Below are 57,509 nucleotides of genomic sequence, written 5' to 3' on the forward strand. Positions count from 1 at the left end.
CGAACGGCTCGCGCAACCGGCCATGCACCCACCGGGACCGAGAGGTCACAACCCTACCGAAGAGGGCTGCAGAAGGGATGGTCCTCTAATGAGCGAGTGGAGCGAGCTCATCATCGAGAGGTGCGCGTTGCGCGAAGCGCTCGCCGAGCGTAGCGAGGTGGGCGCATGAGCGGTATCGCCGGGCTGGTGTCGCGCACCGGGGATGTGCGCGAACAGGCCGAGCTCGTACTGGAGTTCACCGACACCCTGACCCACCGCGGCCCGCGCCGCGGCGGCACCTGGCTGGCCCGGCACGCCGGTCTCGGCCACCGGCAGTTCCACACCGGGCCCCGCAACGACGTGCCGCAGCCCTGGTTCCCGCCCGAACTGGACCCGGCGCCGGCCGTCGTCGCCTTCTCCGGCGAACTGCTCAATCCCGGCCCGCTGCACACCGCACTGACCGCCCGCGGCCAGCGCATCCGCAACGGTTCGGACGCCGAACTCGTCCTGCGCGCCTACCTGGAATGGGGCACCGACGCCGCCGAGCGGCTGGTCGGCGGCTACGCGGCGGCGATCTGGGACACCCGCACCGAGGAGCTGGTGCTGATCCGCGACCGGCTCGGCGTCGAGCCGCTCTACTGGGCCGAACTCCCGGACGGATCCCTCGCGTTCGGCTCCGAACCGAAGGCCCTGCTGGCCGCCGGACTGCCCGCCGAGGTGGACGCGAACGGCCTGGTGGACGTCCTCACCGTCGCGCTCAAGCGCCCCGGCGACGCCGTCTACCGTGGCCTGCACGAGGTCCGCCCCGGCTGGCTGCTGGTGGCCGGCCCGAACGGCGTGCGCCACCGGCGCTACTGGGCGCCGGTGGCCGCCGAGCACACCGACGACGAGCGGACCACCGTCCAGCGGGTGCGCGCCCTGCTCGCCGACACCGTGCGCCGGCAGTCCGCCGACACCGGCGTCAAGCCCGGCGCCCTGCTCTCCGGCGGACTGGACTCCAGCGCCATCGTCGGTCTGGCCGCGGCCGGCGGCGACAAGGTCTCCACCTACTCGGTCGACTTCGCCGGCAGCGAGACCGACTTCAAGGCCGACGCCCTGCACGTCAGCCGGGACGCCCCGTACGTGCGGGCGGTGATCGACCACGTGGGCACCCGGCACACCGAGATCCTGTTGGACGCCCCCTCGCTGCTCGACCACCTGGGCGCCACCCTGCGCGCCCGCGATCTGCCCGGCGTCGGCGACCTCGACGTCTCGCTGCACCTGCTCTTCCGCGAGGTGCGCGCCCACGCCGAGGTGGTGCTCTCCGGCGAGGGCGCGGACGACGTCTTCGGCGGCTTCCCCTGGTTCGCCGCCGAGGCCGAGCGCCCGACCGCCAGCTTCCCGTGGTCGGCCGGGATCACCGACCGCAGCGGGATGCTCTCCGCCGAGCTGCGCCGCCACCTGGACGTGGACGCCGAGGTGGCCGCCCGCTACGGCGAGGCGCTCGCCGAGGTCCCACGGCCGGCGGGCGAGTCGGGCGCGGACCGCCGGCTGCGCGAGGCCTTCCACCTCCAGCTCACCCGCTTCCTGCCGTTCCTGCTGGACCGCAAGGACCGGATGAGCTTCGCGGCCGGCCTGCTGGTCCGGCTGCCGTTCACCGACCACCGGCTGGTCGAGTACGTGTGGAACGCCCCGTGGGCGCTCAAGCGGGTCGGCGGCCGGGAGAAGGGCCTGCTGCGCGAGGCGGTCGCCGACCTGCTGCCCACCGAGGTGGTGCGGCGGCAGAAGAGCGGCTTCCCGTTCGGGCAGAGCCCGGAGTACCTGGAGGCGGTCCGCGAGGCCGTCCGCGCCCTGCTCGCCGATCGGGACTCGCCCGCCCTGCCGCTGCTGAACGCCGAGGCGCTGCGCGCCCAGGTGGACGGCGGCGACTGGCACACCGGCACCTTCACCCCGCCGCCCTGGCTGCCGCGCGCCCTGCTGCTGGACGCCTGGCTGCGGACGTACGGCGTCCGCGTGGTGCTCTGACCCTCCGACCGCACCGCACGACGCCGCCCGTACCCCTGCTCCACCGGGGTACGGGCGGCACGGCGTCTCCCGCCGGACGGCGCCCGGCTCTCCCCGGGGAACGCCCGGGGAGAACGCCGGCGGGCCGGCCGCCCCCGCAGGGGTGACCGGCCCGCCGGCGGCCGCGGTGCGTCAGGCCCGCTTCCCCCAGGCGGTGAAGACCGCGAGGGAGAGGTCGCGGAACTCCGGGTCGGCGAGCTCCCGGTAGGCGGCCTCGAAGTCCTCGTCGGTGGCGAGCCCGGCGGCCACCACGGCCGGCCGGGTCTGCTCCAGGGTGAGCCGCCACCACTCGGCCTCGTCGTCCCCGCCCGCGATCAGCTGGAAGCGCGCGTCGTGGCCGAGGCCGCTGAGCCCCTTGCCCTCCAGCGGCACCGGCAGGCTGCGCGCCCACTCGGTGTCGGTGCCCACCGCGGTCTCCAGGTGGCGGCGGAAGGCCCGCAGCGCGGTCCGGTAGCCGGGGTGCGGCGAATCCTTGATCGGGAAGAAGGCCGGCTCCTCCAGCACCAGCGTCCCGCCCGGGGCCAGCCACCGGACCAGCCGCTCCACCGCCTTCTCCGGGTCGGACAGGTGGATCACCACGTACCGGGCGTGGATGAAGTCGAAGGAGGCGGGCGGGAAGTCGTCGGTGTAGACGTCGTGGCGCAGCACGCGCACGCCGTCGGCGGCGAGTTCGTCCAGGAAGGTGGTGTCGAGGTCGGTCACGGTGACCTCGGCGCCCTGTCCGGCCAGCCAGCGGGCGACCGAGCCGCCGCCCCCGCCGACCTCCAGGACCCGGTGACCGGCCCGCAGGCCGAGCGCCCGGAAGCGGTTGCGGGTGTGCTCGTCCAGGACGGACTCCAGCAGCCGCAGCCGGTGCAGTTCGGTGCCCACGGCGTGGCTGAACACCCCGTCGCGGTAGCGCTCCTCCTTCCATTCCCAGCGTTCGCCGGTGGCTCCGGCGAAGACGGACTCCGAGCCGGTCTGTACGGTCATGGGCTTCTCCTGTGCTCGCGGTTCGGGCGTACGGACGGGACGTGCGGACCCGGCGTCCGACAGGGGCGCCAGGCTGGGACTGCGGGCGGGGGCTGCGGGCGGTCCGGGACGGTCAGACGAAGGCGAGGACGCGGACCGGGCCGCCGGTCCCGCCGCGGTGCTTGGGCGCGCCGACCACGGCGACGGCACCGAGGTCGGGCACGGTGTCGAGCCCGGCGAGGCACTCGATGGCGTACTTGCCGGCCGGCAGCAGCACCCGGTGGGTGTCCGGGTCGGCCGGGCGGGTGCCGGGGTCGAGGCTGATCGAGTCGGTGCCGACGCCGACCACCGAGCGCTCGGCGACCAGGAAGTGCGCGGCCTCCACGGAGATCCCGGGGAAGCGGTAGAGCCCTTCCGCGGGGTCGAGGTTGAGGAAGGCGCCGGGGGTGTCGATCCGGTGCGCCCAGTCGTTGTCGACGGCGAGCAGCGCGCCGTCGGGGATGCGGCCGTGCCGGCTCTCCCACGCCAGCAGGTCGTCGACGGTCAGTTCGGTGACGTGGTCGCGGGCGGCGCGCTCGCCGATCCGGACCACGGCCAGCGGCGCGACCAGGGTGTCGGCCGGGATCTGGTGGGTGGCCAGGCCGTCGTCGTCGAAGTGCGAGGGCGCGTCGAGGTGGGTGCCGATGTGCTCGTTGTAGGTGAGCTCGAAGGCGTTGTACTCGTGCTCGGCGAGGTTGGCGAGCCGCTTGATCTCCATCGGCTTGACGTACAGCTCGAACACCGGCCAGTCCGGGCCGACCACGTGGGTGAGGTCCCGGACGGCCCCGCGCGGCAGGCTGATCGGGGCCCTGTCCCGCAGCGGCGCCGGCACTTCGGCGGGACCGCCGGCGACGGGACCGGTGGCGGTGTGGCCGGTGGCGGTGTGGCCGGTGGCACCGGCCACCGTCTCCGGTGAGCACATGGGATTCCCCCTCCTGGAGAACATCTATGGAAAAACAATCTCCTGAACGCGTTATGCTGGTGACCCCGCCCGCAGAAGGAGTTCCGATGGCCACCGCCCCGCGGCCGCCCCGCCTCGCCTCGCCCAGCCGGACGGACGACGGGGGCGAGCGCCGGCAGTACTTCGCGACGCTCACCCGGGAGCGCCCCGACATCGCGCTCTGCCGGGCCACCACGGTGGTCGCCCGGGCGATCGACGAGGAGCTGACCGGCGCCCGGCTGACGGTGGCCCAGCACCTGGTGCTGAAGATGCTGGACGCGGTCGGGGCCTGCTCCCAGCAGGAGTTGAGCGAGCAGCTGCGGATCGACCGCAGCGTCATGGTCGGCTGCATCGACGCCCTGGAGAGCTCCGGGCTGGTGGTCCGCGAACGCCACCCGCGCGACCGCCGCGCCTACGCCGTCACCATGACCGAGGCCGGTTCGCAGGCCCTGGCCGACGCGGAGGCGGACATCGCCCCGATGATGGACCGGGTGTTCGCCGCACTCACCGCGGAGGAGCGGGACACGCTGATCCGGCTGACCCGCAAGCTCCTCGCCGTTCAGCCGGGCGGGTGAAGCCGTGGGCGTGTCCTGCGGTTCCCTGCCGGGTCCGCCGGGGCCCGCGGGACACGCCTCAGTCGGCCAGCGCCTGGTTGACCAGCTGCCGCAGACGTCCGTGCAGCTGGTGCGCACCGGAGGGCATCAGCTGGGTCAGGAACAGCACCGTCAGCCGCTCCGCCGGGTCCACCCAGAAGATGGTGGACGCGGCGCTGTGCCAGCCGTACTCCCCCGCGCTGGCCGGCACCCCGGCGGCCGCCGGGTCCTGCACCACCGCGAAACCGAGCCCGAAGCCGACCCCGGCGGTGGGCATCTCGGAGAACACCGGCCGTCCGACGCTCTTCAGGTCCCCGCCGCCGGGCAGGTGGTTGCGCAGCGCGTGCCGCAGCGTGTGGCGGCCGAGCACCCGCACGCCCTGGTACTCGCCCTCGCCGAGCAGCATCTGGCTGAACCGGTGGTAGTCGGCGAGCGTGGTGACCAGTCCGGAGCTGCCGGAGAGGCAGTCCGGCTCGCGCAGCACGTCACCGCCGAAGGCGTCGTTGCGAACGGCCTTCCCGTCGGCCGGGTTGACGACGTAGAAGGCGGCCAGCCGGTCGGCCTTGTCGGCCGGGACGTGGAAGCCGGTGTCCGCCATGCCGAGCGGCCCGAGCACCCGCCCGGCCAGGAACTCGTCCAGCCGCTTGCCCGACGCGACCTCGATCACCCGCCCGAGCACGTCGCTGGAGGCGCCGTAGTTCCAGGCGGTGCCGGGCTCGAAGAGCAGCGGGAAGGAGGCCCACTTCGCCACGCACCCGGCGAGGTCGAGGCCGGGCGCGGTGGTCCACTCGAAGCCGTTGGCGGTGTAGATCTCGTCCACCGGGTGCGCCCGGTGGAAGCCGTAGGTCAGGCCGGAGGTGTGGGTGAGCAGGTGCACGATCCGGATCGGCTCGGCGGCGGGGACGGTGACCGGCCGGGAGGCCGGACCGCGCTGGTAGACCCGGACGTCGGCGAACTCCGGCAGGTAGCGGGAGACCGGGTCCTGGAGGCCGATCGCGCCCTCCTCCAGGAGCACCAGCGCGGCCACCGAGGTGACCGGCTTGGTCATCGACCAGGACCGGTAGATGGTGTCCGGGGTCTGCGGCAGGCCGTTCTCGACGTCGCGGTGCCCGTACCCGGCGAGGTGGGCGACCTTCCCGCCGCGGGTGACGGCGAGCTGCCAGCCGGGCAGCCGACCGTCGTCCACGTAGGCCCGGAGGTACTCGTCGATCCGGCGCAGCCGCTCGGGATCCAGCCCCACCTCGGCGGGTTCGACTTCGACTTTGATCTGCGACATGGCGTCCTCTCGCGGTCGAGCACTCTCGTCATGTTTCGAATGTTCGAAGATAGTGGAAGCATAGGAAGAATCAACTCCGCACACAAGAGCGGAACTTGATGGCATGCCAGTAGTTCCACCTACTGGACTTCGAATGTTGCGCAAGTTTCGAACCATTAATAGGATCCGGAAGGATTCGCACCCCCCTTCCGACCCGACCGGAGCTGGAGCCTGCCCATGCCGCCCCTCGCGCTCTCCATCGACGAACTCCTCACCACCACCCGGGCGGTGCGCAAGCGACTGGACCTCACCCGCCCGGTGGAGCGCGAGCTGATCGAGGAGTGCCTCTCCCTGGCCACCCAGGCCCCCACCGGACGCAACCGCCAGCGCTGGGACTTCATGATCGTCACCGACCCGGCCAAGCGCTCCGCCATCGCCGACCTCTACCGCCTCGGCCTGGTCCGCCCCCGCCAGCAGGTGGTCGGCACCGGCGTCGACCGCACCGTCGGCGACCAGCTGCGCCGGCTCCGCCTGGCCGAGAGCGCCCAGCACCTCTTCGACCACCTGCACGAGGTCCCGGTCCTGGTGATCCCCTGCGTCCGGATCGAGGGCCGGCACGAGGTCGACTCCTTCGTCGGCCAGGCCAACACCTGGGGTTCGATCATCCCGGCCACCTGGCAGTTCATGCTCGCCGCCCGTTCCCGCGGCCTCGGCACCGCCTGGACCACCCCGCACCTGCACTACGAGCGCGAGGCCGCCCAGATCCTCGGCATCCCGTACGAGACCGTCCTCCAGGCCGCGCTGATCCCGCTGGCACACACCATCGGCACCGACTTCCGCCCCGGCCCCCGGGTCGGCACCGAGCAGATCGCCCACTGGGACGCCTGGTAGCCCCCGGCCGGGACGCCGGCCCCACCGGGGAGTTCTTGACCGTCGATCAGGCCGATCTTTAGGATGACTGCCATGTTCCGGGAATGTCGAGTCAACGGCCTTACTGCCGAGGCGACTTCCGACTGCGCGACGCACCGCTGCCGCTGTCGCCCCTGAACCCTCCTCCCGCGTCCGCGCGCTGAACCGCGCACCGACCCGACGCCGGAAGAAGATCTCCTCTCATCATCACGATTCCGCCCCGCGGTGGTGCCCCCACGCACCCCGCCGATTCCGGCTGCCCGGAGTTCCGGAATCTCGACGGCAAGGAGAACGAACATGAGCCTGTCCCTCTACCGCTCCGCCGATCCGTCCGATCCCGCCGGCCCCACCGTCCGGGTGCTCATCTGCGCCGCCTCACCACTGCTGCGCACCGGGCTGCGCACCATCCTGCAACGCTCACCCGGACTGCAACCCCTGACCGAACTCTCCACCACCGCCAGAATCGCCCAGGCCTGCGCCGCCAAACGCCCGGACGTGGTGGTCATCGACGCCGACATGCCCGGGATGGAGGCCTGCGAGGTCAAGAAGCTCACCACCGCCCAGGACGCTGGGCAGCCCGGCGTCATCCTGCTGGTCCGCCCCGGCGACCCGGACCGGATGCTCGACTACCTCAGAGCGGGCGCCCGCGGCCTGGTCCTGCGCGACGGACCGGAGTCCGACATGGTGCACGCGGTCCGGGCGGTCGCCGCCGGGAACGCGCTGATCTCCCCGCCGATCACCGCCGAGGTGGTCACCGAGATGGCCCGCCGGCTGCCCGGACCACCGCTGCACACCCCACCGCTGCTCCATCTGCTCACCCCCCGCGAGCAGGAGGTGCTCACACTGATCGCGGGCGGGCTGTCCAACGCCGAGATGGCCGCCGAGCTCCACCTCAGCGAGAAGACCGTCAAGTTCCACGTCTCCAACGTGCTCGGCAAGCTGCGCGTGCGCAGCCGGGCCCAGGCGATGGTCTACGCCCGGTCGGGACACCGGGCGGCCGGCTGAGCCACCGGCCGCCCGGCGCGGCGTCACGTCTGCGGGGCCAGGGCCCGCAGCGTGTCGCGCATCCCCTCCGGTCCGGCGCCGAACTCCGGTACCGGCAGCACTGCCAGCAGCGGCGTGTCCACCCCCGCCGCCACGAACTCCGCCACCCGCTCCCGGCACTCCCCCGGGGACCCGTGGATCAGCAGTGCGTCGACCAGGTGCTCGGGCACCGCCGCGCACGCGCCGTGGAAGTCGCCCGCCGCCCACGCGGCGTGCGAGGCGGCCAGCTCCTCGCCGCGCCCCAGCCAGTCGTGGAAGCCGCCGTACGTCCGGGCGTTGAGGATCGGCCCGAGCAACTGCCGTCCCTGCCACCGGGCGTGGTCGCGGTCCTTGGTCGGGCAGACGAACAACCGGGCCACCACCTCCTTGGTGCGGCCCGCTTCCCCCATCGCGGCCCGTACCCGCGGCACGTCCGCGGCCGCCAGGAAGTTGGTCACCAGCCCGTCCGCCTCCCGTCCGGCCAGCCGCAGCATCTGCGGGCCGAGGGCGCCCATCATCACCGGCGGCACCGGGTCGGGCCGCAGCACCGGGGTGTACCGCTCGATGGTGAAGGAGTCGAACGCGCCCTGCACCGTCCGTCCGGCCAGCGCCTGCTTCAGGAACCGCACGGTGTCGCGGACCTGACGGTACGGGCGCTCGAACGGGATGCCGTTGATCCGGGTGACGAACGGCGGGCCGGAGGAGCCGACGCCCACCACCACCCGGCCCGGCGCGGCCTCGGCCAGCGAGGCGACCGTCATGGCGAGCAGCGCCGGCCCGCGGGTCTGCACCGGCACCACGCCGGTGCCCAGCCGCAGTGCCGGCGCCCAGGCCGCCGCGAGCGCCAGCGGGGTGAAACCGTCGTAGCCCGCCGCCTCGCCGGTCCACACGTCGGTGTAGCCCAGGTCGGGCAGTTCCTCGACCAGTGCGCGGTGCCGGTGCAGCGGGACGCCGCGCAGCGGGAGCGTCAGACCGTAGCGGCCCACGGGCACCTCCGGGCGGTTCGCTCGCGGCGCTCACTCATCGGGTGTCCTTCCGCGGGAACGGCGGTGCGGGCCGGCCCCATTGCCTAAGATTGGATAGTACGCCAAAGTTCGAACAATCCATCACGCGACCAGGACGACCAAGGAGCCGCCATGCGGACCCCGAGCCACCCGGCCACCGACTCCATCGAGCTCGCCGGCATCTTCCACGCCCTCAGCGACCCGGCCCGCCTCTCCATCGTGACCGGCCTGGCCCAGGTCGACGAGCAGTGTTGCAGCGATCTGGACGTCCCCCTGTCCAAGTCGACCCTCTCGCACCACCTCAAGGTGCTGCGCGAGGCCGGCGTCACCACCACCCGGGTCGAGGGCACCCGCCGGCTGATGTCGCTGCGCCGGGACGACCTCGACCTGCGCTTCCCCGGCCTGCTGGACGCCGTGCTGAACGCCGCGACCCGTGAGCCCGCCGACGCCCACTGATTCTCCCCGACACTCCCGGGGCCGCTCTTCGGCCGTACGACCGGTCTGCGCCCCGGCCTTTGGACCTGAATCGGCCCCGCCCGGCCCCACCGGGCGCGCCGATGGCCCAGGCTGGCCGCGTTCCCCCCGTCCGCAGCCCGCACTGGAGTCCGCCGTGCCCGTCGACACCCTCACCCACGAGACCGCCGCCCGCGCCGCCCTCGACGCCTTCCTCGACGCCCTCAACAGCCGCGACCTGGCGGCCTGGGCGGAGACCCTGCACTACCCGCACGTCCGGGTGCACGAGGGCGAGGTGACGGTCTGGGAGGACCGGACCGGCTACGTCGAGCGCTCCGCCCCCGAGCTGGCCCGGCTGGTCGGCTCCGGCTGGGCCCGCAGCGGCTGGGAGAGCGTCGAGCTGAGCCAGTCCTCCCCCGACCAGGTGCACGCCCTGGTCCGCTTCGCCCGCTACGACGCGGCCGGGGAGCGCACCGGCGCCTTCGACTCGGTCTACGTGCTCACCCGGCGCTCCGACCGCTGGGGCGTGCTCGCCCGGATCGGCTTCCAGACCGTCTGACCCGCCGCCCCGGCCCGGGAGCGCCCCGGACACGACGGCGGGGCCGGCCGGGAAGTCCCGGACCGGCCCCGCCGCGGAGCGCTCAGGCCCCTATCGGCCGCTGGCTCCGCACCGCCTGGAGCAGCCCGACGGCCATCCAGTTCGCGAACATCGACGAGCCGCCGTACGAGACGAACGGCAGCGGGATGCCCGCGACCGGCATGATGCCCAGGCACATCCCGATGTTCTCGAAGGCCTGGAAGGACAGCCAGGCGATGATCCCGGCCGCCACGATCGTCCCGTACAGGTCGGTCGCCTGCCGGGCGATCCGGCAGGCGCGCCAGAGGATCACGCCGACCAGCGCGATGATCGCCAGCGCCCCGACGAAGCCGAGCTCCTCGCCGGCCACGGTGAACACGAAGTCGGTCTGCTGCTCCGGCACGAACTGCCCGACCGTCTGGGTGCCGTGGAACAGCCCCTTGCCGGTCAGTCCGCCCGAGCCGATCGCGATCCGGGCCTGCGCGGTGTTGTAGCCGACGCCGTTCGGGTCCAGCTGTGGGTTGGCGAAGGCGGCGAAGCGGTCGATCTGGTACTGGCTCAGCAACCCGAACTTCCAGATCGCCACGCACCCGGCGGTGCCCGCGACCAGCAGGCCGAGCACCCAGCGGTTCGCCGCCCCGGAGCCGAGCAGGATGCCCAGCACGATCGCGGCCATCACCATCACCGAGCCGGCGTCCGGCATCAGCAGCACGATGCACATCGGCAGCCCGGCCCAGAGCAGCCCCCGGAACACCGCCTGGTGCGAGGGGAACTCCCGCTCCCCGGCGTCCACCTGGTCCGACAGCACGACCGCCATCGCCAGCACGATCGCGAGTTTCGCGAACTCGGCCGGCTGGACCGAGAAGCCGCCGCCAAGCTGGATCCACGAGTGCGCGCCGTTGATGGTCGAGCCCAGCGGGCTGAGCGTCGCCAGCAGCAGCACGATCACGCCGACGTACAGGAACGGCACGATCGTGCGGAAGCGCCGGCTCCCTATCGCTATCACCACGGCGCACAGCACCAGCCCGACCACGAAGTTGGTCAGGTGCCGGTACAGGAAGTACTGCGGGTCCCCGTGGGTCAGCGAGTCGCGCCCGCGGGTGGCCGACCAGACCAGCAGCGAGCTGCCGCCCGAGAGGGCCAGCGCGGCGAGCAGCAGTATCCAGTCGAGCCGCCAGAGCGGGGAGTCCTTGGCCAGGGCCTTGGAGACCCCGCTGCGCTGCGGGGCCAGCCGCAGCTGCCGGTACGAGCCGTAGGAGGTCATGCCCGTCCCCTTCCCGGTCCGCGCGAGGGTTCGAGCGCGGCGTCGGCCGCCGTGTACGACGCCGGACGGTCGGCCGGCGGCGCCTGGTCGAGGAAGGCCGGCGCGGGGGCCGCCTGCGCCGCGGCCGCGTCGAGCAGGGCCGGAGCCGGCGCGACGGCCGGGGCCTGGGCTCCCGGCGCCGGGTCGACACCGTACGAGGCCTGCTTGATGATCGCGGTGCCGTCCGGGTTGAACTTCGGCAGCTCGGTCTGCGGCGCGGGCAGCAGCGCCTTGGTGTTGTCGATGGCGCCCTTGTCGTCCACGCCGTACAGCGCCTGGTAGACCCGGCGGATGGCGTCACCGGAACCGCCGGAGCCGGTGCCGCCCTGGCTGATCGTCATGACGACGGCGTAGTCCTTGCTGTACGTGGTCAGCCAGGAGGTGGTCTGCTTGCCCTCGACCTCGGCGGTGCCGGTCTTGGCGTGCAGCGCGATCTTGTCCTGCGGCCAGCCGTTGAACTTCCAGGCCGCGGTACCGGACTTGATGACGCCCTCGGTGGCCTGGTCGATGTAGCTGAGCAGCTTCTGGTCGCCGGGGAACTTGGCGTCCTCGTGCGGGGCGATCTCGCGGACGAGGTCCCCGCTCGGGCTTATCACGGCCTTGGCGACGGTCGGCCGGTAGAAGGTGCCTCCGTTGGCCAGCGCCGAGTAGATCCGGGCCATCTGGACCGGGGTGACGAGGGTGTCGCCCTGGCCGATCGCGAAGTTGACGGCGTCACCGGCACGCATCTGGTAGCCGTCGACGCAGTTTTCCCGGGCGATCTGGTCGGAGTAGCTGTTGCCGCCCTTCTGCCCCTGCGCGCACCAGGCGTCCTTGTTGTTGTCGTAGAAGGACTGCTTCCACTGCCGGTCCGGCACCCGGCCGGGGACCTCGGACGGCAGGTCGATGCCGGTCTTGGCGCCCAGGCCGAACTGGTGGGCGGTCTTGAAGAACCAGTCGCCGGGGTCCTGCTTCGGCTTGATGCCGCCGTCCTTCATCCACTGGTCGTACGCCAGGCCGTAGAAGACGGTGTCGCAGGAGACCTCCAGCGCCTTCTCCAGGGAGATCTGGCCGAAGTTCTCGCTCTCGAAGTTCTTGAACTCGCGGCCGCCGATGGTCACGCTCTTCGGGCAGTCGTAGCGGCCGTCCAGCGAGTAGCCGGCCTGCACGGCGGCGGTGGTGGAGATGACCTTGAAGGTCGAACCGGGGGCGGACTGACCCTGTATGGCCCGGTTCAGCAGCGGGAAGTTGGATTCCTTGCTGGTCAGCGACTGGTAGTCCTTGCCACTGATGCCGCCCACCCAGAGGTTCGGGTCGTAGGTCGGGGCGCTCGCCATCGCGACGATCCGCCCGGTGTGCACGTCCATCACGACGGCGGCCCCGGAGTCGGCCTCGTAGTTGCGGTTGGTGACCTTGTCGAAGGTGTTCCGGGCGTCGGCCATGGCCTGCGCCAGGTTGTCCTCGACCACCTTCTGCACCCGGGCGTCGATGCTGGTGACCAGGTTGTCACCGGTCTGCGGGGCGACGGTGCCGGCGTTGCCGATCACCCGGCCGAGGTTGTCCACCTCCAGCTTGGTGATGCCCGCGGTGCCGCGCAGGTCGCGGTCGTACACCGACTCCAGGCCGGCCCGCCCGATCTGGTCGGCCGGCAGGTAGCGGTCCAGGCCGCTCTTGCCGGAGGTCTTGCTGACCTCCTCGTCGGTGACCGGCGAGAGGTAGCCGAGCACCTGGGCCAGGTTGGCGCCCTCGGCGCCGGTGTAGCGGCGCACGGCGGTGGGCTGCGCGGTGACCCCGGGGAAGTCCTCTCGGCGCTCCATTATCTGCATCGCCTGCTGGGTGGTCGCCTCCTTGGTGACCGGGATCGGCTGGTACGGCGAACCGTTCCAACAGGGCTGAGGGGTCTTGGCGTCGCAGAGCCGGACCTTCTCCTGCACGTCCTTGGCGGGCATCCCCAGCACCTCGGCCAGCCGGGACAGCACCGCCTTGCCGCCGTCCTTCTGCTGGAGCAGCGAGGTGCGGCTGACCGAGACCACCAGCCGGGTCTCGTTGCCGGCCAGCACCCGTCCGGAGGCGTCCAGTATCTCGCCGCGGACGGCCGGCTCGACCACCTCGCGGATGTGGTTGCCGGTCGCCTTCGCGGTGTACTCCTTGGCGTTGCGGATCTGCAGGTACCACAGCCGCCCGCCGAGGGTGGCGAGCAGCGACAGCACCAGGATCTGCAGCACCACCAGACGGATCGTCACCCTTCGGGTGCGGCCGGTCTCGGGGATGTTGCTCACGTCTCGTGCGCTCCAGGATGCGGGGAGGTCGGGTGGTCGGGGCCGGGCCGGTTACGGGCGGCGGGCGAAGCCGGGCACGCGCCGCTTCTTGTACCTCGGGCCCGTCGAGGCCTCGCGGGTGGTGCGGTAGCGGGCCAGCGTGCCCAGGCCGGAGCCGCCCTCGTCGTCGTCCGCGGCGGCCACCGGGTCGCGCCCGAAGCGGCGGCCGAGGTACATCACCAGCGGCACCACGAAGGGCGCCAGCAGCAGGTCGTACAGCAGGGCGCTGATCACCAGTCCGGCGAGGCCGACGTGCCGGGCCGCGGTGTCGCCGACCAGGGCGCCGACCATCGCGTAGAGCAGGGTGGAGGCGGCCGCCGCGGCGCCGACCACCAGCAGCGAGCCGGCGACCGAGCGCTGGCGGCCGTGGTCCGGGCGCAGCAGCCCGGCGCCGTAGCCCATCAGGCAGAGCACCAGTGCGTAGCGGCCGATCGCGTGGTCGGAGGGCGGCGCGAGGTCGGCCAGCAGGCCGCCCGCGAAGCCGACCAGGCAGCCGCCGGTCGGCCCGTAGACCATGGCCAGGCCGACCACGACGAGCAGCAGTATGTCCGGGGTGGCTCCCGGGAGCTGGAGCCGGCCGAACACGCTGACCTGGAGGATCAGACCGAGCAGGACGAGGCCGGCGGAGACGGGGATGCGGGCGAGGCGCATGGCTCAGTTCCCCCCAGTGGGCTTGGCGGGCGAGGCGGCGGGCGCGGAGGCCGGGGCCTGGCCGGGGTCGGCGGCCGGCTGGCCCGCGGTGGGCGCCGGCGGCAGGACGGCGTCGCGCGGGTCGGTGCGCGGCGGGACGACCACCACGCCGACCAGGTCCAGCCGGGTGAACTGGACGAAGGGCTCGACCAGGACGGTCTTGGTCAGCTGTCCGGCGTTGGCCTGGACCTCGGTGACCTTGCCGACCGGGACGCCGGGCACGAACGGGCGGCCGCTCTGCGAGCCGAAGGTGACCAGTCGGTCGCCGGCCTTGACCTGGGCCTTGCCGTTGAGCAGGGAGACCTTCATCGGGCTGTCGCCGCCGCCGGAGGCGAAGCCGATCTCGCCGGTGCCCTCCAGCCGGGTGCCGGCCGAGAAACCGGGGTCGGAGGCGAGCAGCACGGTGGCGGTGGTCGGGGCGACGGTGGTGATCCGGCCGACCAGGCCCTGACCGTTGACCACCGTCATGTCGCGGGTGAGGCCGTCGTCGCTGCCGGCGTCGATGGTGATGGTCCAGGAGAAGCCCTGGGCCGGGCCGATCGCGATGACCTGGGCGGCCTTGACGGTGTATCCGCCGGCGCCGGCGGTGCGCAGCAGGTCGTCCAGCTGCTTGGTGCGCCCGGTGGCCATGTCGGAGGAGGCGAGCTTCTGCCGCAGTTCGGTGTTCTCGCGGGCGAGCTGGTCGGTGCGGCCGCTGTCGGTGACCGTGTCCCGGATGGCGCGGACGGTGTCGGCGACCGGGTCCACGACGGTGGCGGCTCCGCGCTCGACGGGTCCGAGGACGCGGGCGGCGGCGTGCCGGGCCGGGCCGAGCGGGGAGTCCTCCCCGCCCTTGATGTCCACGGTGATCAGCGCGAAGGCTACGGCCACCAGCAGGATGAGCAGCAGCCGGCTCTCTCGTGTGTCCCTCACGGTGCGGGTACTGCCCCTTCGTACCTGGCCGCCGCCCGGGGCTGTGGGGCCCGGGTGGCGGCCCGTTCGGTCGAGTGTCGGATGTGACGCGTGGTGCCGGCGGTGCGGCGACCTGTCAACGACGCGGCGAGGCGTCGAGTACCTGCTGGAGCGCCTCGAACTCCTCGACGCACTTGCCGGAGCCGAGTGCGACGGAGTCGAGCGGGTTCTCCGCGATGTGGATCGGCATGCCGGTCTCGCGGCGCAGCCGCTCGTCCAGGCCGCGCAGCAGGGCGCCGCCACCGGTGAGCACGATGCCCCGGTCCATGACGTCGCCGGCCAGCTCGGGCGGGCACTGGTCGAGGGTGGTCTTGACCGCGTCGATGATCGCGTTGACCGGCTCGTCGATGGCCTCGCGGACTTCGGCGGCGGAGATGACCACGGTCTTGGGAAGGCCGCTGACCAGGTCGCGGCCGCGGATCTCGGCGTGCTCGTCCTTCTCGCCCTCCAGGCCGAAGGCGCTGCCGATGCTCATCTTGATCTGCTCGGCACTGCGCTCGCCGAGGAGCAGCGAGTACTCCTTCTTGATGTGCTGGACGATCGCGTTGTCCAGCTCGTCACCGGCCACCCGGATGGACTGGGCGGTGACGATGCCGCCGAGGGAGATCACCGCGACCTCGGTGGTGCCGCCGCCGATGTCGACGACCATGTTGCCGGTGGCCTCGTGGACGGGCAGACCGGCGCCGATCGCGGCGGCCATCGGCTCCTCGATGATGTGCACCTGGCGGGCGCCGGCCTGCGAGGAGGCCTCGATGACGGCGCGGCGCTCGACGCCGGTGATGCCGGAGGGCACGCAGACCACGACGCGGGGGCGGGCCAGGTAGCGGCGGCGGTGGATCTTGAGGATGAAGTACCGCAGCATCCGCTCGGTGATCTCGAAGTCGGCGATCACGCCGTCCTTGAGCGGGCGGATGGCGACGATGTTGCCCGGGGTGCGGCCGATCATCTTCTTGGCCTCGGAGCCGACCGCGAGGATCCCGCCGGTGTTGGTGTTCACCGCGACGACGGACGGCTCGTTCAGGACGATGCCCTTGCCCCTGACGTACACCAGCGTGTTGGCTGTTCCGAGGTCGATCGCCAAGTCGCGGCCGATGAACGACAGGTTGCTCGCCATGGGGTGTGGGTGCCTTCCCGGGCTCGGAGTTCATGGGGGGGTGGACGAATGCGCGCGCCCACGCTTGGGCGGAGACCAGCTGAGCTGCCTTACCGGGCCCTTGAGTCGCGTCCATCGTAGTCACGCCGCGCGGTACGGACGTCGACGTGGGGCATACCGTCCATTGTCCGGGGCGTGATCGCATCTCCGAGGATTGGGACGCCGTGTCGGCGCCCCCAGTTCCCTATTTCACGATAAGAATGCCCCGGCCGGGCCAATGGTCCCGACCGGGGCGGTACGAACGTCCTCCGGGTGTCCCGCACCGGTCCTCCCGGTGCTTCACCCCTGGTCCTGCCGGGTGTGTCGCCCGGTCCGGGTCAGGCGTGCGCGGGGAAGAAGATCTTGATCTCGCGCTCGGCGGACTCCGGGGAGTCGGAGGCGTGGATCAGGTTCTCGCGGGTGATCGTCGCGTAGTCGCCGCGGATGGTGCCGGCCCCGGCCTCCAGCGGGTTGGTGGCACCGGCCAGCATGCGGATGCCCTTGACGACCTCCTCGCCCTCGACGATCAGCGCGATCGACGGGCCGGAGGTCATGAACTCCAGCAGCGGCTCGTAGAACGGGCGGCCCACGTGCTCCGCGTAGTGCTGCTCCAGCGTCGCCCGGTCGAAGGTGCGCAGCTCGATCGCGGCGAACCGCCAGCCGGCCTTGCGCTCGATGCGGCTGATGATCTCGCCGGCCAGGCCACGGCGGACGGCGTCGGGCTTGAGCAGGACGAGAGTGCGCTGGGACACGGTGCGTCTCCTGGGGATTCGGTTCGGCAGACAGTCGGGTCGACAAGCGGTGCCGACAAGGCAGAGATTACCTTGCGTACACGGCGTGTCGGTCCGCCGGTCCGGGCCTCAGACCTGTACCGCGGCGGCCTCGGCGGCGGCCCGGGCGGCCTTGAACTCGTCCACCTTGCGGCCGTAGTGCACGGAGCACCACCACAGGCCGGCGAAGACCACACCGAGGCCGAACATGCTCGGCAGGATGAAGCCGCTGGCGATCAGGCCGATCTGCAGCGCCCAGCCGATCTGCACCGCGCCGGGGCGGTTGATCATGCCGCAGAGCAGGACGCACAGCGCCATCGCGATGCCGCTGACCGTCCAGATCTCCCCGCTGGAGACGTCGGAGAGCCGCGTCGCGACCAGCGCCGCGAACATGATCAACAGCGCTTCGCCGATCAGCGTCGAGGAACAGAGCGTCCTCATGTCACTTCCTCCCGAGCAGCAGGCGGGCCTCGCCCACCGTGATGACCGAACCGGTGACCAGCACCCCGGCGCCGCCGAGGTCGCCCTCCTCCTCGGCGAGGGTGACGGCGGCGGCGATGGCGTCGTCGAGCCGGGGCTCGACCTGGACGCGGTCCTCGCCGAAGACCTCGACGGCCAGGGCGGCGAGCGCGTCGACGTCCATCGCGCGGTGGGTGGAGTTCTGGGTGATGACGACCTCGGCCAGGATCGGCTCGAAGGCCTCCAGCACGCCGGCCACGTCCTTGTCCCCGGAGGTGCCGATCACGCCGACGAGCCGGGTGAAGCCGAAGGACTCGGTGAGCGCGGCCACGGTGGCGCGGGCGCCGTGCGGGTTGTGCGCGGCGTCCAGGACGATCGTGGGGCTGCGGCGGACGACCTCCAGGCGACCCGGCGAGGAGACGCCGGAGAAGGCCTGGCGGATCTTCTCCACGTCCAGCTGGCCGCCGCGCGCGCCGCCGACGCCGAAGAAGGCCTCGACCGCGGCCAGCGCCAGGGCCGCGTTGTGCGCCTGGTACTCGCCGTGCAGCGGGATGAAGATGTCCTCGTACTCCTCGCCGCCGAGTCCGCGCAGCGTCACCAGCTGGCCGCCGACGGCGAGTTCGCGGCGGATCACGCCGAACTCCATGCCCTCGCGGGCGACCGTGGCGTCCACCTCGACGGCGCGGCGCAGGATGGTCTGGGCGGCGTCCAGCTGCTGCTGGGCGACGACGGCGACGGAGCCGGACTTGATGATCCCGGACTTCTCGACCGCGATCTCGCCGGTGGTCTCGCCGAGCTTGTCGGTGTGGTCCAGCCCGATCGGGGTGATCACCGCCACGGCGGCGTCGATGACGTTGGTGGCGTCCCAGGAGCCGCCCATGCCGACCTCGACCACGGCGACGTCCACCGGGGCGTCGGCGAAGGCCGCGTAGGCCATGCCGGTCAGCACCTCGAAGAAGGACATCGGCACCGGCTGCGCCGCGTCGACCATCTGCACGTAGGGCTCGATGTCGCGGTAGACCTCGACGAAGCGCTCGGGGGTGATCGGGGCGCCGTCCAGGCTTATCCGCTCGGTGACGGACTCCACGTGCGGGCTGGTGTAGCGGCCGGTGCGCAGCTCGAAGGTGTTGAGCAGCTGCTCGATCATCCGGGCGGTGGAGGTCTTGCCGTTGGTGCCGGTGACGTGGATGGAGGGGAAGGACCGCTGGGGCTGGCCCAGGATGTCCATCAGCGCCTCGATCCGGTCGAGCGAGGGCTCCAGCTTGTTCTCCGGCCAGCGCTTGGAGAGCTCCACCTCGACGTCGCGCAGGGCGTCGCCGGTGCCGCCGTCGGCGGGGCGGATGGTGTACGGGTTCGGGTCGGCCTTGTCGCTCACGACCACAGTCTACGGAGCCCCGACGGGTCTTCCTCACGGGGTGAGAACGACCACTTTGCCCCTTCTTTGCCATGATCACCTAGTTTCCCCCCTTTACTATCGATTTAGCGATTTGAACCGCAATGAAGCATCGATTCGCAACCCACTGGAGCCTTCAACCTTTGATCATGAGGAGCATTGCGCCATGCCTGACGCCCTGCACGAGTGGATCGTGCTTCGCCAGGACGCCGTCGTCTGGGTCGCCGGACTGATCTCCCTGGCGCTCGTCGGCTACATGGCCCTGGTCTTCGGACGCTTCCTCGTGTACTGGGCGGGCTCCCGGCACGCCTTCCGGCACAACCGCCCCGCCGAGCCCGGCGACCCCACCGCCTTCCAGTGGCACCTGGTGATCCCCTGCCGCGACGAGGAGGCCGTGGTCGCCCAGACCCTGGACGGCCTGCGGGGCAGCGCGCCCGAGGCCCACCTCTGGGTGATCGACGACGACAGCGAGGACGCCACCCGCGAGCTGGTGCTCGCCGCGGCAGCCCACGACCCGCGGGTCCACCTGGTCCAGCGCCGCCGCCCGCACGCCCGGATCGGCAAGGGCGCCGCCCTCAACGCGGCCTACCGGGAGATCTCCGCCTGGCTGCCCGAGGGCACCGACCGCTCCCGGGTGGTGATCGGCGTGGTCGACGCCGACGGGCAGCTCGACCCGGGCACCCTCGCCCAGGTCTGCAACGCCAAGGCGCTCGGCCGTCCCGACACCGGTGCCGTCCAGATCGGCGTCCGGATGCGCAACGCCGACGACGAACTCCCGCTGCCCGGACGCGGCCGGGCCGCCAACGCCCTGGCCCGCGCACTGGTGCGGATGCAGGACGTCGAGTTCCAGGCCAACAACGCCGGCATGCAGCTGCTGCGCCGCCGCACCGGCAGCGTCGGCCTCGGCGGCAACGGCCAGTTCGTCCGGCTCACCGCCCTCGACTCGCTGACCGCCGAGGAGGGCCGGGCCGGCCGCCCCTGGCCGGAGCGCGCCCTGCTGGAGGACTACGAGTCCGGCCTCGACCTGCGGCTGGCCGGATGGCGGCTCACCCACGTCACCGAGGCCCAGGTCTCCCAGGAGGGCCTGATCTCGCTGCGCCGCTTCCTCACCCAGCGCACCCGCTGGGCCCAGGGCAACATGCAGTGCCTGCGCTACACCGGCCGGGTGCTGCGCTCGCCGCACTACACGGTGTCCGGCAAGGCCGAGGTGCTGTACACCTTCCTCCAGCCGGTGGTCTGCGTGCTGCTGGTGCTGCTCTTCCCGCTCTCGCTCGGGATCACCGGCGCGGGTCTGGTGCTCTTCCCGGAGGAGACCGCCGAGTTCCAGCTCAGGTTCGGCCCGTTGATGCTGCTCGTCTTCGTGCTCGCCGCGCTCCCGATGGTCCTCTGGGGCTTCGCCTACCGCCGGCTCGTCCACGCCGACCGCAGCCGGCTCACCGGCCTGCTCTGGGGCCTCCTGGTCTGGCTCTACGCCTACCACCTGTTCGTGGTCGCCGTCCGGGCCGCCGTCCGGATGCTGCTCGGCCGCAACGGCTGGGCCAAGACCCGCCGCAACGCCGAGAAGGTCGCCCTCGGCGCCCCCACCGCACTCGAGTCCTGAGACTGCCGCCCCACCCTCGCGCCTCCCCTCCGCCCCACGCCCCACCGGAGCCCCCGCATGAGCATGTGCCTGCCCCCGTCCAGCGTCGCCGTCGTCCTCGGCACCCGTCCCGAGCTGGTCAAGCTCGCCCCACTGATCCACGAGCTCGGCGACGCCACGCGACTGGTGCACACCGGCCAGCACTGGGACGAGGCGATGTCCGGCCGCTTCCTGCGCGACCTCGACCTGCCCGAGCCCGAGCTGCTCACCGGTGTCGGCGGCCGCCCCCGGGCCGGCCAGATCGCCCAGTCGCTGGGGCAGCTGGACGCCGCCTTCGCCGAGGACCGCCCCGCCGCCGTGGTCGTCCAGGGCGACACCAACGCCACCCTGGCCGGGGCGCTGGCCGCCAACGCCCGGGAGATCCCGCTGATCCACGTCGAGGCCGGGCTGCGCAGCTACGACCGGGCGATGCCCGAGGAGCACAACCGGGTGATGGTCGACCACGTCTCCGACCTGCTCTGCGCCGCCACCGGGGAGAACGTCGCCAACCTGCGCGCCGAGTCGCTGGCCGAGGCCCGGATCGAGCTCACCGGCAACACCGTCGTCGAGGTGGTCCGCCGTCAGCTGCCGGACGCGGCCGCCCGCACCACGCTGCTCGCCGTGCACGGGCTGAGCCCGGACGGGTACGTGCTGGCCACCGTGCACCGTCCGGAGAACACCGACACCGCCGAGGCGCTCGGCGCGGTGCTCGCCGAGCTGGACCGGATCGCCCGGGCCGGCACCCCGGTGCTGTTCCCGATGCACCCGCGCACCCGGGCCGCCGTCGAGCGCTTCGGTCTGGACGGCCTGCTGGAGCGGCTGGCCGCCACCGGCCCGGTCGGCTACGGCGACTTCCTGGGCCTGGCGAGCCACGCGGCGCTGCTGGTCTCCGACTCCGGCGGCGTGCAGGAGGAGTGCACCGTGCTCGGCCGCCCGCTGCTGGTGGTGCGCCGCTCCACCGAGCGCCCGGAGGCGATGGCGGCCGGCTTCGCCGCGCTGGTGCAGCCCGGCGAGGAGCTGGGCACCCTGGCCCGCGCCTGGCTCTCCGACACCCCCGAGCGGCTCGCCCGGCTGGCGGCCACCCCGAGCCCGTACGGCGACGGCCTGGCCTCGGCCCGGATCGCCGCGCTGACCACGGCGATCGCCGAGCCGGAAGGGGCCGACGCGGACCGGACCGTGCCACGGGCCTCCCAGGTCCTCTTGACAGCCTAATTGGTCTACTCCACCTTGTGAGGCAAGTCTCCGTTCCCGACCGGGACTTGAGTTGTCGGTAGCTCCCGCACGCCACCATCGACACCCCGGACGGCGTTCCTCCCCCACGAGGCGCCGCCGGGCCTCCCCCACTGGAGACGGAGTCATGCCACCTGCCCGACACCGGCGCCCGCGCGCCGTCCACTCCCTCCTCGCCGGAGCGAGCGCCCTGGTCATCGGCCTGGGCGGACTCGCCCTGGCCGGCGGCACCGGCGCCCACGCCGCCGACACCGACCTGATCACCAACGGCGGCTTCGAGACCGGGAACCTGTCCGGCTGGACCTGTTCGAACGGCACGGTCCAGAGCACCACCACCCACTCCGGCACGTACGCCCTGCAGTCCACCCCGGGCGCGGGCGACACCGGCGAGTGCACCCAGACCGTCCCGGTGAAGCCCTCCTCCTCCTACACCCTGAGCTCCTGGGTCCAGGGCTCGTACGTCTACCTGGGCGCCCGCGGCACCGGCGGCACCGATCCGAGCACCTGGACCTCCGGCACCGGCTGGACCCAGCTGAGCACGAGCTTCACCACCGGCCCGAGCACCACCAGCGTCACCGTCTACCTGCACGGCTGGTACGGGCAGCCGGCCTTCGCCGCCGACGACGTCTCGCTGTTCGGGCCCGGCGGACCGCAGCCGTCCCCGAGCCCGACCGCCACCACCACCGCCTCGCCGACTCCGACGGCCACCGCCACGGACACCGGCAGCCCCACCGCCACCGCGACGTCGACCCCGACCAAGCCCCCGGGCCTGCCCAAGCACATCCTCACCGGCTACTGGCAGAACTTCGACAACGGCGCCACCGTCCAGCGGATCAGCGACGTCCCGGCCGCCTACGACATCATCGCGGTCTCCTTCGCGGACGCCACCGCCACCCGCGGCGGCCTGAGCTTCACCCTCGACCCGACCCTCTCCTCCCGCCTCGGCGGCTACACCGACGCCCAGTTCAAGGCCGACATCGCGGCCAAGCGGGCGGCCGGGAAGCGGGTGGTGCTCTCCGTCGGCGGGCAGAACGGCACGGTCTGGGTGGGCGATTCCGCCTCCGCCGCGAACTTCACCGCCACCGCCTGGGCGCTGATGCAGAGTTACGGCTTCGACGGGATCGACATCGACCTGGAGAACGGCATCAGCTCCACCTACCTGGGCCAGGCGCTGCACGCCCTGGCGGCAAAGGCGGGGAGCGGGTTCGTCCTCACCATGGCGCCGCAGACGATCGACATGCAGTCGACCGGCACGGAGTACTTCAAGCTGGCGCTGAACGTCAAGGACATCCTCACCATCGTCAACATGCAGTACTACAACTCCGGCGCGATGAACGGCTGCGACGGGAACGTCTACTCGCAGGGCACCGAGAACTTCCTCACCGCGCTGGCCTGCATCCAGCTCAAGGGCGGGCTGCGGCCCGACCAGGTGGGCCTCGGGGTGCCGGCCTCCACCAGTGCCGCGGGCGGCGGGTACATCACCGCCGGCACGGTCGACAACGCACTGGACTGTCTGGCCTCGGGCACCAACTGCGGCAGCTACAAGCCGGACACCACGTGGCCGGGCATCGGCGGCGCGATGACCTGGTCGACCAACTGGGACGCCAAGGCGGGCAACCCGGTCGCGGGCACCATCGGTTCGCACCTGCACGCCATGCCGTAACTGTGCCCCTTCACCGCCCGGGCCGGGTTCAGACGCCGGCCCGGGCCTCGGGCACGTGCGCGGCGCCGCCGCGCCGACGGCGCAACTCGGCGGTGATCTCGGCCAGTTCGCCCTCCGGCAGCAACGGCAGCATCATCGCGACGCCCTGCAGCAGACCGCCGAGCAGGAAGGTGGTGTCCGGGGTCGCCGCCACCAGGCCGCGGACCTCGGCCACCTCGCCGGCCGCCACCGCCTCGATCAGCTGGGCGGCGTTCGCGGTCTCCTCGTCCACCTCGACCCCACCGGTGTCCGCCGGGGCGCGCCGGGCCATCGCCCGCAGCACCTTGTCACCGACCTCGGGGGCGTACGCCTTGCGGACGGCCTCGGCGGCGATCCAGGTGAGCAGGGTGGCCACCTCGCGCTCGGCGTGCTCGGCGAACAGCAGGTCCAGCTCGTGGTCGAACGCGATCTGGTTGCCGTGCCGGAACGCGAGCAGCAGGGTCGCCGCCCTGGCCTTGGCCTCCTCGACCGCCTCGGCAGGCAGTTCGTCGGCCAACTCCTCGGTCACCACCACGCCATGCCCTCCCGTCCGCCGCTCAGCGGAAACGCTCAGCAGAAACGCCCATTCGGAAACTCCGTGCACACCGTACACAGCGGACCTGCAAACTTCCGCGAACGCGCGCGGGCAAGACCGGAATCAATTCGCTCGGAATAGGACCCCACCCGGTCGCAGGATGATAATTCGCCGGAAGGGAGCAATACGGCTGGGCTATTAGGCGTAGCGAAAGCGACCCCGGAAGCAGCGCCCCGGAAAACGCCGAGGGGCCGCACCCCGCACGTCGCGGAGTACGGCCCCTGCAGTCGGGCCGGCGGCTCAGCCCTGCGGCAGTGCCGCGAGCTGGGCGGTGATCCGGGCGATGTCGGCCTCGGCGGCCTCCTGGCGGCCCCGGATCTTGGCGACCACCTCGTCCGGCGCCTTGGCGAGGAACGCCTCGTTGCCGAGCTTGGCGGTGGTCTGGACCTTCTCCTTCTCGGCGGCCGCGAGGTCCTTGGCCAGGCGCTTGCGCTCGGCCGCGACGTCGATGGTGCCCGAGAGGTCCAGCGCGACGGTGGCCCCGGCGACCGGCAGCGAGGCGGTGGCCGCGAAGCCCTCCCCGGGGACGGTCAGCCGCAGCAGCGAGCGGATCGCGTCCTCGTGGACGGCCAGCACGGTGCCGGCCAGCTCCAGCCGGGCCGGAACGCGCTGCGCGGGCTGGAGGCCCTGGTCCGAACGGAACCGGCGGACCTCGGTGACCACCTGCTGGAGCGTGGCGATCTCCGACTCGGCGGCCGCGTCACGGTAACCGCCGTCCTTCGGCCACTCGGCCACGACCAGCGACTCGGCGCCGGTGAGCGCGGTCCACAGCGCCTCGGTGACGAACGGGACGACCGGGTGCAGCAGCCGCAGCGTGATGTCCAGGACCTCGCCGAGCACCCGGCGCGAGGCGTCCGCCTGCGGGCCGCCCTTGGCCAGGGTGGTCTTGGAGAGCTCGACGTACCAGTCGAAGACCTCGTCCCAGGCGAAGTGGTACAGCGCGTCCGTGGCCTTGGCGAACTGGTAGTCGTCGTACAGCGCGTCCACCTCGGCGACGGTGGCGTTCAGCCGCGACAGGATCCAGCGGTCGACCGCGGTCAGCTCCTCCGGCGCGGGCAGCGGGCCCTCGACGGTGGCGCCGTTCATCAGCGCGAAGCGGGTCGCGTTCCAGATCTTGTTGCAGAAGTTGCGCGAGCCCTTGACCCAGTCCTCGCCGATCGGCACGTCGGCACCCGGGTTGGCACCGCGGGCCAGGGTGAAGCGGACGGCGTCGGCGCCGTAGGCGTCCATCCAGTCCAGCGGGTCCACGGCGGTGCCGGAGGACTTCGACATCTTCTTGCCGAACTCGTCGCGCACCAGACCGGTCAGGGCGACGGTCTTGAACGGCGCCTCGCCGTCCATCGCGTACAGGCCGAACATCATCATCCGGGCGACCCAGAAGAAGATGATGTCGTGGCCGGTCAGCAGGACGTCGGTCGGGTAGAACTTCTCCAGGTCCGGCGTCCGCTCCGGCCAGCCGAGCGTGGAGAACGGCCACAGGCCGGAGGAGAACCAGGTGTCCAGGACGTCCGGGTCCTGGACCCAGCCCTCGCCCGTCGGCGGCTGCTCGTCCGGACCGACGCAGACGACCTCGCCCTCGGGGCCGTACCAGACCGGGATCCGGTGGCCCCACCAGAGCTGGCGCGAGATGCACCAGTCGTACATGTTGTCGACCCAGTCGAAGTAGCGGCGCTCCAGCTCCTTCGGGTGGATCTCCACCTTGCCGTCGCGGACGGCGTCGCCGGCGGCCCTGGCCAGCGGCTCGACCTTGACCCACCACTGCAGCGACAGCCGCGGCTCGACCACCGTGTGGCAGCGCGAGCAGTGGCCGACCGCGTGCATGTACGGGCGCTTCTCGGCGACGATCCGGCCCTGCTCGCGCAGCGCGCCGACGACGGCCGAGCGGGCCTCCAGCCGGTCCATGCCGAGGAAGGGGCCGTGCACGGTGATCGCACCGCGCTCGTCCATGACGGTCAGGTTGGGCAGGCCGTGGCGCTGGCCGATGGCGAAGTCGTTCGGGTCGTGCGCGGGCGTCACCTTGACGGCGCCGGTGCCGAACTCCGGGTCGACGTGCTCGTCCGCGACGACCGGGATCTCACGGTCGGTCAGCGGCAGCTTGATGGTCCGGCCGATCAGGTGCTTGTAGCGCTCGTCCTCGGGGTGGACGGCCACCGCGGTGTCGCCCAGCATCGTCTCGGCCCGGGTGGTGGCGACGATGATCGAGTCGTCGCCCTCGCCGTAGCGGATCGAGACCAGCTCGCCCGGCACCTCCTCGTGCTCCACCTCGATGTCGGACAGCGCGGTGAGGCAGCGCGGGCACCAGTTGATGATGCGCTCGGCGCGGTAGATCAGGCCGTCGTCGAAGAGCCGCTTGAAGATGGTCTGGACGGCCTGGGACAGGCCCTCGTCCATGGTGAAGCGCTCGCGCGACCAGTCCACGCCATCGCCGAGGCGGCGCATCTGGCCGAGGATGCGGCCGCCGTAGCTCTTCTTCCACTCCCAGACCTTCTCGACGAAGGCCTCCCGGCCCAGGTCGTGCCGGGACAGGCCGTCCTCGGCGAGCTGCTGCTCGACCTTGTTCTGGGTGGCGATGCCGGCGTGGTCCATGCCGGGCAGCCAGAGCGTCTCGAAGCCCTGCATGCGCTTGCGGCGGGTCAGCGCGTCCATCAGCGTGTGCTGGAAGGCGTGGCCCAGGTGCAGGACGCCGGTGACGTTCGGCGGGGGGATGACGATGGTGTACGCGGGCTTGTCGCTCTTCGCGTCCGCGGTGAAGTAGCCACGGTCCACCCAGCGCTCGTACAGCTCGCCCTCTACGTCCGCGGGGGTGTAGGTCGTCGGGAGGGTTGCTGCTTCGTCCCCGGCAAAGGTGCTCACGGGGCGCTGGTTCGTCGTGTCGGTCACGACGCACAGTTTACGTAACCGGGACGAGGGTCACGAACCGCTTTCGGTCCGCGGACCGGCGGCTCCCGGGCGGACCCCGGTCCGGCGCCGTGCGGTAGCGTGCCCGGGCACTCGTCCGGTGGACCGGTACGACCATCACACCACCGGACCGTCCGCGACGCCACGAAGGTTGCCAAGTGACCGACCAGACCCCCTACGGTGCCCCGGCGCCGTCCCCCAACCCGCCCTACGGCGCGCCCGTGCCGCCGCAGGCGCCGTACGGGCAGCCCGGCCAGCCCGGCCACCCTGCTCCCGACCAGGCCGGCTACCCCGGGTACGCCGCCTACGCGCCGGTACCGCCGCCGCGCAAGTCCCGCAAGACGCTGTGGATCGTGCTCGGCACCCTCGGCGCCGTCCTGCTCCTGGGCAGCGGCACGCTGGCGTACTTCGCCTGGAACGTGGCCAGCAACGCGGGCACCCAGAAGGTCGTCCTGCCGGCCGCCTTCAAGGACCTCAAGCTCAGCAGCGACAGCACCGTCACCGCCGCCATGGAGAAGGCGATGACCGACAGCATCGGCAAGGGCGACGGCAACTGGAAGCCCGTCGGCGTGGCCGGCATGTACGAGAACGCGCAGTCGGAGCCGCAGCTCATCGCGGTCGGGGCCTACGGGAAGGTCCTCATGCCGAAGCAGGAGCTGGACCAGGCCTTCAAGGGCGCGGCGGGTGCGGGCACGAAGGTCACCGACCGGCGCACCGTGGACGCCGGCCCCAAGGGCGGCACCATGGAGTGCGGCGTGATGGTCGAGGCCGACGGCAGCATCGGCATGTGTGCCTGGGCCGACAGCAGCAGCCTCGTCATCGTGATGCGGATGCCGGACGAGGGCGCCCAGCCCGACCTGGACAAGCTCGCCGTCGAGACCCGCGACCTGCGCGCGGCGGCCGAGGTCGCGAAGTAGGACCACGCGGCAGCGACGAAGGGGCCCCGCACCGGATCCGGTGCGGGGCCCCTCCCCGTGCGAAGGCCTCGGGTCAGGCGCTCTTCTCCCGGCGCTCGCGCTTGATCATGTCGCGCGGCACCAGGGTGGGGATGGCGTGCTTGGAGACCACGTCGCCGGTGACCACCACGCGGGCGACGTCCTGGCGCGAGGGGACCTCGTACATCACGGACATCAGCACCTCCTCCATGATGGCCCGCAGCCCGCGCGCGCCGGTGCCGCGCAGGATCGCCTGGTCGGCGATCGCCTCCAGCGCGTCCCGGGAGAACTCCAGCTCCACGCCGTCCAGTTCGAACAGCTTGCGGTACTGCTTGACCAGCGCGTTGCGCGGCTCGGTGAGGATCTGGAGCAGCGCCTCGCGGTCCAGGTTGTGCACGCTGGTGATCACCGGCAGACGGCCGATGAACTCGGGGATCATGCCGAACTTCACCAGGTCCTCGGGCATCACCTGGCGGAAGTGGTCGCTGGCGTCCGACTCCCGCTTGGAGCGGATGTTGGCACCGAAGCCGATGCCCTTGGCACCCGCGCGGCCCTCGATGATCCGCTCCAGGCCGGCGAACGCACCGCCGACGATGAACAGCACGTTGGTGGTGTCGATCTGGATGAACTCCTGGTGCGGGTGCTTGCGCCCGCCCTGCGGCGGCACCGAGGCGGTGGTGCCCTCCAGGATCTTCAGCAGGGCCTGCTGCACGCCCTCGCCGGAGACGTCCCGGGTGATCGACGGGTTCTCGCTCTTGCGCGCGACCTTGTCGATCTCGTCGATGTAGATGATCCCGGTCTCGGCCTTCTTGACGTCGTAGTCGGCCGCCTGGATCAGCTTGAGCAGGATGTTCTCGACGTCCTCGCCGACGTAGCCGGCCTCGGTCAGCGCGGTGGCGTCCGCGATCGCGAACGGCACGTTCAGCATCCGGGCCAGGGTCTGCGCCAGCAGCGTCTTGCCGGAGCCGGTGGGGCCCAGCAGCAGGATGTTGGACTTGGCCAGCTCGATGGCGTCCTCGCGGCCGTTGCCGCCGCTGCGGCCCGCCTCGCCGGCCTGGACACGCTTGTAGTGGTTGTAGACGGCCACCGACAGCGCCTTCTTGGCGAGGTCCTGACCGACCACGTACTGGTCCAGGAACTCGTAGATCTCGCGCGGCTTCGGGAGTTCCTCGAAGCGCACCTCGGAGGTCTCGGCGAGTTCCTCCTCGATGATCTCGTTGCACAGGTCGATGCACTCGTCGCAGATGTACACGCCTGGGCCGGCGATCAGCTTCTTCACCTGCTTCTGCGACTTGCCGCAGAACGAGCACTTGAGCAGGTCGCCACCGTCTCCGATGCGTGCCACGAGGTGCTTCCCCTTCGCCAGGGGCCCCGCAGGGGTTCCGGGGCCTGGTGCTGTGGACCGTCAACGCCGACGGCGCTCGGTCTCGCTATCCGACGGTACTCTGCCGGGCCCGTGATTCCGGCCTCTTCGCCAGGTCTGCCCTACGCCCTGGGCGAATTGATACCGAACAGATGCCGTCGCACGGGCCCGCCGATGGGCCGGGGCGGGGCGCGCACCCGCGTGCGCACCCCGCCCCGATGGGCCCCTCCGACCCGGTCGTGGGCCAGGAGGGAGCCGACCTCAGGAGGTCAGCGAGGTCTTGCGGGTGGTGATGATCTGGTCGACCAGGCCGTACTCGACGGCCTCCTCGGCGGTGAGGATCTTGTCGCGCTCGATGTCGTCGCGCACCTGCTCCGCCGTCTTGTTGGAGTGCTTGGAGAGCATCTCCTCCAGCTGCTCGCGCATCCGGAAGATCTCCTTGGCCTGGATCTCCAGGTCCGACACCTGGCCGCGGCCGGTCTCGGTGTACGGCTGGTGGATCAGGATGCGGGCGTTCGGCAGCGCCATCCGCTTGCCGGGGGTGCCGGCGGCGAGCAGCACGGCCGCGGCAGAGGCCGCCTGGCCCATGCAGACCGTGGTGATGTCCGGCTTCACGTACTGCATCGTGTCGTAGATGGCCGTCAGGGCCGTGAACGAGCCGCCGGGCGAGTTGATGTACATCTGGATCTCGCGGTCCGGGTCCATCGACTCCAGGCACAGCAGCTGCGCCATGATGTCGTTCGCCGAGACGTCGTCGACCTGCGAGCCGAGGAAGATGATGCGCTCCTCGAACAGCTTGGCGTACGGGTCGTACTCGCGGATGCCCTGCGTGGTGCGCTCGACGAAGCGCGGGACGATGTAGCGGCCCTCGGCGCGCATGTCCTCGACGCGGGCCTTGGCGGCCGACAGGCTGGGGATGTTCATGGGGGTCCTTGTCCTCCGGGGCGTTGGGGCTGTGGTCTCGCGGGCCGGGCCGAGGCTCAGGCAGCGCCCGTGCCGCCGCCGCCGGGGACGTCCGCGGCGCTGTGCATGATCGCGTCGATGAGGCCGTACTCCAGGGCCTCCTCCGGGGTGAACCAGCGGTCGCGGTCGGAGTCTGCGGTGATCTGGTCGAAGGACTGGCCGCTGTGGTGGGCGATCAGCTCGGACATCCGCTTCTTGGTGCGGAGCAGCTGCTCGGCCTGGATCCGGATGTCCGTGGCGGAACCGCCGAGGCCCGCGGAGGGCTGGTGCATCAGGATGGTGGAGTTCGGCAGCGAGAAGCGCTTGCCCGGGGCGCCCGCGGTGAGCAGGAACTGGCCCATCGAGGCCGCCATGCCCATCGCGATGGTGACGACGTCGTTCTTGATGTACTGCATGGTGTCGTAGATCGCCATGCCGGCCGAGATCGAGCCGCCCGGGGAGTTGATGTAGAGGAAGATGTCCTTTTCCGGGTCCGCGGCCAGCAGCAGCAGCTGCGCGGTGATCTTGTTGGCGATGTCGTCGTCGACCGCCTGGCCGAGGAAGATGATCCGCTCGTTGAGCAGCCGGTTGTAAACCTGGTCGCCAAGACCGCCGAGCACGTCACCAGCGGCGGCGTGCGGCGCCATCGGGCCAGGCATCTGCATCTGCGGGAACGTCACTTAGCCACCTGCTCAGTCGATTTGGACGGTCGCTCCACGGCCGTCGCGGTGTCGCACAGCGTCCGGGTATCACGTCGTGATTGTTGCTGTCCAAGGACCCTAACGCGCAGGCCGGGCCGCAGAATCCCTCACGCAGAACTGTTCGCTGTGAGCGCAGGGTCGCGGCGGCCCCCGGCGGGACGACAGCGGGCCCGGACACCGTACGGCGTCCGGGCCCGCTGCATCCCGAAGGGGCTACCGGGGCACTCAGGCCTCGGTCTTCTCCTCGGCGGAGGTCTCCTCGGCGGCGGCCTCGACGGTCTCGGCCGCCTCGTCCTCGTCGTCGAAGTTGATCTCGTTGCCCTCGGTGTCGACGACCTTGGCGGCCTCGACCACGGTGGCCAGCGCCTTGCCGCGGGCGACCTCGCCGACCAGCAGCGGAACCTGGCCGCCCTGGACGACCTGCTGGGCGAACTGGTCCGGGGTGAGGCCGGAGCCGGCGGCGCGGCGGATGAGGTGCTCGGTCAGCTCCTCCTGGTTAACACCCAGCTCCTCGTTGGCGACGATCTGGTCCAGGACGAACTGGGTCTTGATGCCCTTCTTCGCCTGCTCCTCGATCTCCGCGTCCCACTCCTCGCGGGTCTTGCCCTGGGTCTCCAGGTAGGAGTCGACGGTGAGGCCCATCGGCTGGAGCTGGTGGTGCTCCACGTTGTGCTTGCGGGTCTCGACCTCGTCCTTGAGGAGCTTCTCGGGGTACTCGATCTCAACCAGTGCGAGCAGCGCGTCCAGGACCTTCTCCTGGGCCTGGGTGGCCTGGTCGTACTCCTTCATGCGCTCCAGGCGCTTGCGGGAGTCGGCGCGCAGGTCCTCCAGGGTGTCGAACTCGCTGGCCAGCTGGGCGAACTCGTCGTCCAGCTCGGGCAGCTCCTTCTCCTGGACGGTGGTGACGGTGACGGTGACCTCGGAGGTCTTGCCCGCCTGGGTGCCACCCTTGAGCTCGGTCTCGAAGGTCTTCTCCTCGCCGGCGGACAGGCCGACGACGGCCTCGTCGATGCCGTCGATCAGGCGGCCCGAGCCGATCTCGTAGCTGACGCCACTGGCGGTGCCGTCCTCCGGCACCTCGCCGTCGACCTTGGCGACCAGGTCCACGACCACGATGTCGCCGACAGCGGCGGCGCGCTCGACGTCCTTGACCGAGGAGAAGCGCTCGCGCAGCTGCTCCAGCGACTTCTCGACGTCCTCGTCGGAGACGGCGATCGGGTCGACGGTCACCTCGATGGAGGAGAACTCCGGCAGGGTGATCTCGGGGCGGACGTCGACCTCGGCGGTGAACTTCAGGTCGCCGCCGTCGGCGATCGTCTCGACACCCTCGATGTTGGTGATGTCGGGCTGGCCGAGGACCTCGATCTTGCCCTCGTCGACGGCCTGCGTGTAGAAGCGCGGCAGGGCGTCGTTGACGGCCTCCTCCAGCACGGCACCACGGCCGAAGCGCTGGTCGATGACCCGGTTCGGGATCTTGCCCTTTCGGAAGCCCGGGACCGAGACCTGCTGGTTGATCTTCTTGTACGCCGCGTCGAGGCTGGGCTTGAGCTCCTCGAAGGGCACCTCGACGGTGAGTCGAACCCGGGTCGGGTTCAGAGTCTCGACGGCGCTCTTCACGGTTAGGTCTCCTATGGGCTTGCGGTCAGGTTGTCTCCGCCCGTCCCCGTCGTCCGGCCGGAGCCGGAAGGGGGGTCGGACGAGACGGGCGATGGGCGGTTGGAGCTGCATCTCCCGTGGGGTGGACGGTGAGCTTGACTCCTCGCCCTCGTGCGGTTGACCTGGGTGGACGCCACAGGGACTACCGCCAGCGCCCCATCCTACCGGTACCACGAAAGGCGGACGCCAGACGCCACCGTATCGCCGTCAGGAAGCTTTTCGACACAGAACAGGGCCCCGCCCCGGTGGGCGAGACCCTGCCGCACTGTCGGGGTGACCGGATTCGAACCGACGACCTTCCGCTCCCAAAGCGGACGCGCTACCAAACTGCGCCACACCCCGTGGTGCCGAGAGGAAGCGTACACGCCGGGCCTGCACGGCTCGCCGACTTGATCCGCGCGGGCGCGACGAGCGGCACATACCGCACATACCGCGCGGGCGCGCGGGGGGTGTGCGCAATGCGGTGTGCACTCGGGCGGCCGGACCAGGTACGCTGTTCCCCGAACTTCCGGCCGGTCACGGCTGGGGGGTCGCGCGGGCGTAGCTCAATGGTAGAGCCCTAGTCTTCCAAACTAGTCACGCGAGTTCGATTCTCGTCGCCCGCTCTCCGGTCCGGCCCCGGTGTGCTCAGCACACCGGGGCCGCCGGCGTTTCCGGGGTCCCCGCAGCGCCCGGACCCCGGAGCCCGGATCTCAGAGCCCGAGCCGGGCGGCCCGGGCGGCGGCCCGGTCCAGCAGCCGGTGGACGTCGCTCTCCCGGGTGGTCGGGCGGTCGTTGTACTCGTCCGGGGAGCGCGCCGGGCGGCCGGTGGCGTGCAGCACCTCCATCAGCTGGACCCGGGCGGTGCGCACGGTGGCCGGGGTGCCGTAGCCGTGCGCCAGGACGGCGGCCTGCGCGCCGAGCAGGCAGACCCGGCCGGCCGCGTCCCACATCGCGCCCTGGAGCCAGCCGTGCGCCCCGATGTAGCGGGAGGCGAGCCCGAGGTGGTCGGCCGCGCTGACCGGGACGGGGCGGGCCGGGCGGCCCAGCGCCCGGTCGAGCAGGGTGGCCCGGGGCTCGGGGTGGCCGGCCTGCCAGGGCCGCAGGGTGCGGCCGTACGGGCAGGCGTACGGCCGCGGGGTGCGCGCCGGGGCGGGCAGCGAGGCGAGGTAGGCCTCGATCTCGGCGACCAGCCCGGAGCCGGCGGGGCCGAGCGGAGACGGCCCGGGGGCGAGGAGGACGGGCGGGGGCGGGGCGGTGGTGCGGGGCATGCGGGTCCTCCGGGCGGACGGCCTTCAGGTTCCGCTGCCCAAAATGGGGCATTCAGGACTTTTCCGCGACCGGAGGACCGTAGGGTCCGGACGGTTTCCCGGTGGGCTGTCGGGCCGATAGCCTCGGCGGCGTCGAGTGCAGTTCGAGCGCGACCTCAACTGCCGCGCTCCCGAGGTGGAGGAGTCCCGGTGCGTCCGCAGGAGCGACTGGCCGTCATACAGCGCTGTGTGGTGCGGGAGATGGCGCGACTGGGCCAGGTGTTCCACCCGGAGGGCGAGGTGGTCCGCGGCCCCGGCACCACGGCGGTGGCGGTCCGCGAGCACCCCGGGGACGACGGCGCCGGGCACGTGGACCTCGGCTTCGTGCTGCACCTGGGCCGGGCGGACGCCCCGGTGGTGTGGGACTGCGCGGCCGGCCTCGGCAAGACCGAGGAGGAGAAGCTCGCCAACGCGGTGAAGATGTGGGCGACCACCACCGCCTCGGTGCTGGTCGAGCTGGCGGACGGCCGCGGGGTGCACGCCGACCGCCCGGACGTGCCCGAACTCCCGGGCTGGCACGCGGTGCAGGGGCCGGCCGCGGTGTTCGGCTTCGGCAACGAGCAGCTGGCGACCTGGCTGGCCGAGCACCGGGTGCTGCCGGCGCTGGCGCCCGCGCTGCGCGGGGAGTTGACCGGGCCCGGGCCGGTGGGCGTCAAGCTCTTCCTGGGCGGGAAGGCGGGGGACGACGTCGCCGAGGTCCGGGTGGGCGGCGAGGTGTCGGAGGCGGCGTCGGCGGCGCTGCGTGCTCTGGACTGGCCACGGGGGGAACGGCTGTGCTGGGCGCGGCTGTTCGTGCTGTTGACGGCCGAGCCGACCATGCCGGGACGGACCGCGTCGGCGGGTGCCGGGGCACCCGCACCGATGCGTGTCCCGGCCCCGGCGGCGGCACGCCCCCGGGGACTGTTCGCTCGCTGGCGGGAGGCCAGACGGGCCGGCCGGTGACCCTTCGACGGGGGTGCGGACGGCCCGGCCGGATCAGCCGCCGGTGATGCCGGAGATGCTGTGCGCGAGGTTGGCCAGCAGGGAGTTGATCGAGGTCGCGACCGTGGTTTCGTGCAGCATGAAGCCGAACAGGGCGGCGACGATCGCGTGCGGGATCTTCATCTGCTTGTTGCGGATGAAGATGATGCACAGGATCGCGAACAGGACCAGTGCGGAGACGGAGAGTGCCACCCGGACTCACTTCCTCGTTTTCATAGCGGGGTGCCACCGCCCGGCGACACCTGCGAAAGCCGGACCCCGGCCTGTCCGACGGTCCCGAGGCGGAATCGCGGACCGTCCGGCACACCGCCGGTGAGGGAGCCCACGGCGGACCGCTTTCTGTCGTGTCGCACCTGACGCCCCCATCCCCCGAATCCTGAACAGTCCCGCCCGGACTCAGTGTGGTCGACCGTGCCGATTGCGTAAAGGTCTGACAGTCAGCCCAACGCCGATATCCTGCGATGCGAGACGGTTTTCCGCCGACCGGGACGATAGCGGAGGCGTCTTGACGAATCATCGGCGGGGCCGTGCTGAGCGGCCGGAAAACGGCCGCGGGCGGGTAGCGGAAGCTGCTGGTCCGGTCAGTCGACGGGGCGTCCGATTTGGCTGAAGATCAGCTGCCAGGCTTGACAGCGGCGGCTGCCCGCGGCATGTGCCGGGCGGGGGCGTCAGTCGCGCCAGATCAGCAGCACGGCGCGGTCGTCGTTGATGTCCCGGGCGACCGTCTCGATCAGCGCGGCCGCGGCGCCCGTGCCCGTGCCGGGTCCGCCGCCGGGCACCAGCCGGTCCGCCTCCCCCATCAGCCGGTCCATGCCCTCCGCGAGGTCCCGGCCCGGCGCCTCGACCATGCCGTCGGTGCACAGCATCAGCACGTCGCCCCGGTTCAGCCGGCCTCGCACGCCCTCGAACTTGGCACCGTCGTAGATCCCCAGCAGCGGGCCGTCGGCCTGCTGGACCTCCCAGCGCCCCTCCCCGGCGAGCCGCTGCATGCCCGGCAGGTGCCCGGCGGAGAGCAGCTCGTACTCACCGGTGTCCAGGTCCAGCACCAGGTGGACGGCGGTGGCGAAGCCCTCCTCCCAGGACTGGCGCAGCAGGTAGCCGTTGGCGGCGGGCAGAAAGTCGTGCGCGGGCAGCGAGCCGACCAGTCCGCCGAAGGCACCGGAGAGCAGCAGTGCGCGGGAGCCGGCGTCCATGCCCTTGCCGGAGACGTCCGCGAGGACCACCTCCAGCAGCCGCTGGCCAGGGCCGGTGCGGGCGGCGACCACGAAGTCCCCGGAGAAGGACTGGCCGCCGGCCGGGCGCAGCGCCATGTCCGCGTGCCAGCCGTCCGGCAGCTCGGGCACCCGGCTCTGCACCCGCAGCCGCTCGCGCAGGTCGAACAGCATGGTGGATCCGCCCCACCAGGGCACTCCGACCCGGGCCCGGAACTGGGCGAGCAGCAGGCCGCCCACTCCGGCGGCGCCGACCACCAGGGCGGCGCCCGGGGTCACGCCGTACAGGTAGGCCTCGGGGTTGTCGCTGGCGACCCGCTGGCCGGTGTGGATCACGGACTCGGAGGAGAGGCCGAGCGCGGCCAGCGCGTAGAGCACCACCAGGCTGCCGGGGCGCAGCAGCAGGGCGCCGGCCAGGATCGGCAGGACCAGGGAGGTGGGCGGGGCCCAGTCGGGGAACCAGATGTTGAGCAGGATCAGCAGCGGGACGAGCAGGGCGAGCGCGCAGAGCACGGGCCAGTCGGCGGCGCCTCCGCGGAAGTAGTCCACACCGGCCGTGCGCAGCCTTCGGCGGACCCGGCGGACCCTCTTGCGCAACCGGGCCGTCACGGACTCGGACGCCGGGGCGGCGCCGGGCCTCGTCGCAGTCGTCTGGGGCGGTGTGCCCGGCGCTCTGCCAGCCATGGGGTCCGACCCTATCCACGGGCACCGCCCGGCGTCGACGGGCCGGGGGCGGACACGGGCGCCGGAGCGCGGGGCGTGCAGCAGGTTTCGGCCGATCGGAACGGTTGCGGGCGTGCCGTCAGGAGTCGTGCGCGGATTGGGCCTACGAACCGTGCGGGCGGCGCGTGCGCCCCGCGCGCGGGGGCGTCCGCGCGCCGTGGCCTGTGGCCGATCCCACAGGCGGCGCGGGGCCGTTCCGGGCCGGTCGTGCGGCCCCCGGGGGCTTTCCGGCGCTTCCCGGAGACGGCGGCGGCCGGTCGCACGGGAGCGTGCGACCGGCCGCCGGGAAGGACGGGTGGCGGGATCAGCCCTGCGGGTGGTGGGCCGGGATCGGCGGGAGCTCGCCGGTGGTCTCGTACTCGCTCAGCATCTCGATCCGGCGGGTGTGCCGGGGCTCGCCGCTGTACGGGGTGTCGAGGAAGACCTCGACGAACTTGGTGGCCTCCTCCAGCGTGTGCATGCGGCCGCCGATGGAGATCACGTTGGCGTTGTTGTGCTGACGGCCGAGCTCGGCGGTCTGCACGCTCCAGGCCAGCGCGGCCCGGACGCCCTTGACCTTGTTGGCGGCGATCGCCTCTCCGTTGCCCGAGCCGCCGATCACGATGCCCAGGGCATCCTCGTCGGCGGCGGTGCGCTCGGCGGCGCGCAGGCAGAACGGCGGGTAGTCGTCCTCGGCGTCGTAGATGTGCGGCCCGCAGTCGACCGGCTCGTGGCCGGCCCCCTTGAGCCACTCCACGAGGTGGTTCTTCAGTTCGTATCCGGCATGGTCGGAGCCCAGGTACACGCGCATGCCATGAGTGTGGCATGCGCGTGCACCCGGGCCCGACAACGGGGCGCCGGCGGGGTGGGTCAGCGCCGGCCGAGCAGCTTCCAGGCCAGCGGCAGGGCGCCGGCGGCGAAGGCGGCCTTGAGGGCGTCGCCGACCAGGTACGGGTAGAGGCCGAGCTCGGCGGCGCGGGCGAGCGACACGTGCAGCGACAGGGCGAGGTACGGGACGCCGACCGCGTAGATGGCGAGGCTGCCGAGGACCATGGTGACGACGGTGTTGACCGGGGTGCGGTCGGCGCCGCGGCGGGCCAGCGCACCGGTCAGGGCCGCGGCGAGGACGAAGCCGAGCACGTAGCCGAAGGAGGCCATCGCCCAGCCCGAGGTGCCCTCGGCGAACCAGGGCAGGCCCGCCATGCCGGCCAGCATGTACAGCACGAGCGAGGCGACGCCGCGGCGGGCGCCGAGCGCGGTGCCGACCAGCAGGGCGGCGAAGGTCTGGCCGGTGACCGGCACCGGCGAGCCGGGCACGTTCACCGACAGCTGGGCGGCCAGGCCGGTCAGCGCGGCGCCGCCGGCCACCAGGGCCAGGTCGCGGGCCTGGGCACCGAGGCGGGTGGAGGCGGCGGGCAGCAGGTCGGCGAGGACGGCGCGGCGCGGTATCGGGGTGGTGGCAGTGGCCATCGGGGCTCCTCCGTGAGAGTCCAGGTGAGTGAACACCTGTGAACCTACGCGGTGATCCACTGGGCGAACGGCACGGTTTCGGACAAACCCCCGCCCTCGGGCGTTGTCGGAACCGGCCCTGAACGACTCCAGGTCACAGCACGGTCACGGTGGGTTTCGGCGCGGTCCGCATGATGAGCCCCTATCGAACATTCTTGGCATGGACAGGGGTGTCGCCGGATATTGGACAGCTCATGCCGCATACCGCACAGTCTGGAACCACCCCTATGGCCCCCACTTCCGCGCCTCCGGCGACCGGGACCCCTGACGGCACCCAGCCGGCCGCAGCGCCGGCTTCGGGTGGCCAGCAGCTCTCCCACGGGCTGAAGCAGCGCCACCTGTCCATGATCGCCCTCGGCGGCGTGATCGGCGCGGGCCTCTTCGTCGGCTCCGGCGCCGGCATCGCGGCCGCCGGGCCGGCGATCATCCTGGCGTTCGTGCTCTCCGGCCTCCTGGTCATGCTGATCATGCGGATGCTCGGTGAGATGTCCGCCGCCCGTCCCGCCTCCGGATCGTTCTCGGTGCACGCCGAGAAGGAGATCGGCCCGTGGGCCGGGATCACGGCCGGCTGGATGTACTGGGTGATGCTGTGCTGCGGCGTCGCCGCCGAGGCCACCGCCGCGGGGAAGATCGTCAACGGCTGGATACCCGGCGTCTCCGCCTGGGTCTGGGTCGGCCTGTTCATGGCCTTCTTCTGCGCCAGCAACCTCTCCGCGGTGAAGAACTTCGGCGAGTTCGAGTTCTGGTTCGCCGCGATCAAGATCGCCGCGATCGTCACCTTCCTGGTCCTCGGCGGGCTCGGCATCGCCGGCGTGCTCGGCCCCGGTGCCCCCGGCACGACGAACCTCACCGGCCAGGGCGGCTTCCTGCCCAACGGCGTCGAGGGGCTGATCGTCGGCCTGCTCGCCTCGGTCTTCGCGTACGGCGGTCTGGAGACCGTGACCATCGCCGCCGCCGAGTCCGAGGACCCCAAGAAGAACGTCGCCAACGCCGTGCGCACCGCGGTGTGGCGGATCGCGATCTTCTACATCGGCTCGATGGCCCTGGTGGTCACCCTGGTCTCCTGGAAGGACCCGGCGGTCGTCGCCGACGGCCCGTACGTCACCGTGCTGCGCCACCTCGGGGTGCCGGCGGCCGGAACGATCATGCAGGTGGTGGTGCTGGTCGCGCTGCTGTCCGCGATGAACGCCAACATCTACGGCGCCTCCCGGATGGCGTACTCGCTGGTCGGCCGCGGCCAGGGCCCCAAGGCGCTGGCCAAGGTCAGCGGCGGGGTGCCGCGCAGGGCCGTGCTGGCCTCCTGTCTGTTCGGCTTCGGCGCCGTGCTGGCCGCCAAGTTCTGGCCGGACACGGTGTTCACCTGGCTGATGAACACCACCGGCGTGGCGATCCTGGTGGTCTGGCTGTTCATCTGCGCGGTCCAGCTGCGGATGCGCCGCCGGCTGGAGCGCGAGGCTCCCGAGCTGCTCACCGTGAAGATGTGGGGCTTCCCGTACCTGACCTGGATCGCGATGGCCGCGGTGGCCGGCATCCTCGCCCTGATGACCACCACCGAGGGCAACCGCGAGCAGCTGTACGCGGCCGGCGTGCTGGTCACGGCGCTCATCGTCGCGGGGCTGCTCAAGCAGCGCCGGGACGCCGCCCCGCGCTGACCTTCCCGTCCCGCGCGCGGCAGGGCCCGGCACCGATCGGTACCGGGCCCTGCTGCTTTTCCGGAGGCGTTCCCCCGGGACTACTCGAACGACGGGCCGGCCGTGCGGGTGCGCTTGATCTCGTAGAAGCCCGGGGTGGAGGCCACCAGCAGGGTGCCGTCCCACAGCCGGGCCGCGGCCTCGCCCTTCGGGGCCGGGGTCACCACCGGGCCGAAGAAGGCCACCCGCTCGCCGTCCACGCCCTCGACCGCGATCACCGGGGTGCCGACGTCCTCGCCGACCAGGGTGATGCCCTCCTTGTGCGAGGCGCGCAGGGCCTCGTCGTACGCGTCCGTACCGGCCGCGTCGGCCAGCTCGGCGGGCAGGCCCGCTGCCACCAGGGCCGCCGTCATGGTCTCCCGGTTCTGCGGCAGGCCCTGGTTGTGGAAGCGCACGCCCAGCTCGGTGTAGAGCCGGCCGAGCACCTCCGGCCCGTGCTGCTCGGCGGCGGCGGTGCAGACCCGCACCGCGCCCCAGGCGTTGTCCAGCATCTCCCGGTAGTTCTCCGGGAGGTCCCGGTGCTCGTTGAGCACCGACAGGCTCATCACGTGCCAGTGCACGTCGACCGGACGCAGCTGCTGGACCTCGATCAGCCAGCGGGAGGTCATCCACGCCCACGGGCAGGCCGGGTCGAACCAGAAGTCGGCGGTCTTGCGGTCAGCGGCAGTCGTCACTGCGTGTCGTCCTTCGTGAGTGGTCCGAGGCAGGGAGGTGTTCCACCCCGGCAACCCCAACACCCGCCCGACACCGCTGATTCCGGTCCTGGCGCGGCGGCCTGTGCAATGGTACTGACGACACGGGGCGTGAAAGGATGGCCCCGCGTGCGCGGAGCACACCCCGCGCCGAGACCGCACCACCCACAGGCGCACCACCGTGCGAGCCGGACAAAGGAGTACCGCCGTGCCGGGCAAGAACCTCAGCCGCGACGAGGCGCAGCAGCGGGCCAGCATCCTGGCCGTGGACGGCTACCAGGTCCGGCTGGACGTGACCTCGGCCCCGGACCGGGAGGCCGGCACCTTCCGCTCCACCACCACCGTCGCCTTCCGCTGCTCCCAGCCCGGTGCGGGCACCTTCCTCGACCTGCTCGCCCCCGCCGTCCGCTCGGTCACCCTCAACGGCCGCGCCCTCGACCCGGCCACCGCCTACGACGGCGCCCGGGTGCACGTCGACGGCCTGGCCGCCGAGAACGTGCTGACCGTCGAGGCGGACTGCGCCTACAGCCGCACCGGCGAGGGCCTGCACCGCTTCGTCGACCCGGTGGACGGCGAGACCTACCTCTACACCCACTACGAGCCGGCCGACGCCCGCCGGGTGTTCGCGAACTTCGAGCAGCCCGACCTGAAGGCCCCGTTCACCTTCACCGTGACCGCCCCGGCCGCCTGGGACGTGTGGTCCAACGCCCCGCACGAGAACGTCACCGAGCAGGACGCCTGCCGCACCTGGGAGTTCGCGCCGACCAAGCCGATCTCCACCTACCTCACCGCCGTCGTCGCCGGCCCGTACCACGTCGCCCGCGACCACTACCGCCGCGAGCTGGCCGACGGCACCACGCTGGAGATCCCGCTCTCCGCGATGTGCCGCCAGTCGCTGGCCCCGTACTTCGACGCGGACGAGATCCTCGGCGTCACCAAGCTCGGACTCGACTTCTTCCATGAGGAGTTCGACTACCCGTACCCCTTCGGCAAGTACGACCAGGCCTTCGTTCCCGAGTACAACATCGGCGCGATGGAGAACCCCGGCTGCGTCACCTTCCGCGAGGAGTTCGTCTTCCGCTCGAAGGTCACCGACGCCGCGTACGAGGGCCGGGCCAACGTCATCCTGCACGAGATGGCGCACATGTGGTTCGGCGACCTGGTCACCATGCGCTGGTGGGACGACCTGTGGCTGAAGGAGTCCTTCGCCGACTTCATGGGCTCCTACGGCCTGATCGGCGCCCGCACCCGCTACTCCTCGGCCTGGGTCACCTTCGCCAACCAGCGCAAGGCCTGGGCCTACCGGCAGGACCAGTTCCCCACCACCCACCCGATCACCGCGGACATCCGGGACCTCGAGGACGCCAAGCTCAACTTCGACGGCATCACCTACGCCAAGGGCGCCTCCGTCCTCAAGCAGCTGGTGGCGTACGTCGGTTCGGAGGCCTTCTTCGAGGGCGCCCGCCGCTACTTCAAGCGCCATGCCTTCGGCAACACCGAACTGGGCGACCTGCTGGAGGTGCTGGAGGAGACCAGCGGCCGGGACCTCAAGGCCTGGGCCGCCGCCTGGCTCCAGACCTCCGGGGTCAACGCGCTCACCCCGCAGGTCACGGCCGACGCCGAGGGCCGGATCACCGAGCTGGCCGTGCTCCAGGACGGCGACGTACTGCGCCCGCACCGGATCGCGGTCGGCCTGTACGACCGGGACGCCGACGGCGCCCTGGTGCGCACCGGGCGGATCGAACTGGACGTCACCGGCGCCCGGACCGTCGTCGCCGAGGCCGCCGGCCTGCCCCGCCCGGCGCTGGTGCTGCTCAACGACGACGACCTGACCTACTGCAAGATCCGCTTCGACGAGGACTCGCTGGAGAACCTGCGCAGCGGCCTCGGCGACATCCACGACGAGCTGGCCCGCGCGCTCGCCTGGTCCGCGGTCTGGAACCTCACCCGGGACGGCCTGATGCCGGCCCGCGACTACGTCGCCCTGGTGCTGCGCTTCGCCGGCCAGGAGGGCAACATCGGCGTGCTCCAGTCGCTGCACGCCCAGGCCAAGACCGCCGTCGACCTGTACGCCGACCCGGCCTGGCGCGGCGAGGGCGGCCGGCTGCTCGCCGACGGCGCCCTGAGCGAGCTGCGCGAGGCCGTCCCCGCCAGCGACCACCAGCTGGCCTGGGCCCGCTTCCTCGCCCAGACCGCGGGCGGCGCCGAGCACCTCGGCCTGGTCCGCGGCCTGCTCTCCGGCAGCGCCCGGGTCGACGGCCTGGAGGTCGACCAGGAGCTGCGCTGGTCGCTGTGGCTCGCGCTGGCCGCGGCCGGCCAGGCCACCGACGAGGAGCTGGCCGCCGAACTGGCCGCCGACAACACCGCGAGCGGCAAGCGCCACTACACCCAGTGCCTGGCCGCCCGGCCCACGGCGGAGGCCAAGGCCGCCGCCTGGTCGGCCGTGATCGACTCGGACGAACTGCCGAGCGCCCTGGTCGAGGCCAACACCGCGGGCTTCTCGATCCCCTCCCAGCGCGACCTGAGCGCCCTCTACGCGGCGCCGTACTTCAAGCTGCTGGAGCGGATCTGGGCCGAGCGGACCATCGAGATCGCGATGCGGATCGTCGGCGGCTTCTTCCCGATCGCCCAGGCCGACGAGCAGACCCTGGCCGAGGCCGACGCCTGGCTCGCGGGGCACCCGCAGGCCGCGCCGGCCCTGCGCCGCCTGGTGCTGGAGCGCCGGGACGACCTGGCCCGCGCACTGCGGGCGCAGGCCTGCGACCGGATCTGACGGACCGTACGGCCTGACGCCGTGGGCCCCGGCCGCTCCTGGAACCCAGGGAGCGGCCGGGGCCCACGGCCGTTCGAGGCGCGGGGAGTGCGCTCGGACGTAGACCTTCCGGATCGCGTCGCCACCGTCGTGCCCCTCCCAGGCCTCCCGGGTCGTCCTGCGCGGGGTACGCCTCCCAGCCGGCGCAGCCGTCCTCGGCGAGGCACAGCGGCCGCATCCGGGCCGGGGCGGGGGGGACGGTCAGTCGCGGCGCAGGCCGCGGTCCAGCGCGGCGATCGCGCTGCCCTGGGCGTCGTCGCCGTCCAGCGACCAGACCATCACGCCGGCCAGGTCGTTCCAGCGCGTGTACCGCGCCTTCTGGGTGAGCACCTCGGCGGTGTCGTAGCTGTAGAAGGTGGTGCCGTCGTACTTCCAGGACGCGCCGTGGTCGCGGTCCACGTAGACCTTGCCCGGCAGCGCGTTGATCTCCTGGTAGGAGTGGTCGGGCGCGGAGGCGGTGGCGCTCTGGAAGAGGCCGCCGCGCTTGCCGGGGGCGACGCCGGTCCAGGCGTGGCCGTACAGCGGGGCCCCGAGGACGAGCTGCTCGGAGGGCAGGCCGCGCTCCTGGTAGTGGGTGACGGCCGTGTCGGCGCTGCGCCGGCGCGGGTCCGGGTCGGCCGGGTCGGAGTACAGGTTGGCCTGGTGGTTGGCCGGGCCCTTGCCCTCCCACGGGCCGTGCAGGTCGTAGGTCATCACGTTCAGCCAGTCCACCGACTCGCTCAGCTCGGGCAGTTCGAGCCGGTCGGCGACGGTCTCGTTGGCGGCCACGGCGGCGGTCAGCAGGTAGCGCTTGCCCTTCTTGCCGCTCAGCGCGTCCAGCTGGTCGCGGAACTCCCGCATCAGCAGGGTGAAGTTGCGCCCGTCCTCGGGTCGGACCACGTTGCCCGCGTCCCCGCCGCCGCCCGGGTACTCCCAGTCGATGTCGATGCCGTCGAAGACGCCGGCGGCCGCGCCCTTGCCGCCCTCCGGGGAGTCGGCCAGGACCGGCAGGTCGCCCTTGAGGTAGAGGTCGATGCAGGAGGAGACGAACTTCTTGCGGGCCTGGTCGGTGGCGGCCGCGTCGGAGAAGTACGTGGACCAGGTCCAGCCGCCCAGCGAGATGACCGTGCGCAGCTGGGGGTTCTTCGCCTTGAGCTTGCGCAGCTGGTTGAAGTGGCCCTTCAGCTTCTGGCCCGGCGCGTCGGCCACGCCGTCCACCGACTCGGCTGCGGAGAAGGGGCGCTGGTAGTCGTTGCGGGCGTCGCCCTGGCCGGCCTCGTTGCTCTCGAAGCAGGTGCCGTCGGCGGAGACGTTGCCGAATGCGTAGTTGATGACGGTGAGCTTGGCCGCCTGGCCGGACTCCTGGACCCGCTTGGCGGAGCTGTCGGCGCCCCACTGGGTGAAGTAGCCGACCCGCTGGCCCTTCAGCTTCGGGCCGTGCCGTCCGTCGGCGGCGTTGGCGGTGGCGGGGGCGGCGAGCAGCGCGGCGACGGTGGCGGCGGCGAGCAGGGCTGAGGCGCGAGTGGGCATACCGGACCTGTTCTCTGAAGCGGCGTCAAATGGTCTGGACCAGATGAGAGAGAGGTTTAGTCCATCTGCCGTTCACCGCACAAGAGGACGGGCCCGGTCGGTGCAGCATGCAAAAAGGGACCGGACCGCGAAGTGCGGTCCGGCCCCTTCTCAGGCCTGTGCCGGGACTCAGCCGATCAGCGAGCGCAGCACGTACTGCAGGATGCCGCCGTTGCGGTAGTAGTCCGCCTCACCGGGGGTGTCGATGCGGACGACCGCGTCGAACTCCTTGCCGGCCTCACCGTCACGGGCGGCCTTGACCTTGACGGTCTTCGGGGTGCGGCCCTCGTTGAGCTCGGTCACGCCGGTGATGGAGAAGGTCTCCTCGCCGGTCAGGCCGAGGGAGTCGGCGTTCTCGCCCTCCGGGAACTGCAGCGGCAGGACGCCCATGCCGATCAGGTTCGAGCGGTGGATGCGCTCGTACGACTCGGCGATGACGGCCTTGACGCCCAGCAGCGCGGTGCCCTTGGCGGCCCAGTCGCGGGACGAACCGGAGCCGTACTCCTTGCCGGCCAGGACGACCAGCGGGGTGCCGGCGGCCTGGTAGTTCTGCGAGGCGTCGTAGATGAACGACACCGGCGCGTCGGCCTGGGTGAAGTCGCGGGTGTAGCCGCCCTCGGTGCCCGGCGCGATCTGGTTGCGCAGGCGGATGTTGGCGAAGGTGCCGCGGATCATCACCTCGTGGTTGCCACGACGGGAACCGTAGGAGTTGAAGTCGCGCTTCTCGACACCGTTGGCGGTCAGGTACTGCGCCGCCGGGGTGCCCGGCTTGATGTTGCCGGCCGGGGAGATGTGGTCGGTGGTGACCGAGTCGCCCAGCTTGGCCAGGACGCGGGCGCCGGCGATGTCGGTCACCGGGCTCGGGGTCTTGGCCATGCCCTCGAAGTACGGGGGCTTGCGGACGTAGGTGGACTCGGCGTCCCACTCGAAGGTGTTGCCGGTCGGGACCGGGAGCGACTGCCAGCGGTGGTCACCGGCGAAGACGTCCTGGTAGCCCTTGTCGAACATGGCCTCGTCGATGGAGCCGGCGACGACGTCGGCGACCTCCTGCTCGGACGGCCAGATGTCGGCGAGGAAGACGTCGTTGCCGTCGGCGTCCTGACCCAGGGCGTCCTTGGTGATGTCGACGTTCATGTTGCCGGCGAGGGCGTAGGCGACCACCAGCGGCGGGGAGGCCAGGTAGTTCATCTTGACGTCGGGGTTGATCCGGCCCTCGAAGTTGCGGTTGCCGGAGAGCACCGAGACGACCGCGAGGTCGGCCTCGTTGACGGCGGCCGAGACCTCCTCGGGCAGCGGGCCCGAGTTGCCGATGCAGGTGACGCAGCCGTAGCCGACCAGGTTGAAGCCCAGCTTCTCCATGTACGGGAGCAGGCCGGCCTTCTCGTAGTAGTCCATGACGACCTTGGAGCCGGGCGCCAGGGTGGTCTTGACCCAGGGCTTGACGTGCAGGCCCTTCTCCACGGCCTTCTTCGCCAGCAGGGCGGCGCCCAGCATGACGGAGGGGTTGGAGGTGTTGGTGCAGGAGGTGATCGAGGCGATCACGACCGCGCCGTTGTCGATCTCGTAGGTCGAGCCGTCGGGGGCGGTGACGGCGGTCGGCTTCGAGGCCTCGGCGGAGTAGGCCGGCAGCGCCTCGGCGAACTTCTGGGCGGCCTCGGCCAGCACGACGCGGTCCTGCGGACGCTTCGGGCCGGAGATCGACGGGACGACGGTGGAGACGTCCAGCTCCAGGTACTCGGAGTAGACCGGCTCGTGCGACGGGTCGTGCCAGAGACCCTGCTCCTTGGCGTACGCCTCGACCAGGGCGAGCTGCTGCTCGTCGCGGCCGGTGAGCTTCAGGTAGTTGATGGTCTCGGCGTCGATCGGGAAGATCGCGCAGGTCGAGCCGAACTCCGGCGACATGTTGCCGATGGTGGCGCGGTTGGCCAGCGGGATGGAGCCGATGCCGTCGCCGTAGAACTCGACGAACTTGCCGACCACACCGTGCTTGCGCAGCATCTCGGTGATGGTGAGCACCAGGTCGGTGGCGGTGGTGCCGGCCGGCAGCTCGCCGGTCAGCTTGAAGCCGACCACGCGCGGGATCAGCATGGAGACCGGCTGGCCGAGCATGGCGGCCTCTGCCTCGATGCCGCCGACGCCCCAGCCCAGCACGCCCAGGCCGTTGACCATGGTGGTGTGCGAGTCGGTGCCGACGCAGGTGTCCGGGTAGGCCTGGCCGCCGCGGACCATGACGGTGCGGGCCAGGTGCTCGATGTTCACCTGGTGGACGATGCCGGTGCCCGGCGGGACGACCTTGAACTCGTCGAAGGCGGTCTGGCCCCAGCGCAGGAACTGGTAGCGCTCCTTGTTGCGGCCGTACTCGATCTCGACGTTCTGGGTGAACGCGTCCTTGGTGCCGAACTTGTCGGCGATGACCGAGTGGTCGATGACCAGCTCGGCCGGGGCCAGCGGGTTGATCTTGGCCGGGTCGCCGCCCAGCTCCTTGACGGCCTCACGCATGGTGGCGAGGTCGACCACGCACGGCACACCGGTGAAGTCCTGCATGATCACGCGGGCCGGGGTGAACTGGATCTCCTGGCTCGGCTGGGCGTTCTCGTCCCAGCCGCCGAGGGCGCGGATGTGGTCGGCGGTGATGTTCGCGCCGTCCTCCGTGCGGAGCAGGTTCTCCAGCAGCACCTTGAGGCTGTACGGCAGCCGCTCGGAACCCTCGACGGCGGAGAGCTTGAAGATCTCGTACGACTCGTCGCCCACCTGCAGCGAGCTGCGGGCGTCGAAGCTGTTCGCGGACACGACTGACTCCTTCTGGGTGCTTCGTGCGATATCCGGCCGTCACGCGGTGGTAAGGTCAGCCTTACTTAGGTCGACCTTGCCGCATCGCCGGCGAGCGCCTCTCGGCAAGTATCTTGATGTCGAGATATATCCTAAGAGGCAGTTATCTCGATGTCGAGATAAACCATAGTGCATGCCGTGGCTCACTCGTCGTCCGGGCCGCGCCGCTTGCGCTCCAGCCTGATCAGCCAGACCGCACCCGCCACGACCGCGGCCGCCATCAGCAGCACCATCACCAGCTCACCACCGGAACCGCCGGTCGGCGAGGGGGCGATGTCGGCCAGCAGGATCGTCGTCACTCTTTCTCCTCCGTTCGTGCCCGGTTCGCGCCCAGGCCCAGAACCAGCATCAACAGCACCGGGAACTCCAGATAGGCGTGGTAGCTCGCCAACGCCGCGTACAGCGACCGGCCCTGGACGTAGTCCACCGCGAACAGCAGCGCCAGCAGCACGCCGGCGCCCGCGCCCAGCGCCCAGGCCCGGACCCCGCGCAGCGCCGGCACCCGGGCGTCGAAGCGCTCCGCGGCCTCCGGCTCGTACCGGGGCAGGAACCAGACCCAGACCACGTAGTGCATGGTCTGGAGGAAGGCGAACACCGCCAGGAAGCGCAGGCCCGCCTCCGGTGTCAGCCAGGCGGGCGGGGTGTAGGCGGCGGCCAGCCGGTCCGTCCAGCCGCCGGGGCGCTGGGACAGCAGACCGTCCAGCAGACCGCTCAGCAGCAGGGCCGGCACCACCAGCACCCAGCCGGCCTGGAGCGCCAGGAACCCGGCCCGCCCCCGCCGCAGCCGGCGCGACCACTCGGCCAGGAACAGCAGCGGCACCACGTTGTGCAGATGGGCCAGCACCACGAAGTGGTACGCGGGGAAGGCCAGCGAGGCCGCCCCGGCCGCCACCAGCAGCACCGCGCCCGCCGCCAGGAGCCGGGGACGGCCGCGCAGCCCGTACCGGCAGGCGGCCGCCAGCAGGCCGTACGCGAGCAGGATCTCCGCCGCCTGGGACGCCCGGGAGGGCGGCAGCAGGCGGCACAGCACAATGCCGGTCACCAGCGCCAGCAGCAGCCGCAGCAGCGGGCCGGTCATGACGGTGGCGAAGCGGCCGGCCACGTAGCGCAGCTCCAGCACATTGTGCAGCAGACCGAACGCGGCCAGGCCGAGCACCGCCAGGCCAGTCGGCGCCCGCAGGGCCAGCGCCAGGGCGAGGGCGGCCGACAGGGCGAAGCCCGCGAACGGCGCGGCGCCCAGCCGGGCGGCCGGGCCGGGCGCGGGCCAGGCGGTGCCCCCGGCCGCGGGTACGCCGACGTTCGTGGCCGCGCCTGCGCTCGTGGTCGCCACGTTCCCCCTCTCCGTGGCACGATCCCCGCCGTGCGCTACCCGGTGGCCCTCGCCCTCACCCTGCTGACCGAGACCCCCGTCTACGCCGCCGCCCTCGTCCGCGTCGGACGGGTCCGCCCCGGACGGGCGGCCGCGGCCGCCGTCCTGGTCAACCTGGTGACGCACCCACTGCTCTGGTGGACCCTCCGGCACTGGACCGACGGGCCGGCGGCAGCGTACTGGACGACCTTCGCGCTCAGCGAGGCGGCGGTCTGCGCCGTCGAGGCGCTGCTGCTGTGCCCGCTCGCCGGTCTGCGCCCGCGCGACCCGCTGCCCTGGATCGCCGCCGGCACCGCCAACGCCGCCTCCCTGCTGGCCGGGCTGCTGACCGGTCTGCTGGCCGGGAGCTGACCGGGTCGTCACCCGGTTTCCAGGCCCAGGCGTCCGATGGGGCGCAGGGGGCGCGGACCCCACGTCGTCACGGGAGGAGACGGTCCGGCCGTTCCACGACGGCGGCCGGAGCGCACCCTGCCCGCCGGCGGCGCATCCCCGCATCCGGCCCGGAGGGCCGAGGACCTCCCCGGTACGGTTGGCCGGGTGAGGTGCATGGCGAAGGGGGTCGGCCGGTGATCGTGGTGGACGCGTCCGCGCTGGTGCTGGCGCTCGCCGACGAGGGCCCGCGCGGGGCGGCCGCCCGGGCCGAACTCGCCGCCGACGGCGAGTGGCTGGCGCCCGAGCACATCGTGATCGAGGTGATGCAGTCGCTGCGCGGCCTCTACCTGGCCAAGGAACTGACCGCCGAACGGGTCGCCGAAGTCACCGGCGAACTCGCCGAGGTGGCGGCCCACAAGGTCCGCAAGGTCGAGGTGGCGCCGCTGCTCGGCCGGATCTGGGAGCTCAAGGACAACCTGACCCCGGACGACGCCGCGTACGTCGCGGTCGCCGAACGGTACGGGGTGCCGCTGGTCACCGCCGACCTGCGGCTGATGCGGGCCAGCGGGCCGCGCTGCGAGATCCGGGGGATCCGGCGCGAGCCGCCCGCCTGAGGCTCGCGGCCCGCACGGGCGGCGGCGCTCCCGGGCGGGGGTGCCCTCGGTGGTGGCGTCCTTCCCGGGGCGGCGTCCTTCCCGGGGCGGTGTCCTTCCCGGAGCGACGCCGTTGAGCAGGGGGACCCGTCGCCCCGCCCCCCGAAAGGCCCGACCGATGACCGCTCCGCTCGCCGCCGCCCTGCTGCCACTGGCCCTGGTCGCCCCCACCGCCTCGCCGGTCACCCTCGTCGAGGCCGACTTCGACCCGGCCACCGCCTTCGTCCCGCCGGCCGCGATCAGCTACGCGAGCGACCTGGTGCCGTACGGCTCGCACGCCCGGATCGTCACCGACCACTCGGCGCCCGGGCGGACGGTGCTCACCCTGACGGCCTCCGGGCTCGCCCCCGGCCACGAGTTCCCGGTGCACCTGCACACCGGCGGCTGCGGGGCCGACCCGGCCTCCTCCGGGCCGCACTACCAGGACGTGGTCGACCCGGTGCAGCCGTCCACCGACCCGGCGTACGCCAACGGGCGCAACGAGCTGCGGCTGGTGCTGCGCACCGACGGGCAGGGCGGGGGCAGCGCCACCACCGCGGTGGCCTGGCAGCCGCGGCCGGGCGGGGCGCGCTCGCTGGTGCTGCACGCGGGCACCCCGGCCGGCCCGCACGCGGCGGGCGACCGGGTGGCCTGCGTCAAGCTGGCCGACTGAGGCCGGAGCCGCCCGGAAGGCCGTCCGCAGCCCCCGGGGACCGTCCGCTCCCGGGGGCCGTAGGAGTCCTCGGGCCGGTCAGGAACCGAGGGTGGCGACCAGCACCGCCTTGATGGTGTGCAGCCGGTTCTCGGCCTGGTCGAACACGATGGAGTGCGCCGACTCGAACAGCTCGTCGGTGCACTCCAGCTCGGTCATGCCGGTCGCCTCGCGCATCTGCCGCCCGACCACCGTGCCGAGGTCGTGGAAGGCAGGCAGGCAGTGCAGGAACTTCACGTCCGGGTTGCCGGTGGCCCGGACGGTGTCCATGGAGACCTGGTACGGCTTGAGCAGCTCGATCCGCTCGGTCCAGACCTCCTTGGGCTCGCCCATCGAGACCCAGACGTCGGTGTAGAGGAAGTCGGCGTCGGCCACGCCCTCGGCCACGTCCTCGGTCAGGGTGATCCGGGCGCCGGTGGTCTCGGCCAGGGCCTGCGCCGACTTCTGCACCTCCTCGGTCGGCCAGAGCGCGCGCGGGGCGACGATCCGGATGTCCATGCCGAGCAGGGCGCCGGTGACCAGCAGCGAGTTGCCCATGTTGGAGCGGGCGTCGCCGAGGTAGGCGAGGGCGACGTCGGGGAGCGGCTTGACGGTGTGCTCGGTGATGGTGAGCACGTCGGCCAGCATCTGGGTGGGGTGCCACTCGTCGGTCAGGCCGTTCCAGACCGGGACACCGGAGTACTCGGCGAGCTCCTCGACGACCTCCTGGCCGTGGCCGCGGTACTCGATGCCGTCGAACATCCGGCCGAGCACCCGGGCGGTGTCCTTGATCGACTCCTTGTGGCCGATCTGCGAGCCCGCCGGGTCCAGGTAGGTGGTGGTGGCGCCCTGGTCGTGGGCGGCGACCTCGAAGGCGCAGCGGGTGCGGGTGGAGGTCTTCTCGAAGATCAGCGCGATGTTCTTGCCGCGCAGCCGGGGCTGCTCGGTGCCCGCGTACTTCGCCGCCTTGAGACCGGCGGCGAGGTCCACCAGGAAGCGGAACTCCCGGGGCGTGAAGTCGAGCTCCTTGAGGAAGTGCCTGTTCCGGAGGTTGAAGGCCATGCCGGGCTCCTGGGGTGACGGGACTGCGGGAAAGCGGCAAGTCTATACGATGCTCGGAATTTCTATACAGAAGCAGGGCGGAGGGGGGAGCCCACGGGGCAACTCCCCCCTCCGGCGCCACCGTCACAGCCGAGGATCGACCGGCTCCGACTCCAGCGCGAGCACCGCGAAGACCGGCTCGTGCACCCGCCACAGCGGCTCCCCCGCCGCCAGCCGGTCCAGCGCCTCCAGGCCCAGCGCGTACTCGCGCAGCGCCAGCGAGCGCTTGTGGCCCAGCGCGCGCAGTCGCAGCCGGTCGAGGTGCTCGGTGTAGTCCGGGCCGTAGATGATCCGCAGGTACTCCCGGCCGCGCACCTTCACCCCGGGCTGCACCAGACCGCCCGGCCGGCCCTCGCCGCGCACCGTGCGCGCCGGCGAAGCCAGCGGCTTGACCACCATTCCCTCGCCGCCCGCCGCGGTCAGTTCCTCCCACCAGGCGGTGGCGGCGGCCATCGAGGCCTCGTCCTCGGTGTCCACCAGGATCCGCCGGGTGCGGTGCAGCACCGGCACCTTCCGGTGCTCCGGGCTTCCCGCATCGTCGGTCGCGTCGGCGGTGTCGGAGGCGGTGGCGGTGGCGGTGGCGGCAGCGGTGTCGGCGTCCACCAGGCGGTCGATCAGGTCCAGGTGCTCGTCGTGCGGGCGCACCGCGAGGTTCACCCCCTCGGCCGCGAGCAGCTGGAACGGCGCGAGCCGGATGCCCGACAGGCCCTCGGTCGGCCAGCAGTAGCGCCGGTACGCCTCGGTGAACGCCCGCGCGTCGGCCGCGCGGCGGCGCTGGCGGGCGGTCAGGTGGGCGAGGTCCAGGCCGCGCCCGGCCGCCCGCTCCAGTGCGGACAGCGCCTCCGGCAGGGCGGCGCCCGCCGCCGCACCGACGGCCGCGTACTGACGGCGCAGCAGCTCCACCGCCTTCAGCGACCAGGGCATCAGCTCGGCGTCCAGCAGCAGCCAGTCGGTGGCCAGCTCCTCGAACAGCCCGGTGCGCTCGGCCGCCGCCCGGACCCGGTCGAGCACGGCACCGGTCAGCTCCCCGTCGGCGAGGAAGGCGCGGCCGGTCCGGGTCCAGATCGCGCCGGGGCCGGCCACGCCGAAGCGGCGCTCCAGCGCGGACTCGTCCCGGGCGACCAGCAGCACCGCGCGCGAGCCCATGTGCTTCTCCTCGCAGACCAGGTGCCGCACACCGTCCGCCCGGTAGCCGAGGAAGGCCTCCTCCGGGTGCTCCAGGTAGCCGTCCCGGCGCGAGGTGGCGCTCGGCGCCATGGTCGGCGGCAGGTAGGTCAGCAGCCGCGGGTCCAGCGCGAAGCGGCTCATCACCTCCAGCGCGGCGGCCGCGTTCTCCTCCCGGACGGCCACCCGCCCGTGCAGCCCGGTCTCGACGATCCGGCGCCCGGCCACGTCGGCGAGGTCCAGCGGACGGCCCTCGCGGGCACCCGGCGCGTCGGTGATCAGGGGACGCACCGGGGCGTACCACTCGCGCTCGGCCTCGACGCTCACCAGCTCGCGCTCCGGGTAGCGCAGCGCGGTCAGGCTGCCGCCGAAGACGCAGCCGGTGTCCAGGCAGACGGTGTTGTTGACGAAGCTCGCGGCCGGCACCGGGGTGTGGCCGTAGACCACCAGCGCCCGGCCCCGGTACTCCTCCGCCCACGGGTAGCGCACCGGCAGACCGTACTCGTCGGTCTCGCCGGTGGTCTCCCCGTACAGCGCGTGCGAGCGGACCCGGCCGGAGTTGCGGCCGTGGTACTTCTCCGGCAGGCCGGCGTGGCAGACCACCAGGGCGCCGCCGTCCAGCAGGTAGTGGCTGACCAGGCCGCGCATGAACGCGCGGGCCTCGGCCCGGAACTCCTCGCTCTCCCCCGCCAGCTGGTCCAGCGACTCCTGGAGGCCGTAGGCGATGTTGACCTTCTTGCCGTCCATCGCCCGGCCGAGCTTGTTCTCGTGGTTGCCCGGCACGCAGAGCGCGTGGCCGGCCGCCACCATGCCCATCACCAGGCGCAGTACGCCCGGGGTGTCGGGGCCACGGTCGACCAGGTCACCGACGAAGACGGCGGTGCGGCCCGCGGGGTGCACGGCGTCCACCGGGCGGCCCTCGGCGTCCCGGGTCAGGGTGTAGCCGAGCCGGGTCAGCAGGGTCTCCAGCTCGGAGCGGCAGCCGTGGACGTCACCGACGAGGTCGAACGGGCCGGTGAGGTGGCGCAGGTCGTTGTAGCGCTTCTCCAGCTCGATCCCGGCCGCCGCCACCTCGGCCTCGCCGCGCAGGACGTGCACCTTGCGGAAGCCCTCGCGCTCCAGGCCCCGGAGGGAGCGGCGCAGCTCCCGGTGCTGGCGGGGGACCACGTGGGCCGGCAGCTGACGGTCCGGGCGGGAACGGTTGCGCTCGGCGCACACGCCCGGCGGAACGTCCAGGACGATCGCGATCGGCAGCACGTCGTGCTCGCGGGCGATCGCGACCAGCTGACGGCGGGCCTCGGGCTGGACGTTGGTGGCGTCCACGACGGTCAGCCGGCCGGCCGCCAGGCGCTTGCCGACGATGTAGTGCAGGACGTCGAAGGCCTCGGCGGAGGCGGACTGGTCGTTCTCGTCGTCGGCGACCAGGCCTCGGCAGAAGTCGGAGGAGACCACCTGGGTGGGCAGGAAGTGGCGGCGGGCGAAGGTGGACTTGCCCGCGCCGCTGGTACCGATCAGGACGACGAGGGAGACGTCGGTGACGGGGAGGCGGCGGGGGGTGGTGCCGTGCTCGGCCTGCGCCTGGTCCTGGCTCTCGTCGGGCGCGGCGCTCTCGGTCGCGTCGTCGGTCATCGGGGCTCGCCTCCTTCGGGCGTCGTGGTCGTGGCGGTCTCGGTGGGCGTGGTGGGCGTCGCCGTCGTGGTGGGCGTGGTGGGCGTCGCCGTCGTGGCGGGTGTGGTGGGCGTGGTGGGCGTGGTGGGCGTGGTGGGCGTGGTGGGCGTGGTGAACAGGGCCAGCTGGGTCGGGGCGCCGACCTCCTCGTCCTCCGGGCCGACCGGGCGCAGCTCCACGGTGTAGCCGTACGCGACGGCGACCTTCCCGGCCCAGGCGCGGAACTCCGCCCGGGACCACTCGAAGCGGTGGTCGGCGTGCCGGACGGCGCCCGCCGGCAGGCTCTCCCAGCGGACGTTGTACTCGGCGTTCGGCGTGGTGACCACGACCGTCCTCGGCCGGGCGGCACCGAACACCGCGTACTCCAGCGCGGGCAGCCGGGGCAGGTCCAGGTGCTCGATCACCTCGCACAGCACCGCCGCGTCGAAGCCCTTGAGCCGGGCATCGGTGTAGGTGAGCGCTCCCTGCGTCAGCGTCACCCGGGCGGCCTGACGCTCCGGCAACCGCTCCAGGCCCAGCCTACGGCTCGCCGCCCGCAGCGCCCGGACGGAGACGTCCACGCCGAGGATTCCGGCGAACCGGGCGTCCTTGAGCAGCTCACCGATCAACTCGCCCTGGCCGCAGCCGAGATCGGCGACGCGGGCGGCGCCGGTCTCGCGCAGCGCATCGAGGATCGCGGCGCGGCGCTGCTCGGCGAGGGAGGGCCCGCGGGGCTGCTCCGGCGCCGGGCCGGCCGTGCTGCCGTCCTCGGGACGCTCCCGGCCGTTCGGGTCGGGGCTTGCGCCGGGGTTCACGTCACCGGGCTCCTCCTCGGGCCGGTCGTCGACCGCGTTGTCGATCTCCTCGACCTCGCGGTCGTCGGCCTCCGCCAGCCGGGCCAGCTCCAGGCGCTCCATCGCGGCCCGGGTCAGCGACCAGCGCCGGGACAGGTAGCGGCGGGTGATCAGGGCGCGCTCCGGGTGGGCCGCCAGCCAGCCCTGACCGGCGGCGAGCAGCTTGTCCACCTCGTCCGGGGCGACCCAGTAGTGCTTGGCGCCGTCCAGCACCGGCAGCAGCACGTACAGGTGCTGGAGCGCGTCGGCCAGCCGTACCGTCCCGGAGGAGAGCACGATCCGTACGTAGCGGGACTCGCCCCACTCGGGGAACGACTCGTCCAACGGGATCGCCGTCGCCTCGACCTGCCAGCCCAGCGGCTCGAACAGCCGGACCACCAGGGTCGGGCCACCGCCCTCGCCCGCGCCGTTCGCGGGCACGGCGGGCAGCTCGATCCGCAGCGGACGGGCCCGCCCGGGCAGTTCGGGGCGGGCGGGGCAGGCGCCCTTCATCGCGGACCGGAACACCGTCCGCAGCGCCACCGCGAGCAGCGAGGACGCGGCGTACGGGCGGTCGTTGACGTACTGGGCGAGCGCGAAGTCGGGCGAGCCGCCGCGCCCCCTGCCGTCGCCCCGGCCCTTGCGGACCAGTGCGATCGGGTCGATGTCCAGCAGCAGCGCCGCCGTGCAGACCTCGTCCTCCGCCTCGGGGTAGAAGACGTGGGCCTCACCGTGCGACGTGGTGAACCGCTGGACCTTGTCGGGGTGCTTGTGCAGCAGGAACCCGAGGTCCGTGGCCGGATCCTCGACGCTGCCGGTGGTGGAGATCGACATGAACACCCGCTGAAGTATCGCCCAGTGCCGGGGCGCCGGGCACCGGGTTTTCCCGCCCCTCGGGCCGCCGACCAGCACGTCCGGCGGGCGTGTCCGCCCGATGGGCGTGTTCGGCACCGGGGCCCCGCATTGGTTAACGTGCACGGTGTGACTGCTGAATCCTCCTCGCTCGAATCCACCTCCTCGGCGACCGGCGCCGTGGCCACCGGTCTGGCCACCATCGCCGCCGACGGCACCGTCCTCGACACCTGGTTCCCCGCCCCCGCGCTGGCCGCCGAGCCCGGCCCGGCCGGCACCGTCCGCCTGACCGCCGAGCAGGCCGAGGCCGAGCTCGGCGCCGGCGCGGCCGAGGCGCTGCGTGCCGACGCGCGCCGCGGCGTCGAGGTGGTCGCCGTGCGCACCACCATCGCCTCGCTGGACGAGAAGCCGCTCGACACGCACGACGTGTACCTGCGCCTGCACCTGCTCAGCCACCGCCTGGTCAAGCCGCACGGCCAGAACCTGGACGGCATCTTCGGCCTGCTGGCCAATGTCGCGTGGACCAGCATCGGCCCCGTCCCGGTGGACAAGGTCGAGCAGGCCCGCCTCGCCGTGCGCGCCCAGGGCTGCCAGCTGGCCGTGTACGGGATCGACAAGTTCCCGCGGATGACCGACTACGTCGCCCCGACCGGTGTGCGCATCGCCCACGCCGACCGCGTCCGGCTCGGCGCGCACCTGGCCGCGGGCACCACCGTGATGCACGAGGGCTTCGTCAACTTCAACGCCGGCACCCTGGGCACCTCCATGGTCGAGGGCCGGATCAGCGCGGGCGTCGTCGTCGGCGACCACAGCGACATCGGCGGCGGTGCCTCGATCATGGGCACCCTGTCCGGCGGCGGCAAGCAGGTCGTCTCGGTCGGCGAGCGCTGCCTGCTCGGCGCCAACGCGGGCATCGGCATCTCGCTCGGCAGCGACTGCGTGGTCGAGGCCGGTCTGTACGTGACCGCCGGTACCCGGGTCACCACCCCGGACGGCACGGTGGCCAAGGCCGTCGAGCTGTCCGGCCAGGACAACCTGCTGTTCCGCCGCAACTCGCAGAGCGGCGCGGTCGAGGTCATTGCCCGCTCCGGCTCCTGGGGCGGCCTGAACGCCGACCTGCACGCCCACAACTGACCTGCGGGCAGCGGCCGTTGGGGTCCGGCGCCGGGTGGCGCCGGGCCCCGCTCGCATCTCGGGATCCGGT

The 57,509-nt window shown here is 72.2% G+C and carries 48 protein-coding genes and 2 tRNA genes; 18 read left to right on the plus strand and 32 right to left on the minus strand.

The features are described 5' to 3' along the window. Window positions 1-165: 165 nt before the first annotated feature. Window positions 166-1,983 (plus strand): asparagine synthase (glutamine-hydrolyzing), encoded by a 1,818-nt coding sequence (gene asnB, locus AB0O11_RS29945; protein ID WP_363393206.1) that lies wholly within the window; start codon window positions 166-168, stop codon window positions 1,981-1,983. Window positions 1,984-2,154: 171 nt separating this feature from the next. Here asnB and AB0O11_RS29950 read toward each other — a convergent pair whose 3' ends face one another. Together AB0O11_RS29950 and AB0O11_RS29955 are read right to left on the minus strand one after the other, a co-directional pair. Next, a complete protein-coding gene (locus AB0O11_RS29950) occupies window positions 2,155-2,994 on the minus strand; it encodes a methyltransferase domain-containing protein (RefSeq protein WP_363393209.1) in 840 nt (279 codons plus the stop codon). A 112-nt stretch (window positions 2,995-3,106) separates the two neighbouring features. Next, window positions 3,107-3,934 carry a cyclase family protein gene (locus AB0O11_RS29955; protein ID WP_363393212.1) on the minus strand — a complete coding sequence of 276 codons (828 nt, stop codon included), beginning with the start codon at window positions 3,932-3,934 and terminating at the stop codon, window positions 3,107-3,109. An 86-nt stretch (window positions 3,935-4,020) separates the two neighbouring features. On the opposite strand from AB0O11_RS29955, the gene AB0O11_RS29960 reads away from it, so the two are divergent. Then, on the plus strand, window positions 4,021-4,527 hold the full coding sequence (locus AB0O11_RS29960; RefSeq protein ID WP_363393215.1) for a MarR family transcriptional regulator: 507 nt from the start codon (window positions 4,021-4,023) through the stop codon (window positions 4,525-4,527). A gap of 58 nt (window positions 4,528-4,585) precedes the next feature. On the opposite strand, the gene AB0O11_RS29965 is transcribed toward AB0O11_RS29960, so the two are convergent. Then, a complete protein-coding gene (locus tag AB0O11_RS29965; RefSeq protein ID WP_363393217.1) occupies window positions 4,586-5,821 on the minus strand; it encodes a serine hydrolase domain-containing protein in 1,236 nt (411 codons plus the stop codon). Between the two features lie 216 nt (window positions 5,822-6,037). On the opposite strand from AB0O11_RS29965, the gene AB0O11_RS29970 reads away from it, so the two are divergent. Together AB0O11_RS29970 and AB0O11_RS29975 are read left to right on the plus strand one after the other, a co-directional pair. Then, window positions 6,038-6,691: a nitroreductase family protein gene (locus tag AB0O11_RS29970; RefSeq protein WP_363393220.1), complete on the plus strand. Its 654-nt coding sequence runs from the start codon at window positions 6,038-6,040 to the stop codon at window positions 6,689-6,691. Window positions 6,692-7,006: 315 nt separating this feature from the next. Next, window positions 7,007-7,714, plus strand: a complete 708-nt coding sequence (locus tag AB0O11_RS29975) for a response regulator transcription factor (RefSeq protein WP_363393222.1) — start codon at window positions 7,007-7,009, stop codon at window positions 7,712-7,714. Between the two features lie 23 nt (window positions 7,715-7,737). On the opposite strand, the gene AB0O11_RS29980 is transcribed toward AB0O11_RS29975, so the two are convergent. Beyond that, window positions 7,738-8,718 carry an LLM class F420-dependent oxidoreductase gene (locus tag AB0O11_RS29980; RefSeq protein ID WP_363393225.1) on the minus strand — a complete coding sequence of 327 codons (981 nt, stop codon included), beginning with the start codon at window positions 8,716-8,718 and terminating at the stop codon, window positions 7,738-7,740. A 150-nt stretch (window positions 8,719-8,868) separates the two neighbouring features. Here AB0O11_RS29980 and AB0O11_RS29985 point away from each other — a divergent pair, with 150 nt between their 5' ends. Further along, window positions 8,869-9,192 carry a metalloregulator ArsR/SmtB family transcription factor gene (locus AB0O11_RS29985; protein WP_363393228.1) on the plus strand — a complete coding sequence of 108 codons (324 nt, stop codon included), beginning with the start codon at window positions 8,869-8,871 and terminating at the stop codon, window positions 9,190-9,192. A gap of 154 nt (window positions 9,193-9,346) precedes the next feature. Further along, window positions 9,347-9,748, plus strand: coding sequence for a hypothetical protein (locus AB0O11_RS29990; RefSeq protein WP_363393231.1), 402 nt, complete (start codon window positions 9,347-9,349; stop codon window positions 9,746-9,748). A gap of 82 nt (window positions 9,749-9,830) precedes the next feature. Here the strand turns inward: AB0O11_RS29990 and rodA are convergent, their stop codons facing one another. The 8 genes from rodA to AB0O11_RS30030 all read right to left on the minus strand — a co-directional run bounded on the left by rodA (window position 9,831) and on the right by AB0O11_RS30030 (window position 18,710). Then, complete coding sequence (gene rodA, locus AB0O11_RS29995; RefSeq protein ID WP_363393234.1) at window positions 9,831-11,030, minus strand: rod shape-determining protein RodA; 1,200 nt, start codon at window positions 11,028-11,030, stop codon at window positions 9,831-9,833. After that, a complete protein-coding gene (gene mrdA, locus AB0O11_RS30000; RefSeq protein ID WP_363393237.1) occupies window positions 11,027-13,327 on the minus strand; it encodes a penicillin-binding protein 2 in 2,301 nt (766 codons plus the stop codon). Before mrdA ends, rodA begins: the two co-directional genes overlap by 4 nt. A 51-nt stretch (window positions 13,328-13,378) precedes the next feature. Then, on the minus strand, window positions 13,379-14,017 hold the full coding sequence (gene mreD, locus AB0O11_RS30005) for a rod shape-determining protein MreD (RefSeq protein WP_363393240.1): 639 nt from the start codon (window positions 14,015-14,017) through the stop codon (window positions 13,379-13,381). Between the two features lie 3 nt (window positions 14,018-14,020). Beyond that, on the minus strand, window positions 14,021-14,968 hold the full coding sequence (gene mreC, locus AB0O11_RS30010; protein ID WP_363393243.1) for a rod shape-determining protein MreC: 948 nt from the start codon (window positions 14,966-14,968) through the stop codon (window positions 14,021-14,023). A gap of 115 nt (window positions 14,969-15,083) precedes the next feature. After that, entirely contained in the window at window positions 15,084-16,109 is a 1,026-nt protein-coding gene (locus AB0O11_RS30015; protein WP_308020165.1) for a rod shape-determining protein, read from the minus strand. A gap of 368 nt (window positions 16,110-16,477) precedes the next feature. Beyond that, window positions 16,478-16,891, minus strand: a complete 414-nt coding sequence (gene ndk, locus AB0O11_RS30020; RefSeq protein ID WP_224277488.1) for a nucleoside-diphosphate kinase — start codon at window positions 16,889-16,891, stop codon at window positions 16,478-16,480. A 108-nt stretch (window positions 16,892-16,999) separates the two neighbouring features. Next, window positions 17,000-17,350 (minus strand): DUF4233 domain-containing protein, encoded by a 351-nt coding sequence (locus AB0O11_RS30025; protein ID WP_363393246.1) that lies wholly within the window; start codon window positions 17,348-17,350, stop codon window positions 17,000-17,002. 1 nt (window position 17,351) lies between these two features. Continuing rightward, entirely contained in the window at window positions 17,352-18,710 is a 1,359-nt protein-coding gene (locus AB0O11_RS30030) for a folylpolyglutamate synthase/dihydrofolate synthase family protein (protein ID WP_363393362.1), read from the minus strand. 217 nt (window positions 18,711-18,927) lie between these two features. Between AB0O11_RS30030 and AB0O11_RS30035 the strand changes: the two genes are divergently transcribed. The 3 genes from AB0O11_RS30035 (at window position 18,928) to AB0O11_RS30045 (ending at window position 23,272) form a co-directional block, all read left to right on the plus strand. Then, window positions 18,928-20,361 carry a glycosyltransferase gene (locus AB0O11_RS30035; RefSeq protein ID WP_363393249.1) on the plus strand — a complete coding sequence of 478 codons (1,434 nt, stop codon included), beginning with the start codon at window positions 18,928-18,930 and terminating at the stop codon, window positions 20,359-20,361. Between the two features lie 63 nt (window positions 20,362-20,424). Further along, the gene (gene wecB, locus AB0O11_RS30040) at window positions 20,425-21,591 is read left to right on the plus strand and encodes a UDP-N-acetylglucosamine 2-epimerase (non-hydrolyzing) (protein ID WP_363393364.1); all 1,167 of its coding nucleotides are present in this window, start codon (window positions 20,425-20,427) and stop codon (window positions 21,589-21,591) included. A gap of 145 nt (window positions 21,592-21,736) precedes the next feature. Continuing rightward, window positions 21,737-23,272 carry a glycosyl hydrolase family 18 protein gene (locus AB0O11_RS30045; RefSeq protein WP_363393251.1) on the plus strand — a complete coding sequence of 512 codons (1,536 nt, stop codon included), beginning with the start codon at window positions 21,737-21,739 and terminating at the stop codon, window positions 23,270-23,272. A gap of 28 nt (window positions 23,273-23,300) precedes the next feature. Here the strand turns inward: AB0O11_RS30045 and AB0O11_RS30050 are convergent, their stop codons facing one another. Beyond that, window positions 23,301-23,825: a hypothetical protein gene (locus AB0O11_RS30050; protein ID WP_224277480.1), complete on the minus strand. Its 525-nt coding sequence runs from the start codon at window positions 23,823-23,825 to the stop codon at window positions 23,301-23,303. Window positions 23,826-24,125: 300 nt separating this feature from the next. Next, window positions 24,126-26,765 carry a valine--tRNA ligase gene (locus tag AB0O11_RS30055; RefSeq protein ID WP_363393254.1) on the minus strand — a complete coding sequence of 880 codons (2,640 nt, stop codon included), beginning with the start codon at window positions 26,763-26,765 and terminating at the stop codon, window positions 24,126-24,128. Between the two features lie 176 nt (window positions 26,766-26,941). On the opposite strand from AB0O11_RS30055, the gene AB0O11_RS30060 reads away from it, so the two are divergent. Then, entirely contained in the window at window positions 26,942-27,700 is a 759-nt protein-coding gene (locus AB0O11_RS30060; protein WP_363393256.1) for a hypothetical protein, read from the plus strand. A gap of 73 nt (window positions 27,701-27,773) precedes the next feature. Here the strand turns inward: AB0O11_RS30060 and clpX are convergent, their stop codons facing one another. The 5 genes from clpX to AB0O11_RS30085 all read right to left on the minus strand — a co-directional run bounded on the left by clpX (window position 27,774) and on the right by AB0O11_RS30085 (window position 32,722). Then, the gene (clpX, locus tag AB0O11_RS30065) at window positions 27,774-29,063 is read right to left on the minus strand and encodes an ATP-dependent Clp protease ATP-binding subunit ClpX (RefSeq protein ID WP_045696864.1); all 1,290 of its coding nucleotides are present in this window, start codon (window positions 29,061-29,063) and stop codon (window positions 27,774-27,776) included. Between the two features lie 279 nt (window positions 29,064-29,342). Then, window positions 29,343-30,005: an ATP-dependent Clp protease proteolytic subunit gene (locus tag AB0O11_RS30070; protein ID WP_224277476.1), complete on the minus strand. Its 663-nt coding sequence runs from the start codon at window positions 30,003-30,005 to the stop codon at window positions 29,343-29,345. A 56-nt stretch (window positions 30,006-30,061) separates the two neighbouring features. Next, a complete protein-coding gene (locus tag AB0O11_RS30075; protein ID WP_363393366.1) occupies window positions 30,062-30,670 on the minus strand; it encodes an ATP-dependent Clp protease proteolytic subunit in 609 nt (202 codons plus the stop codon). A 279-nt stretch (window positions 30,671-30,949) separates the two neighbouring features. Then, complete coding sequence (gene tig, locus AB0O11_RS30080; RefSeq protein ID WP_363393259.1) at window positions 30,950-32,341, minus strand: trigger factor; 1,392 nt, start codon at window positions 32,339-32,341, stop codon at window positions 30,950-30,952. A 307-nt stretch (window positions 32,342-32,648) separates the two neighbouring features. After that, window positions 32,649-32,722: transfer RNA gene (locus tag AB0O11_RS30085), tRNA-Pro, on the minus strand. Between the two features lie 192 nt (window positions 32,723-32,914). Here AB0O11_RS30085 and AB0O11_RS30090 point away from each other — a divergent pair. Next, window positions 32,915-32,985: transfer RNA gene (locus tag AB0O11_RS30090), tRNA-Gly, on the plus strand. 87 nt (window positions 32,986-33,072) lie between these two features. Here AB0O11_RS30090 and AB0O11_RS30095 read toward each other — a convergent pair. Then, window positions 33,073-33,630, minus strand: coding sequence for a hypothetical protein (locus AB0O11_RS30095; RefSeq protein WP_363393262.1), 558 nt, complete (start codon window positions 33,628-33,630; stop codon window positions 33,073-33,075). 189 nt (window positions 33,631-33,819) lie between these two features. On the opposite strand from AB0O11_RS30095, the gene AB0O11_RS30100 reads away from it, so the two are divergent. Continuing rightward, window positions 33,820-34,611 carry a DUF6348 family protein gene (locus tag AB0O11_RS30100; protein ID WP_363393265.1) on the plus strand — a complete coding sequence of 264 codons (792 nt, stop codon included), beginning with the start codon at window positions 33,820-33,822 and terminating at the stop codon, window positions 34,609-34,611. 33 nt (window positions 34,612-34,644) lie between these two features. On the opposite strand, the gene AB0O11_RS30105 is transcribed toward AB0O11_RS30100, so the two are convergent. The 4 genes from AB0O11_RS30105 to AB0O11_RS30120 form a co-directional block, all read right to left on the minus strand. Beyond that, the gene (locus AB0O11_RS30105; RefSeq protein ID WP_049648957.1) at window positions 34,645-34,842 is read right to left on the minus strand and encodes a hypothetical protein; all 198 of its coding nucleotides are present in this window, start codon (window positions 34,840-34,842) and stop codon (window positions 34,645-34,647) included. 476 nt (window positions 34,843-35,318) lie between these two features. Next, window positions 35,319-36,545: a PP2C family protein-serine/threonine phosphatase gene (locus AB0O11_RS30110; RefSeq protein ID WP_363393268.1), complete on the minus strand. Its 1,227-nt coding sequence runs from the start codon at window positions 36,543-36,545 to the stop codon at window positions 35,319-35,321. A 343-nt stretch (window positions 36,546-36,888) separates the two neighbouring features. Then, the gene (locus AB0O11_RS30115; RefSeq protein WP_363393271.1) at window positions 36,889-37,374 is read right to left on the minus strand and encodes a ribose-5-phosphate isomerase; all 486 of its coding nucleotides are present in this window, start codon (window positions 37,372-37,374) and stop codon (window positions 36,889-36,891) included. A gap of 59 nt (window positions 37,375-37,433) precedes the next feature. Next, window positions 37,434-38,033, minus strand: coding sequence for a biotin transporter BioY (locus AB0O11_RS30120; protein WP_363393274.1), 600 nt, complete (start codon window positions 38,031-38,033; stop codon window positions 37,434-37,436). Window positions 38,034-38,416: 383 nt separating this feature from the next. Between AB0O11_RS30120 and AB0O11_RS30125 the strand changes: the two genes are divergently transcribed. Further along, window positions 38,417-39,724, plus strand: a complete 1,308-nt coding sequence (locus AB0O11_RS30125) for an amino acid permease (protein WP_363393368.1) — start codon at window positions 38,417-38,419, stop codon at window positions 39,722-39,724. Window positions 39,725-39,804: 80 nt separating this feature from the next. On the opposite strand, the gene AB0O11_RS30130 is transcribed toward AB0O11_RS30125, so the two are convergent. Further along, window positions 39,805-40,437 (minus strand): DsbA family protein, encoded by a 633-nt coding sequence (locus tag AB0O11_RS30130; RefSeq protein WP_363393277.1) that lies wholly within the window; start codon window positions 40,435-40,437, stop codon window positions 39,805-39,807. Between the two features lie 226 nt (window positions 40,438-40,663). Here AB0O11_RS30130 and pepN point away from each other — a divergent pair, with 226 nt between their 5' ends. Beyond that, window positions 40,664-43,228 (plus strand): aminopeptidase N, encoded by a 2,565-nt coding sequence (gene pepN / locus AB0O11_RS30135; RefSeq protein WP_363393280.1) that lies wholly within the window; start codon window positions 40,664-40,666, stop codon window positions 43,226-43,228. A 240-nt stretch (window positions 43,229-43,468) separates the two neighbouring features. On the opposite strand, the gene AB0O11_RS30140 is transcribed toward pepN, so the two are convergent. From AB0O11_RS30140 to AB0O11_RS30155, 4 genes are all read right to left on the minus strand, one after another. Next, the gene (locus tag AB0O11_RS30140) at window positions 43,469-44,776 is read right to left on the minus strand and encodes a glycoside hydrolase family 18 protein (protein ID WP_363393283.1); all 1,308 of its coding nucleotides are present in this window, start codon (window positions 44,774-44,776) and stop codon (window positions 43,469-43,471) included. Window positions 44,777-44,944: 168 nt separating this feature from the next. Continuing rightward, entirely contained in the window at window positions 44,945-47,605 is a 2,661-nt protein-coding gene (gene acnA / locus AB0O11_RS30145; protein WP_363393286.1) for an aconitate hydratase AcnA, read from the minus strand. Between the two features lie 182 nt (window positions 47,606-47,787). Further along, window positions 47,788-47,943 carry a hypothetical protein gene (locus tag AB0O11_RS30150; protein ID WP_363393289.1) on the minus strand — a complete coding sequence of 52 codons (156 nt, stop codon included), beginning with the start codon at window positions 47,941-47,943 and terminating at the stop codon, window positions 47,788-47,790. Next, the gene (locus tag AB0O11_RS30155; protein WP_363393292.1) at window positions 47,940-48,974 is read right to left on the minus strand and encodes a hypothetical protein; all 1,035 of its coding nucleotides are present in this window, start codon (window positions 48,972-48,974) and stop codon (window positions 47,940-47,942) included. Before AB0O11_RS30155 ends, AB0O11_RS30150 begins: the two co-directional genes overlap by 4 nt. Window positions 48,975-49,004: 30 nt before the next feature. Between AB0O11_RS30155 and AB0O11_RS30160 the strand changes: the two genes are divergently transcribed. From AB0O11_RS30160 to AB0O11_RS30170, 3 genes are all read left to right on the plus strand, one after another. After that, window positions 49,005-49,364: a hypothetical protein gene (locus tag AB0O11_RS30160; protein ID WP_363393295.1), complete on the plus strand. Its 360-nt coding sequence runs from the start codon at window positions 49,005-49,007 to the stop codon at window positions 49,362-49,364. A 215-nt stretch (window positions 49,365-49,579) separates the two neighbouring features. Then, window positions 49,580-49,999, plus strand: coding sequence for a type II toxin-antitoxin system VapC family toxin (locus AB0O11_RS30165; RefSeq protein ID WP_224285453.1), 420 nt, complete (start codon window positions 49,580-49,582; stop codon window positions 49,997-49,999). A gap of 157 nt (window positions 50,000-50,156) precedes the next feature. After that, window positions 50,157-50,690: a superoxide dismutase family protein gene (locus tag AB0O11_RS30170; protein ID WP_363393298.1), complete on the plus strand. Its 534-nt coding sequence runs from the start codon at window positions 50,157-50,159 to the stop codon at window positions 50,688-50,690. 78 nt (window positions 50,691-50,768) lie between these two features. Here the strand turns inward: AB0O11_RS30170 and argF are convergent, their stop codons facing one another. The 3 genes from argF to AB0O11_RS30185 all read right to left on the minus strand — a co-directional run bounded on the left by argF (window position 50,769) and on the right by AB0O11_RS30185 (window position 56,293). Then, window positions 50,769-51,770, minus strand: a complete 1,002-nt coding sequence (gene argF / locus AB0O11_RS30175) for an ornithine carbamoyltransferase (protein WP_363393301.1) — start codon at window positions 51,768-51,770, stop codon at window positions 50,769-50,771. A 123-nt stretch (window positions 51,771-51,893) separates the two neighbouring features. Then, window positions 51,894-54,602 (minus strand): polynucleotide kinase-phosphatase, encoded by a 2,709-nt coding sequence (locus AB0O11_RS30180; protein WP_363393304.1) that lies wholly within the window; start codon window positions 54,600-54,602, stop codon window positions 51,894-51,896. Beyond that, window positions 54,599-56,293, minus strand: coding sequence for a 3' terminal RNA ribose 2'-O-methyltransferase Hen1 (locus AB0O11_RS30185; RefSeq protein WP_363393307.1), 1,695 nt, complete (start codon window positions 56,291-56,293; stop codon window positions 54,599-54,601). The genes AB0O11_RS30180 and AB0O11_RS30185 overlap by 4 nt, the downstream gene beginning before the upstream one ends. Before the next feature lie 141 nt (window positions 56,294-56,434). Here AB0O11_RS30185 and dapD point away from each other — a divergent pair, with 141 nt between their 5' ends. Further along, window positions 56,435-57,439, plus strand: a complete 1,005-nt coding sequence (gene dapD / locus AB0O11_RS30190) for a 2,3,4,5-tetrahydropyridine-2,6-dicarboxylate N-succinyltransferase (RefSeq protein WP_363393310.1) — start codon at window positions 56,435-56,437, stop codon at window positions 57,437-57,439. The last annotated feature ends 70 nt before the right edge of the window (window positions 57,440-57,509 follow it).

The sequence above is a fragment of the Kitasatospora sp. NPDC093102 genome, from assembly GCF_040683915.1.
Lineage (GTDB): Bacteria > Actinomycetota > Actinomycetes > Streptomycetales > Streptomycetaceae > Kitasatospora.

Excerpts from the sequence above, each read along its gene's own strand:
- asnB (WP_363393206.1), top strand. The coding sequence starts at position 166 with ATGAGCGGTATCGCCGGGCTGGTGTCGCGCACCGGGGATGTGCGCGAA.
- AB0O11_RS29950 (WP_363393209.1), bottom strand. The coding sequence starts at position 2,994 with ATGACCGTACAGACCGGCTCGGAGTCCGTCTTCGCCGGAGCCACCGGC.
- AB0O11_RS29955 (WP_363393212.1), bottom strand. The coding sequence starts at position 3,934 with ATGTGCTCACCGGAGACGGTGGCCGGTGCCACCGGCCACACCGCCACC.
- AB0O11_RS29960 (WP_363393215.1), top strand. The coding sequence starts at position 4,021 with ATGGCCACCGCCCCGCGGCCGCCCCGCCTCGCCTCGCCCAGCCGGACG.
- AB0O11_RS29965 (WP_363393217.1), bottom strand. The coding sequence starts at position 5,821 with ATGTCGCAGATCAAAGTCGAAGTCGAACCCGCCGAGGTGGGGCTGGAT.
- AB0O11_RS29970 (WP_363393220.1), top strand. The coding sequence starts at position 6,038 with ATGCCGCCCCTCGCGCTCTCCATCGACGAACTCCTCACCACCACCCGG.
- AB0O11_RS29975 (WP_363393222.1), top strand. The coding sequence starts at position 7,007 with ATGAGCCTGTCCCTCTACCGCTCCGCCGATCCGTCCGATCCCGCCGGC.
- AB0O11_RS29985 (WP_363393228.1), top strand. The coding sequence starts at position 8,869 with ATGCGGACCCCGAGCCACCCGGCCACCGACTCCATCGAGCTCGCCGGC.
- rodA (WP_363393234.1), bottom strand. The coding sequence starts at position 11,030 with ATGACCTCCTACGGCTCGTACCGGCAGCTGCGGCTGGCCCCGCAGCGC.
- mreD (WP_363393240.1), bottom strand. The coding sequence starts at position 14,017 with ATGCGCCTCGCCCGCATCCCCGTCTCCGCCGGCCTCGTCCTGCTCGGT.
- AB0O11_RS30025 (WP_363393246.1), bottom strand. The coding sequence starts at position 17,350 with ATGAGGACGCTCTGTTCCTCGACGCTGATCGGCGAAGCGCTGTTGATC.
- AB0O11_RS30035 (WP_363393249.1), top strand. The coding sequence starts at position 18,928 with ATGCCTGACGCCCTGCACGAGTGGATCGTGCTTCGCCAGGACGCCGTC.
- wecB (WP_363393364.1), top strand. The coding sequence starts at position 20,425 with ATGTGCCTGCCCCCGTCCAGCGTCGCCGTCGTCCTCGGCACCCGTCCC.
- AB0O11_RS30045 (WP_363393251.1), top strand. The coding sequence starts at position 21,737 with ATGCCACCTGCCCGACACCGGCGCCCGCGCGCCGTCCACTCCCTCCTC.
- AB0O11_RS30070 (WP_224277476.1), bottom strand. The coding sequence starts at position 30,005 with ATGAACATCCCCAGCCTGTCGGCCGCCAAGGCCCGCGTCGAGGACATG.
- AB0O11_RS30075 (WP_363393366.1), bottom strand. The coding sequence starts at position 30,670 with ATGGCGCCGCACGCCGCCGCTGGTGACGTGCTCGGCGGTCTTGGCGAC.
- AB0O11_RS30095 (WP_363393262.1), bottom strand. The coding sequence starts at position 33,630 with ATGCCCCGCACCACCGCCCCGCCCCCGCCCGTCCTCCTCGCCCCCGGG.
- AB0O11_RS30110 (WP_363393268.1), bottom strand. The coding sequence starts at position 36,545 with ATGGCTGGCAGAGCGCCGGGCACACCGCCCCAGACGACTGCGACGAGG.
- AB0O11_RS30115 (WP_363393271.1), bottom strand. The coding sequence starts at position 37,374 with ATGCGCGTGTACCTGGGCTCCGACCATGCCGGATACGAACTGAAGAAC.
- AB0O11_RS30120 (WP_363393274.1), bottom strand. The coding sequence starts at position 38,033 with ATGGCCACTGCCACCACCCCGATACCGCGCCGCGCCGTCCTCGCCGAC.
- AB0O11_RS30125 (WP_363393368.1), top strand. The coding sequence starts at position 38,417 with ATGATCGCCCTCGGCGGCGTGATCGGCGCGGGCCTCTTCGTCGGCTCC.
- AB0O11_RS30140 (WP_363393283.1), bottom strand. The coding sequence starts at position 44,776 with ATGCCCACTCGCGCCTCAGCCCTGCTCGCCGCCGCCACCGTCGCCGCG.
- AB0O11_RS30170 (WP_363393298.1), top strand. The coding sequence starts at position 50,157 with ATGACCGCTCCGCTCGCCGCCGCCCTGCTGCCACTGGCCCTGGTCGCC.
- argF (WP_363393301.1), bottom strand. The coding sequence starts at position 51,770 with ATGGCCTTCAACCTCCGGAACAGGCACTTCCTCAAGGAGCTCGACTTC.
- AB0O11_RS30180 (WP_363393304.1), bottom strand. The coding sequence starts at position 54,602 with ATGACCGACGACGCGACCGAGAGCGCCGCGCCCGACGAGAGCCAGGAC.